Source organism: Variovorax sp. YR266 (assembly GCF_900107295.1).
Taxonomy (GTDB): Bacteria; Pseudomonadota; Gammaproteobacteria; order Burkholderiales; family Burkholderiaceae_C; genus Variovorax.
This window is the reverse complement of sequence record NZ_FNPM01000015.1, coordinates 1-57,167: the sequence shown is the minus strand read 5'-3', so window position 1 is coordinate 57,167 and position 57,167 is coordinate 1. Positions and strand designations below refer to the sequence as shown.

Genomic DNA, 57,167 nt, shown 5'->3' with positions numbered 1-57,167 from the left:
AGATTTGAAGGGCATGCGCACATGTTAGGTGCGCGCAGCGGCCAACGGATAGCGCATTCCGCGATAGCCCCGATGCCGTCTGAGCACTCGCGCCTGCCGCGCTGGCAAGCGACCGGTTTTCAGATGCTATGCCAAGCGGCGATAGCCCCCGTGGCGCATCAGCACTACATGTGCAGGTCCAGCGTCTCCTAAAGTGTGGCCACGAGGTTCAATCCATGACGATCATCCGACTCAATTCGCGCGTCCTTTTCCTGAGCAACGACCCCGAAGTCGTCGAGCGGCAGCTCCAGGGTGAAAATCTGGCTCTGGTGGAGGCTGGCGCACTCCGAGACAATATTTCAACAGACGAGATCACTCCGGCAACGGTGGCCGCCGTCTGGGACGAGCGCCTGGGCCGCTATCCCTACCTGGGCTTTGTTTCGGGAGGCCGTTGTCCGATCGGAATCGATGCGGTCAAAAATGGCGGTTTCGCGGTCACTGTCGCCGGCAAGCGCTACGGCAAGGGTTCCTCGCGCGAGCACAGTCCGATGTCAGAGCGCGCCGCCGGCATTCGCCTGGTGGTCGCGGAAAGCTTCGAGCGGATCTATCGCCAGAACGCGGACAACCTCGGCTTGTTCACCTCCACCGACTTCAGTCTCATCGAGCGTGTACAGAATGGTGAGCCGATCGACATTGAGGAACTGGTGGCTTCGCGCGATGCTCAGGCGGCGGCGATCCTGCGCCATGGTGGATTGCTGCGCTATGGGCGCGAGCGGATGAAGCAGATCAGCCTGCCGCCGGCGAACACCAGCAGCAGCGGCTCAAGAACCCTGGTCGAGAAGATCATCGCGAGTCACTTGATGGTGACCGGCGACAGCGGCTCCGGTCTGAAGGCGGGCAGCGGAGCCTTCGTTCGACCCGATTGGCGCTTTCTTATCGAGTACTACACGCCGATGTGCGCGCACATGTTGCACGCGGAGTTCGGCCGGCCACTCAAGTTGCACGATCCGCAGAGTGTGCGGCTGTTCGAGGACCACACCTCCTATGTCCACCGCAGCATCGCGCACACGCGCGCCGGATTGCTGCCTGCTGTCCAGAACGTTGTTCGCGAGCATCGCAAGTTTGGCGAGGAGTACGGCTTGATTGCGCATGGCCTGCTGGCGGATGGTGTCGGCAGCGAAGGCATCTCGCACCCGATGATGTCCGAGCGCTATGCATTGCCCGGGCAGATCATTGTCGGCACCGACTCGCACACCACCCACAGCGGTGCGCTCGGCTGCCTTGCCTTCGGCGTCGGCAGCACCGAGATGGCCAACGCCCTCGTCACGGGACTGGTCCGGATCACCGTTCCTGCGTCGCTGCGCGTTGAACTCGCGGGCCGACTGCCGACGGGGGTGAGTGCGAAGGACGTCGTCCTGCACTTGCTGGCCGACCCTCGCATTCGAGCCGGCTCCGGGGTCGGCAAGGTGTTTGAATTTGCCGGTCCGGTGATCGCCCAGCTTTCAACCGACGAGCGGGCGACCCTGACCAACATGACTGCGGAACTCGGCGGCTTCACCGGCATCGTTGCCCCCGACCAAGAAACGGTTCGTTTCCTGCGCGAACGCCGGGGCATCGACTTTCAGCTGCAGGATTGGATGTGCAGCGATGCGGAGGCCTCCTATGCGGAGATCATCCAGGTTGACTGTTCTGCGCTCGCGCCGATGGTGGCTCGCCCCGGCGATCCCGGCAACGGCGTGCCTGTCACCGAATTGTCGGAACGCCCCAAGGTCGACATCGCCTACGGCGGCTCGTGCACGGGCGGAAAGCGCGAGGACTTCGACTCTTATCATCAGGTGCTTTCGTGGGCTGTGAATCGGGGCTTGCGGGTGCATCCGGGCGTGAAGCTCTATCTCCAGTTCGGCACGATCGACGTTCGCGACTACTGCGTGGAGAAGGGCTATCTCGACGTCTTCGAGCGCGCGGGCGCCGAGATGCTGCAACCCTCCTGCGGTGCGTGCGTCAATGGTGGGCCTGGGACGTCGGAGCAGGCGAGCGAGGTCACCGTTAGCGCTATCAATCGCAACTTTCCTGGGCGATGCGGTCCTGGAAAGGTGTGGCTCGCCAGTCCCGCCACGGTGGTGGCCAGCGCGCTTGCGGGCGAGCTCGCGGCCTTTGCGGAGGTGCAGGCTCGAGCCGAAGCAGGGCCCTTGCATGCGGCCTGAACATGAATGCCATCGGCAAACGGTGACCAAGCTGGCCCTCGACAACCATGAGCGTGAAGCCGTCGCCAACGATCCATGGTTCTCGTCACTGTCGGCGACACTTCGTCACGACATCCTGCGGCGCGCGCAGGTGCGGCGCTTCCCTGATGCAGGCGTGATTTGCCGGCGCGGTGATCCCGCCGACGCCTGGCTGGCGGTATTGGCTGGCGCGGTGCGAATCGGGTCCCATACACCTGAGGACAGGCAACTCACGCTGCGCTATATCGAACCGGGCGTGTGGTTCGGGGAAGTCGAGATGTTCGATCTGAAAGGTCGGCCCTACGATGTCCTGGCGCACGGGGACACCACCTTGCTGTGTGTCGGGCGCGAAGAGATGCAGGAGATTCTGGTCAATCATCCCGAGTTCTGCCTTGCGCTCTTGCGTCTTCAATCGCAGCGTATGCGCCAGCTGTATCGTCTCGTGGAGGACCTCAATACCAAGTCGTTGCGCGCCAGAATCGCTCGGCAGCTTTCGCAGCTCGCGCGCACCTACGGGGAGCCGGCGGACGCAGGCAGTCCGGAGGTGCGAATCGCCTTGCGCCTGCGACAAACCGAGCTTGCCGGCTTGATCGGCTGCTCCCGGCAGAGGCTCAACCAGGAGTTGAAGCTGATGGAGCGCGACCGAACGATCCGCATCGAGCACGGCGGCGTTGTCGTGCGAAATGGCCAGGCGCTGCGGCAGATCTACGAGCGCGCTTCTTCATAACCACCGCTCCTGGGCGACAATCCAGCCCACCAGCCTTGGTCCAGGAACATGCGTCGCGTCGATCCCGTCAGCCTTCAACTGTTCCTCGCCGCCGCGCGCGAAGGCTCGATCAAGCGCGCGGCCGATGCCGAGCACATCGCGCAATCCGCGCTCAGCCGGCGCATTGCCGATCTGGAACACACGCTGGGAGTGCAACTCCTGAGCCGTTCCCCCCTCGGCGTCACCCTCACGGAAGCAGGGCAGCGAGCGTACGCCCTCGGCGAGAAACTCGACGCCGATATTCAATCGTTTGCGCGGGAGGTGCAGGCGCTGAGCGGGGAGGTCGCCGGCACGGTGCGTCTGTTTGCCAACCTGTCCTCGGTGGTCGGATTTCTGCCGGAACGGCTGCATGCATTCCGGGGCGATCACCCGAACGTGGAGATCGTGCTGCAGGAGCGCTTGTCCAGCGAGTGCATCCGGGCCTGCCTGGACGACCGTGCGGATGTGGCGGTCTGCCTCGCAGGAGTGGCCGTACCGCCTGCGCTTGAGTCCTGGCATTTCGCTGACGACCCGCTGATCGTCATCCTGCCGCCGAATCATCCGTTGACGAGGCAGCGCGCGATTCGTTTCACGGAGCTGCTGCATCATCCGATCGTGCGCATCCAGACCGGCGGCGCTGGCGACAGTTTCCTGCAGGAGCAGGCGGAGAAGCTTCGGATGCCTTACACACCGGTTGTCGCTGTCAGCAGCTACGAGGCCGCCTGCCGCATGGTGGAGGTCGGACTGGGCATCGCGATCATGACCGGAAGCGCCTTGCGCGCGCTCGCCGGGACGAAGCGCTTCGTGCGACGACCGCTCGACGAGCCCTGGAAGGACCGGGAGCTGTGTGTGTTTGCGCTCAAGAAGTCGAGTCGGTTGCGAGCCGTGGACGCGATGATCGCTGCTCTGCGCAGCTGATCCTCGGGCCGGGCCCGCACACTGCAATTCGGGTAAGGGTATCGCGTTCCGTCATATCCCCTGTGACGCAAGAGCACTTCGCCCGGCAACGGCATCGCACCTACAGTCCGCCCGAGCGAGCATCGCTCTATCAATAAGAGCTGCCAGGTGGCGTCGCCGCCAAGGTAGCGGAATCTTCCGCCAATTCCACGGAGACAAACCATGCACATTCCTTTACTTCTCGGCCGCGGAGCCGCTGTTGCCCTTTCACTGTGGAGCCTCGCCGGCGCGTTCTCGCCGGCACAGGCGCAATCGGCCGATATCAGGCCGCTGCGCCTGATCGTTCCCAATCAGGCGGGTTCAGGCGTGGACGCAGTGGCCCGCGCGATGAGCAGCAGCCTGGCTGCCGCGTTTGGGCGGCCAATCGTCATCGACAACCTGCCCGGAAGTGGCGGCGTGATCGGGACGCAGCAGATCGTGCGGGCCCCGAAGGACGGGTCGGTTCTGGGCATGGTGTCCTCCAATCACGTCATCAATCCTTTCATCTACAAGCACGTACCGTTCGACGCCATCAAGGACTTCACTGCGATCTCGGTGATCGCATCCTCCCCGCTGGTCCTGGCGGTGAACCCGGACACGGTCAAGGCAAAAACCACGCGCGAGTTCATTGCCGAGCTGAAGGCAAATCCCAAGAAGTTCTCCTATGGCTCGTCCGGCAACGGGACAGTTCTGCACTTGGCCGCGGAGTATTTCCTCAGCGAGGCGGGTCTCCAGGCCCAGCACATCCCGTACAAAGGCACAGGCGCCATGACCACAGACATCATCGGCGGGCAGGTTCATTTCGGCATGTTGCCGCTGGTAGTCGCGGCCCCTCAAATCAAGGCGGGGAAGCTGCGTGCCCTTGCGGTGAGTACTGCGTCACGCAACCCGGCGCTGCCGGACGTGCCAACGGTGGCCGAGAGCGGCATTCCGAACTTCGAATTCGACAGCTGGGTCGCGATCATCGGTCCGGCGGGCATGGCACCTTCCGTGGTCGCGAGCACGTACCAGAGGCTCAAGGAAGCACTGGCGACAAAGGAGGTCCAAGACAGCTTCGTGGTGCAAGGTTTCACGTCGATGACGACCACACCCGAGCAGACGCAACCCTTTCTGATCTCCGAACTGGAGAAGCACGGCAAGCTGGTGAAGCGGTCCGGTGCCACCGCCGAATGATCTCGCGCGATCCGGATCCCCAATGCAAGGAACTGAAGTCATGAGCACAACCGTTTCTCTCAACGACAAGTACGAATTGCCGAAGGGCCGCGTGTTCATGACTGGCACGCAGGCGCTCGTGCGCCTGCTGATGGTGCAGAAGGCGCGCGATGAGGCAGCGGGCCTGAAGACCGGCGGATTCGTCTCGGGCTACCGCGGATCACCGCTCGGCTCCGTCGACCAGGAGCTCTGGAAAGCCAAGAAGCTTCTGGAGCGGAACAAGATCACTTTCAATCCCGGCCTCAACGAAGAACTTGCCGCGACCTCGGTATGGGGTTCGCAGATGGCCGGCATGGATCCGAAGGCTACGGTGGATGGCGTGTTCGCCCTGTGGTACGGCAAGGGCCCGGGCGTGGACCGCAGCGGCGACGTCTTCAAGCACGCGAACATCGCGGGAACGTCCAGGTTCGGCGGCGTGCTGGCGATCGCAGGCGACGACCATACGTGCAAGTCATCGACCTTGCCGCATCAGAGTGAACAGGCATTCATCGCCGCCGCGATCCCCGTGCTCAACCCTTCGGGCGTACGGGAATTCCTTGAGTTCGGTCTGCACGGCTGGGCGATGTCGCGCTACTCGGGCTGCTGGATCGGCTTCAAGGCCGTCAGCGAAACCATCGAGACCACCTCGTCCTTCGAGATCGACCCGATGGCGATCGAGACAAGAATGCCGGACAACCAGCAGATCCAGTCGGGCTCGCTGTCGATCCGGTGGCCGGATCCTCCGATGGAGCAGGAGGCGCGGCTGCTGCGCGACAAGCTTCAGGCCGTGCTCGAGTATGTCCGGCTGAACGGATTGAACCGGCAGGAATGGAAGGTTCCGAATGCCAAATTGGGCATCGTGACCACCGGCAAGAGCTACCTGGATACGCGTGAAGCCCTGTCGTTGCTCGGCATAGATGAAGTTGGCGCCAAGTCCCTCGGACTGCGCCTGCTGAAGATCGGTGTGAGTTGGCCGCTCGAACCCGTCTGCGTGACGGAGTTTGCCCAGGGCTTGGCCGAGATCCTCGTTGTGGAGGAGAAGCGAGGCGTGCTTGAGCCGCAGATCAAGGAACAGCTCTACAACGCACCGGCCGATGCCCGCCCGCGCGTCGTTGGCAAGGCAGATGGCGAAGGGGAATGGGTCCGTTCACCGAACGGCTTTTTACTGCCGCCGAACGGCGAGCTCACGCCGGCCCTGATCGCCAGAGTCATTGCACAGCGCCTGCTGCAAGTGCTCGGCGCCGGCGCACTGCCACAATCGGCGACAACGGTTCTGGCCGACGCCGGCTGCGCGGCGGCCCTCGACCCGACGCTGCCCCAGCGGTTGCCGTTCTTTTGCTCGGGTTGCCCGCACAACACCTCGACCATGCTGCCCGAGGGTTCGCGCGCCGGTGCGGGGATCGGCTGTCACGGCATGGCGACCTGGATGGGGCGCAACACGGGCAACATTACACAGATGGGCGGTGAAGGGGCTGCCTGGATTGGCCATGCACCGTTCACCTCCGAGGGCCATATCTTCCAGAACCTCGGCGATGGCACCTACAGCCACTCCGGTTCGCTGGCGCTGCGCGCCGCGATCGCCGCGGGCGTGAACATCACCTACAAAATCCTGGCGAATGACGCAGTCGCGATGACCGGCGGGCAGCCAGTCGAAGGGAGCCTGAGCGCCATCCAGATCGTGCAGCAGGTTGCTGCTGAGGGTGTCAGGAACGTGCACCTGGTGTCCGACGACCCTGCGTCGTGGCAGGCCCTGGGCGGCTTGCCCGCTGGCACCGTCGTCAGCCATCGGGACCAGCTCGACGAGGTGCAGCGCCAGTTGCGGGATGCGTCCGGAGTTTCGGTCATCGTCTACGCGCAAACCTGCGCCGCCGAGAAGCGCCGCCGACGCAAGAAGAAGGAGATGGTCGATCCGCCGAAGCGGGTCGTGATCAACGAGGAAGTGTGCGAAGGCTGCGGCGATTGTGGCGTGCAGTCGAACTGCGTCTCCATCGTGCCGCTTGAAACGCCGCTCGGCCGCAAGCGAACGATCGATCAGAGCTCATGCAACAAGGACTACTCCTGCGTCAAGGGCTTCTGTCCCAGCTTTGTCACCGTCGAGGGCGGCGCCCTTCGCAAGGCTCCCAGGTCCCAGAGTGCGTTGCCTGCAGACCTGCCCGAGCCCATCATTCCGGCGCTGGACCAGCCGTACAACGTGCTGATCACCGGCGTGGGCGGCACCGGCGTGGTCACGATTGGCGCGCTCATCGGCATGGCCGCGCACCTCGAAGGCAGGGGCGTCATCATTCTGGACATGGCGGGCTTGGCGCAGAAAGGCGGTGCAGTGATGTCGCATGTGCGCCTGGCTGCACAGCCCGATGCACTGCACGGGGCGCGGATCGGCCAAAAGCAGGTGGACCTGCTGCTGGCTTGCGATCTGATGGTCGCGGCAGGCAAGGAAGCGATGGCTGCATCCAGCATGGAGCGAACGGCCGCGGTCGTGAACACCCATGTTGCGCCAACCGGCGGCTTCACGAAGAACCTGGATTGGCAGGCTCGCCCCGAAGATCTGTTGGAGCAGTTGAAGTCAGGGGTCAAGCAGATCGCGACGATCGACGCGTCGCGCCTCGCCACCAAGCTGCTGGGCGACGCGGTAGCGACGAACGTCTTCATGCTGGGATTCGCGTGGCAGTCGGGCAGGATTCCCCTTTCGGGGGCGGCGCTGCTGCGCGCCATTGAACTCAACGGCACCGCCGTGCAGATGAATACCGCGGCGTTTGCCTGGGGACGACAAGCTGCCTTGGAACCTGACAAGGTGCGTGCGGCGGCCGGCATCGACGCGCCGCGGGTGATGCTGATGCCGCAGCGCACGCCGACTCTTGACACCCTGATTGCAGATCGAAAGACGCGGCTTTCTGGCTACCAGAGCGACAAGTACGCACAATATTTCGAAGCTCGTGTTCGTGAACTTGCCGCCATTGAGAAAGCGACATTGGGCGGCGACCGCGTGGCTCGCGAGGTCGCCGTGAGCCTCTACAAGTTGATGGCGTACAAGGACGAGTACGAGGTGGCTCGCCTCTACACGGAGAGCGGATTCTTCGAGCGGATCGACCGTGAGTTCGAGGGAGACTTCAAGCTGCACTTCCACTTGGCGCCGCCGCTTCTGGCCAAGCGCGATGGCAAGGGGCGTCTGGTCAAGAAGGCTTACGGACCCTGGTTGGTCATGGCTTTCCGGTGGCTCGCCAAGGGCAAGGTCTTGCGGGGGACGGTCTTCGACGTCTTCGCCTATACCGAAGAGCGCCGCAATGAGCGTGCCGAGTTTGGGCGTTTCCTGGGGCAGATGCGCAAGGTGCTTGCCCAAGCGCAGCTCGAACAGACTGCAACTCTTCTGGAACTCGCAAGGCTGCCGCAGGCCATGCGCGGCTACGGGCACGTGAAGGAAGCGAATGTGGACGCCGTCCGCAGCCGTGAGGCCTACCTTCTTGAACAGCTGCGCAAGCCGGTTGCAGCTGCGGATACGCAGGTTGAGGACCGCGCAGTCCAGGTGGTCTAAGAGAGGTAGAGGTGCATGAAAGATCAAGATGTACTCGCGGTCGACGCCGTCCGCAGCGCCAACGAGACCTCTGTGCGGAGCGCTGAAGGCGATTCCGCTTTCGCAACGGCCACGACCACCGACGTTCCGTTTGGGGGTGCGGACAAAAACTTGGACTGCGAGGAGATGCAATGGACGCCTCCCCGCCTACGGGCAGTACAAACGCCGCAAGAGTACAGAGATGAACGGCGTGACTGGTGATCGGCCAGCCCCGGGGGTGTTTTCGCATCGCATTTGACGCCGACCGACCGCTAAAAATCCTTCTTGATGATTACCCTGTATCACTGCGTGAGTGCACGCTCATTTCGCCCTCTCTGGATGCTGGAGGAACTCGAGACGCCCTATGAACTGGTGATGCTGCCGTTTCCGCCTCGCGTACTTCAGCGTTCGTTTCTTGAACTCAACCCACTCGGCACGGTCCCCCTCATGGTCGATGGGGCGACGCGAATGACCGAGTCGTCAGCGATCTGCGAGTACCTCTGCGCGAAAGCGGCACCAACTCGACTTCAAATCGATCACGCAGAACCGGACTTCGGCACCTATCTCAACCTCCTTCACTTCGGCGAGGCGACCCTCACTTTCCCGCAGACGCTGGTGCTACGGTACTCTCGGTTCGAACCCGAAGACCGTCGGCAGCCCTCTGTTGCAGACGACTATGCAAAGTGGTTCCTGGCCCGGCTGCGCACGCTCGAGCCATTGCTAGCCGCGCGCGAATATCTGTGCGGTGACCGATTCACAGCTGCGGACGTGTCCGTGGGCTACGCGCTGCTTCTGGCCCAGCATCTCGGACTTGCGACCCGGTTCACACCAGCGGTGGCGGCTTACTGGCGGCGTCTGCAGCGCCGCGATGGCTATCTTCGCGCCATGCGCGCGCAAGAGGTTGCCGCTAACGCTCAAGGGGTGTCGCCGATTCCTGCACCCGACACGCTGAACGGGGCGTAGACGGATGCGCAGGCGCGCCAGCCTATAGGCACACTGCACGGACGTAGGATCCGCCGTCGCGTTGTAGACCGGCACCGGCTGGTCCGTCAGGATGAACTTCACATGCGAGTCCTGCGCCGAGACGATCTCTCGTATGCCCTCGACCCACATCGTGCAATGCATCAGGCGTAGAGCCTGCCTCTCACCATCAAGTCGACTTGGCCCAGCGCGCCGTAGCACGAGCGGACCCAGTCCAGGCCTTTGGGCGTGCGCAGCTTCTGCGTTGCCATGTGCTCGAAGAAGTCTTGGAACGACTCATGCACGTCGGCGTGGTTGCCGAGCACGGATGCGCGGACTGCTTTCGTCCCCTGGTCGTCGATGACAAGGCCATGTGTGCCGCCGGCAGCAAACCGATGTTCTATGGCATGTCGGTCGTCTCGGGCGAGGTCACGGCCAAGGTGATGCCCCTGCAGGCGGGCGGGTTGGCCATCTTGCAGGTCACGCCTTACCCTTGGGGCGAAGTGGAGGCCGCGGCGCGCGACCATCGCCGCTCAGCGGAACAAGCACAGGTGCCGGTGGGCTACGGCAGCTTCGAGGGCTCCCTGAACGCTCTGGTGATGATCGGGCGCACCGGTCGCGACCTGACGCGCGTGCGCCTGCATGCGACGCTGCGCGCGCTCAAGCTGCGCTTGGCCGGCATGGACATCGATTTCTCGACCGGCAGCGCCACCGGTTCACACTTCATCGAAATGATGCGCGTCACACCCGAAGGCCGCTTCGTGCGCTGAACGGACCCAGGGGTACCGCGGCGGCCGGCCAGCCAGCGCTCGTGCCTCAATAGCGGCATGAGCCAACTGCGCGGAATGAACTGCGTCCACAGCTATCGGGACTTTCGGTGAAGGCCAACTCCTCCACGGTTCCCCTGGCTCAACCATCGGCTTTGATATGCCAAGAAAGAAACTGACCATGCGCCAACACAGCCGGACCTCTTCGGCATTGGCCGCCCTGGCTCATGCCTTGCGTTGCGTCATTCATCCGGATGACGTCGAGCGCGCAGGCGGTGTCTTTCTCGTCGGCGGGCATGTCGGCGCCTGCTCCTGCGAGCGCCTCGGGCCTTGAATCACGAAGGCGTCAGAACGCGCGAGATCCGAGATGCCGCCATCGGCGCTCGCCCGTTCAGAACCGTCTGCCTAGCGGACTCCTAGCCTTGCGGCATCCCGTCGCTGCCGCTGCCGCACAGCACCACGGCGATCTTCTCGTCGTCGCGCCGCGCGAAGCAACGATGGCTCACGGCCGCCAGCGCGGTGGCCGCGCCGAGTTCGATGGCCAGGCCCGCGTGCTGCCAGGCGGAGCGTGCAGCGTCCTCGATGACCTCTTCGTCGACCAGCACGATGTCGTCGACGTACTTCTCGATCAGCTCGAAGTTCAAGGGTTCGGTCGAGCGCGCCGCAAGGATGGGCACGCGCGTCTTCACGTTCTCCAGCTTCACGATGCGGCCTTCCTTGCGGCAGGTATGCAGCGTGGGGCATCCCGCGGCTTCGACGCCGATCACGCGGATCGACGGCTTGAGCAGCTTGGCCGCCTGCGCGATGCCCGCGAGCAGGCCGCCGCCGCCGATGGAGACAACCAGCGTCTCGACCTCGGGCCATTCGTCGATGATTTCGAGCGCCGTCGTGCCCTGGCCGATTACCACGTCCCGGTCGGCGTACGGGTGCAGCAGCGCCCCGCCGTGCTCGGCCACGTTGGCGCCGGCGGCGTCCCAGCTCTGGTCCCAGAAGTCGCCGTGCACCGTGAGCTTCGCGCCATGGCTTTCGATGCGCGCGCGCGTGATCGGCGTGCTGGTGTTCATCACGAACACGTTGGCCGGCAGGCCCAGTGTCTTGCCGACGTACGCCACTGCCGCGCCGAAGTTGCCGCCCGACGCAGTCGCCAGGCCCTGCTGGCGCACCTCATCGGACAGGTTCAGTACGCGATTGAAGGCGCCGCGCGCCTTGAACGAGCCGGTGACCTGGTGGCACTCGGCCTTGAAGCGTACCTGCGCTGCGCCGCCAGGCATCCAGGGGTGCGCGTTGACCAACGGTGTCTGCCGGATGTAGGGCTTCACGCGGGCATGCGCCGCGCGGTAGTCGTCGAGGGTGATGGGCTGCTGCATCGTGTTCATCTCGCTCATGCGGCTGCACCTTCCTCGTCTTCGACCAGCACACACAGGTTGTTGCCTTGCTTCACGATGCCGAAGGTGCGCTGCGAGTACACCGTGCCGCTCCTGGCGAAGCGCACTTCGCGCGGTGCGAGCGCGGGTTCGGTCAGCAGGTGCAGGTAGCCCGCCACCTCCCCGGCCTTCACGGTGTCGCCCAGCTCGTGCAGCGGCTCGAAGTAGCCGTCGCCGGGCGACAGCAGGTTGCCGCCGTTGGACACGATGTGCACGCGCCGGCTCGGCGGCGGCGCTTCAGGCAGCACACCAGGCACCACGCCCAGCCGGGCCAGCACGCGCGACAGGCACTCGCGCGTGCGCTTCACGCCCCTGGGCGATACGCTGCCGTTCTCGCCCATTTCCGCGGCGATGGCTGCCAGCCCGAGGTGCGCCGCCGCGCCGCAGCTGGTGCGCGGGTCGCCCATGTTGTCGGTGATGACGGTGAACTTGGCGCCGAACCAGCGCGCCATGTCCTCGGCACGCTCGCGCACTGCCGGCGCCAGCGCGGGCGTGACCACGACCTGGGCGCTCTCCTCGATGAAGAGAGAGCTGCCCCCCGCATGCAGGTCGACGTACGCGTCGCACTTCGAAAACAGCACGTCGTGGATGAACGCTGCGATCTGCTCCGTCGGCGTGCCGAAGGGGTTGCCCGGGAACACCCGCGCCAGGTTCTTGCTGTCGAGCGGGCTTACGCGCGAAGCCGCGCGCAATGCCGGCGCGTTGGCCGCGGGCATCAGGATCAGCCGGCCCTTCACCTGCGAGGCGTCGAGCGTGCGGATCAGCTCGTTGATGACGATCGGGCCTTCGTACTCGTCGCCGTGGATGGCCCCGGTGACCAGCACCGTCGGCCCGTCGCCATTGCCGATGACGGCCAGCGGCAGCGCCACGGCGCCCCATGCATCGTCATGCCCCGAATGCGGCAGCCACGCATGGCCGACCTGCTTGCCGGGCTTGGCCCAATCGATGTCCGTGAAAACGGTGGATGGACGCGCCTGGCTCACTTCACTTCTTTCTGCTCGTCCTTGAACCACTTCAGGCGCAGCGCGGCGAGGCTGCCGTCGGTGGACTTGGCGTCGATGATCTTGTTCATCTCGGCCAGCAACGCGGTCTCGCCGGGCTGCACGGCCATGTAGGCGGGGCTGATGCGGATCAGCGACTTCATCTCGATGCCCTTGGCCGGATTCTCGTCGGCCACCTTCTGCGCGATGAAGTTGTTCTCGGCGAACAGCGGCGCCTGGCCCGACAGGAAGGCCGAGATGGTCGAGGCGGTGTCTTCCAGGCGGATCAGCTTGGCGCCGGGTGCGAGCTCGCTCAGCGACAGGTCGGGCGTGGAGCCCTTGGGCACCGCCACCGTCTGGCCCGCGAGGTCGGCCACCTTGGCGAACTTCGGCGTGCCCTTGCCGCCATACACGCCGAGGTACACCGCCGCGTACGGCTTCGAGAAGGCGACCTGCTTGGCGCGCTCGGGCGAGCTGCCCAGCGCGGCGATCACCACGTCGACCTTGTTCGACAACAGGTAGGGAATGCGGTTGGCGCCCGTCACCTGCTGCAGCTCGAGCTTCACGCCCATGGCCTTGGCCACGTTCTCGGCCAGCTCCACGTCGAGGCCCGTGGGCTTGCCCGCGCCGTCGGTGAAGCCCCAGGGCGCGGCGTCGATGGTGGTGGCGATGCGGATCGTGCCCTTGGCCTTGATGTCCGCGAGCTTGTCGGCGTGCGCGAGCAGGGGTGCTGCGCAGACCAGCGCGGCGGCGAACAGGGATTTCATTCTGAACATGGAAGCTCCTAGAGACAAAGGGACGACGAAGAGAATCAAGAAAAGATCAGACGACGGACTGGACGAACTGCTGGAACTCGGGGGTCTGCGGGCTGCCGAACATCTGCTGCGGCGTGCCCCGCTCCCAGATGCGACCCTGGTTCATGAAGAGCACCTCGGAAGCCACGCGGCGCGCGAAGGCCATCTCGTGCGTGACGACCATCATGGTCATGCCGTCGCGCGCCAGGTCTTCCATCACGCGCAGCACTTCGCCGACCAGTTCGGGGTCGAGCGCCGAGGTGGCCTCGTCGAACAGCATCAGTTGCGGCGACATCGCCAGCGCCCGCGCGATGGCCACGCGCTGCTGCTGGCCACCCGACAGCTGCGAAGGCATGGCGTCGAGCTTGTGGCCCAGGCCCACGCGCTCCAGCATCTGCCTGGCGAGTTCGCGCGCCTCGCCCTTGGCGATCTTCTTCGTCAACACGGGTGCCAGCGTCACGTTGGCCGCGGCCGACAGGTGCGGAAAGAGATTGAAGCTCTGGAACACCATGCCCACGCGGCGGCGCAATAGCGCGAGGTCGGTGCCGGACGACTGCACATCGACACCGTCGACCACGATGCGGCCCGCGCCGATGGTCTCCAGCCCGTTCACGCAGCGCAGCAGCGTGCTCTTGCCCGAGCCGCTGCGCCCGACGAGCGCCACGATGTCGCCCTTGGCGACCTCGGTGGACACGCCGCGCAGCACGTGGTTGTCGCCGAAGTGCTTTTCGACCGAATCAATGAGCACGAGCGGCATTCATGCGTCCTTCCAGGTTGAGTGCCAGACGAGCCAGCGGATAGCAGATGGCGAAATAGCACAGGGCCACGCCGCAGAAGACGGGCAGGTGCGCCAGTGTCGAGCCCGCCACGATCTGGCCCGAACGCGTGAGCTCGACCAGCCCGACGAGCGCCGCGAGCGAGGTGTTCTTGATGAGCTGCACCAGATAGCTCACCGTGGGCCCCAGCGCCACGCGAAAGGCCTGGGGCCACACCACGTGCCGCATGACATGCCAACGGCGCAGGCCGACGCAAGAGGCTGCCTCCCACTGGCCCTTGGGCACCGACTCGATCGCGCCGCGCCAGATTTCGCCAAGGAAGGCCCCCGCCGACAGCGAAAACGCGGCGGCCGCGGCCGTGAAGGCCTTGATCTCGATGCCCAGCAGCATCGGCACGCCGAAGTACAGCAGGAACAGTACGCCCAGCAATGGTGTGCCCTGCACCAGCTCGACATAGATGCGCGCCAGCACGCGCAGCCACGGCAGGCGCGAGGTGCGCGCCACCGCCACGCCGAGCGCGATGACGCTGCCGATGACGAAGGCCGTCAGCGCGAGCGCCGCGGTCCAGCGGATGGCGCCGAGGATGAGCCAGAGGTCGGCAATGGACAATCCGCGCATCTCAGCGCTCCTTGCCGAACAGGCGGCGCTGCACGAAGCCCAGCAGCACGCGCAACGCCTGCACCGCGACGAAGTACATCGCGCAGATCACGACGTAGACCTCGAAGCTGCGGAAGGTGCGCGAGTCGATGAAGCTGCCGGCATGGAAGATGTCTTCCACGCCGATCTGCGAGATGAGGCTGGTGCCGATCAACGTGAGCACCATCTGGCTCGCCAGCGACGGAAACACGTTGCGCAGCGCCGGCACGAACAGCACGTGCACCAGCACCTGGCGCGGCCGCAGCCCGAGCGCGGCGCCGGCTTCGGAAAGGCCGCGCGGCACCGACATCAGCCCCGAGCGGAACACCTCGACCATGTACGCGCCGCAGTACAGCGCCAGCGAGATGACGCCCGCCACCGGCGCTTCCAGGCGAATGCCCAGGTTGGGCAGGCCGAAGTAGATGAGAAAGAGCTGTACCAGCGCTGGCGTGTTGCGGAAGAACTCCACGTACACCCGCGTCGCGCCGCGCAGCGGCTTGTTGCCGTAGACCAGCGCCAGCGAGCCCGCCACGCCGATGGCCATGCCCAGCACGATGCTCGAGGCGGCGTAGCCCAGCGTGTGCAGCAGGCCTTCCACCAACTGCCCGGTGTAGGGGGCGAGTGCCTCGAACTGGAACTGGTAGGCCATGGCTCAGTCCACTTCGAGGATGGCCTCGACCTCGACGGTCTGGTGGCCCGGCAGCGAGCCCGCGCCGATGGCCGAGCGGGCGCCCCGCCCCACTTCGTCGCCGAACACTTCGACGAACAGGTCCGAGCAGCCGTTGATGACCTTCGGGTGGTGCGCGAAGCCGGGCGCGGCATTCACGAAGGCCAGCAGCTTCACCACGCTGCGCACGCGCTTCAGGTCGCCCAGCGCGGCCTTGGCCACGGCCAGCAGGTTCAGTCCGGTCAGGCGTGCGTGGGCGTAGGCCGCCTCGATGCTCACTTCCTCGCCGACACGGCCCACGTGCAGGTGCCCGTCGGCTTCGAGCGGCCCCTGTCCCGAGAGATACAGCAAGGGACCGGAGCGGCGCCAGGCCACGAAGTTGGCGACGGGCGCCGGGGCCGGCGGGAGCTTCAGGCCGAGCGCGGCGAGCCGCTCTTCGGGACCGAGGCCCGTGGCGGACGGTGCCGTGTTGGAATCCAGGGTCATTGAGAACACATCACCGTGGCACCGCGGGGGCGGCGCCCGGTCAACCTTTCGACGAAAATCAACGGATTCGGAAGAATTGGTCAACCAATCCACAACCACGCAGATCAGGCTTGTGTGACTGCGTAATGAATTCATTCTAAGATTGTTAATTGAGATTGGTCAACCATTTTGGCGAGCTATCCAACCATGAATGCAAAGCCCGTGCCGCAGCCGCTCCAGCCGCTGATCGAAGTCACGGATCTCTCGGGCCGGATCGCCGCGCAGGACAAGGCGACTGCCTCGAAGGTCTACCGCGCCATCCTCCAGTCGATCCGCGACGGTGTGCTCAAGCCCGGCGACAAGCTGCCCAACGAGCGCGACCTGTCGGAGCAGTTCAAGACCTCGCGCAGCACCGTGCGTCACGCGCTGGCCATGATGAGCGCGCAGGGCCTGCTGGAGCGCAAGGTCGGCAGCGGCACCTTCCTGGCCGAAGGGCTGATGCAGCTGCTGAGCGAGTCCGACCTGCCGGTGGCCGCGCACCACCGCGACGTGCCGACCTATACCGAGATCCTCGAAGGCCGGCTGCTGTTCGAGCCGGCCATGATGGCGCTGTCGGCCCAGCGCGCCGACGCCGAAGACTTCGCGCTCATGCGCCACCACCTCGCCGTGGTGCGCGATGCCGACCAGTGGCTGCAGTTCAAGGAAGGCATCTACGGCGTGCACCAGGCGATCTTCCGAGCCACGCGCAACCGCTTCCTGATGCAGGTGTTCGACGCCGTGGTGGCCGACCGGCGCGCGGTGCAGTACGACGGGCGCTCCAACCTCAACGGCCCGGTGGGCGCCGTGGTGCGCGAGCAGACGCTGCGCGAGCTCACGGCCATCGTCGATGCGCTGCAGGCGCGCGACGCCAAGGCCGCGACCAGCCTGGCCGACGCGTACTTCACGCGCATCCTGGCGTCGCTGAACGTTTACGGATAGGCCCGCAGCACGCGATGGTCGAGCATTGCCTGCCTGGATGTGCCGGTGCCGTGTTTCTTTGGCGGCCAGGCGCGATCCTGGAACTCGGCTCTTTGATCTAGCAAGTCGACAGCTCCAGGATTTTTCGCACGGCTTCCTCTACGGTAAGTTCAGCCGTGTCGATTCTGACGTCGGGCGATTGCGGCGTCTCGTAGGGGGCGTCCCAGCCAGTCAGCTGGGTCAGCTGGCCCTGCCGGGCGCGCGCGTACAGCCCCTTGGGATCGCGCGCGACACAGGTCGCCAGACCGGTGCTCACATGCACTTCAAAGAATTGGCGTGGCCGGAACAATGCACGCACCAGAGCCCGATCTTTCGAGTATGGAGAAATGGCCGTGACAATCGCGATCAATCCGGCGTCGACGATACTGTGCGCGAGGTGGCCGAGGCGTCGTACGTTTTCGCTGCGGTCCGCCTGGCTGAATTTCAAATCGGCATTCAATCCTTGCCGCGCGACGTCAGCATCGACGACGTAGGCATTCTTCCCGCTTTGCCAAAGGTGCAGTTCCAGCGCGCCGGCAAGGGTGCTCTTGCCCGCTCCAGACAGCCCCGTCAGCCAAAAGCATGCGGGGCTTTGCTTCAGACGCGCCGCGCGGTCCTCGGGCCCAATCGCTCGGGACGACGGAACAGTGTCGATTGCATCGATGAGCATGGTGGTATTCCTTTTGCTGTTTCAGGTCATAGGTGGCCGGCACGGCAAGCAGGCATAGACACGCCTTGCGCGCCGTCACCGTGCATCAACTGGATTGCGCAGTTCAAAACTTGTCAGAGCCGATTGAATCGATGCATACCATTTCGGAATTTGCGAGATTTGCGTACTGGAGCGCAGACAGTTTTCACGCGCCGTTCTGGCCATCTCCGCGAAATCGCCATAGTGGACCGCAAGGCGATGCATCATCTCCGCCGCTTTGACCTCGATGCTTGGCTCGTCGAGGACAACGCCATTCAGTCCATCGACGATTTGCGCTCTCAGGCCAAAGGCGGACGACACCACGACCGGTTTTCCTCGGAACAGGGCCTCTGTTGTCGTCAACCCGAAGCCCTCTTCACGAGAGAGCTGAAATACGCCGTGCGCGCTCTGCTGTAGCCGGCCGACAATTTCGGCATTTGCGTCGTTGTCTTTCATCGAGATGCAGGCCAGATACACGCGCAGGCGCACCTGCTTGGGCAACTGGGAGCACAGGCCCGCGCATTTCTCAAAATACGCCCGTCCCTCGGGATCGTCGGCCACTGCCATGGGATCCGGTCCGGCGATCACCAGGCGCATATCGGATGCCTCGTCGAACGCCGCGCCCATAAAGCGTTCGAAGGCGGCAATGATCCTGTCGATACCTTTCAGTCCATCCCACCTGGATACGTGAAGGAAATACCGCAAGCCCAGAATTTCCCGAAGTGTCGGGCCGGACCCTGATTCGCAGTTGCTGAACGAGACCAGATCTTCCAGCGCCCGGTCCGGCGGCCCCGCATGGCTGCGGTTCTTGCTCGAGAACGGGCTGATCGATGGCTGGATGATGTCTATGGGGTGGCTTGTGTCGAAGGCATATCCCTTGTTGCTCAGGACAATGCGCTGAAATGGATGGAGGTGTTTCCCTAGAAGTCTCCATATGTTGTCGACCGTGGAGCTCTGTCCCGGGTAGCCGATGTGGCATCGCCAGATGGCTGGGTGCGCGTGGGAGTTCAGGAACTGTGACGCGGCGCAAAGTGGCTGAGGATCATGAACAACCAGAAAATCGTCGGGCCGGATGATTCTCTCCAGCTCCTTGGCACCTTGCTTCGATTCCGCAAGGTAGTACGGCAGCAGCTCATCCAGGCCCGCCGCGGCGGCGTTGTGAAGGGAATTGTGAATGCCCTTGGTGAATTGGAAAAACTGCTCTTCCTTCGGTTTGAAAATGAGCCAGCGCGCATCAAGGCCAAGCTCTCGAAGGATGCATATGTGGTGAGGAAGCATTTCGGCCACCCCGCCACCGAATGCGGTGGAATTTATGTGCCAAAGACAACGGCCGCCAATCTTGGCTCGAATTTCTCTGGATGAACGAAACAACTCAATGAGAAGTTCCTGGTAATCCTCTTGCTCCGCTACGTAATGTTCAAGTACCGAACCCTCTATCAGCACCTCATCAAATAGCGGTGTGCGGCCTTGTGTTGATACCTTCATCGGGTGGCCTTTATTTGATCTGGCTGGCACGTTCAGCGTGGCTGCTTAGAAGGGAGATCTTGCGAAAATTCTCTATCCAGCCTTTGATGCCACGATGGCCTCTGGCATGGAGGCCGACACCGATGCAGTCGCATCCCGCAGCGATGGCCGCTTCAATTCCGGTTGGGGAGTCCTCAAAAACCAGGCATCTTCGGGCAGAGATGCCCAGCATGCGCAACAGCATTTCATAGGGCTGTGGATGCGGTTTTCCCTGACTCACGTCCTCGGCCGCAATCATGATTCTTGGGCGAGAGATTCCGGCCGTCGCGAGGCGGGCAAACGCAGAAGCCCTGGCCGAAGAGGTCACGATGGATTTCCGCGCGTCAGGGATGGAGCCGTAGAACTCCGCGGCGCCCTGGACTGGTTGCAACAGTCCCATCGCCTGGATCTCAAAATTCGCAATACGGGCTGCTTCGCGTTCCGGCGAGAGGTCGCACGCAACCGATGCCACCAAGTCGACATCCCGGCGGGAGGCCGACATCCGAATCACGTGATCCGGACACATCTGTTCTTCCCGCGCCCAGCGGCGGAGTGCGCTTTCGATCACCGCCTCCGAATCCACAAGGACGCCGTCCAGATCAAAGGCCACGTGATCGTAGTCTTCGATCCGAATTTCGGTCGTGGCTTCTTCCGGGGGATCTCCCAGCCATTGGGCGAGCCGGCGATGGTTCCTTGTTGTTTGATCCTTCACGGCCCTATTCCTGTGCAACCCAGTGATGCTTGCTGGAGAGACATGCTTTTTCTGTCGCACGGAACGCCTCGGCGCAGTACTCGGCCACGGACGCGTCAGTGACCTTGACCGCCATGTCCTCGTCTCTGCGGTAGTCTGCGAGCGTTCGCTCAAGTGCCGGCCGCAAAGCTTCGAAGAACGCCGCATGCATTGACACGTTGCTCATGTACTTTGCCGGGTAGCCGGTGTAGATACCGTGCTGCAGGCATCGCTGAGCGAAGGCCTTTCCATGCCTTTTCGTGGGCAGGACGATGTCGAACATGGTGTCGTTGCCGAGAACGCGCACCGGTATTTCGCTGCGCTCGAACGCGGTCTGGAACAGACTCTTGAGCGTTGAGCCGATCTCGGCGAGCCGGGCCACAATCGCGGCTTCTTCAAAGATTTCCTGTGTCAGGTTGCCAGCCACAAAAGCCCGGTTCTCGCGCAGGTAGGTGTTGCCGAGATAAGCCGTGTCGGCTCCCGCCATGGCGTCCACGGTGCCAACCACCGCGGAAAGGCCGACACCTTGTGCGATCCCCTTGGCCAACGTGATGAGGTCGGCTTTCACACCGTGTTTCCGGCAGTAGCCGCCCTTGGCGTAGCGAAGTCCGCACAGGACCTCATCGACGATCAGCAATGCGCCGTGCAGCCTTGCCAGCCTGGAGATTTCCTGAAGCAATTCAGAGGGAAAGACCGAGGGCTCGGGCGTGAAGAAAATGCCGGCGACTTTTCCTTCGTTATCGGCCAGTTGCTGTTCCAGGATATCGAGGTCATATTGAAAATCATGGATGTGCGGATCCTTGGCCGGCGAATTGGCCGACCAGGGATGCTGCTGAAAGATGTCGTGCCATCCATGGAAGCCGGCCGTCAGGATGACTGGCCGGCCTGTTCGGTGCCGGGCGACCCGAACTGCCGCTTCCGTTGCACAAGATCCGGTCCTCAGAAAGAACACCCTGGGGGTGGCCGGGAACATCACCGAGATTTTCCGGGCCAGCATCTGGCGCTGCTGGGTCACCGGCGACGGCAAAACGTCGGCTTCCCGCTCCGTCAAGTGCGCCAGTCTGGCCTTGAATACGGGGTCATTGCTGCCGAACGGTGATGCCCCGCTGCAGGAGGTCATGTCCATGTAGGTCTTGCCGTTGACGTCCTGCGCCATTGCGCCGATGGCGGAGCGGAACACGATGGATGAACGAGCTTCACGTTCCCATTCGGCCAAATGTCCGTTGGCTTCAAGATCGAGCATTCAGGTTTCCCTTCTATCGAGTGACATGGCCATTCGCCTCGCATTGGCCATGATGGTGTGAGTCGGATTGCTGTTCCCTGCGAAATTCATGACGGAGCCATCCATGACATGGATGTTTGTGAATCCATGGATCCGTCCGCAGCTGTCTACGACCGAGGTCCCGGGGTCGCTCCCGGCGCGCATCGTGCCGTGCAGGTGGGAGCTGCCTTTTGAATGGGCAAAAGGCTCTCGCTCTATTCGGCCCGCGCCGAGGTGACGCAGAATTTCATCCGCGCGGTCGGCGAGAAAACCTATTCGCGCGCAATCGTTCTGCGAATTTGCGTATTCGAAACGGATGCGAGGGATGCCGTCAGGGTCAACGGCCTCGTCAAGCACGACGCGGTTGTGTGACCATGGTTCTTCTCCGGCGATGTAGTGCAGGCGCACAAGACCGGCGTTCCCATGCGGCGAGGGGAAATTCGCCTCGTAGATGAGTCCGCCGAATCCGCATGGCACATCGACATGCTCGTAGAATTCGTCCGTGTACACGGTCGCATGCGTTCCCCAGTGCGGGGCCAAGGCAGCGGCGTCGCAACCGGCAGACTCCATATGGCCGACCGAGTAGCCGCTGATCTTGAATGAGAGACCCCGTCCGACAAGGTCGGATCCGTTGCCGATGCCCTTGGGCGCATACGCGCTCTTCGATCGAAGCATCAATGCGGCTGTCTGTACGGCGTTCGCGCAGACGATCACTTTGCCGACCGGGATGCGGATCAGTTCCGATGAGAGCGGCACATAGCACTCAAGGGCTTCCGCCGTGGCGTCGTTGCGCAGCGCGATCCGATTGACAAAACAGCCATACAGAACCGAGATCGTTCCAGGCAAGGCGGAGTCGTCGAGAATGTTCCTGGCCAGCACGGATGCCTTCGCCTCCGTGGGGCACGCCAGTTCATCGCAAGCCGAACACACGATACATCCCTTGCTGGTCCCGGGCGGCCGGATTGCCAGTGGAATGCGCTTCGGTCTTATTCCGAGCGCCCGCATCGCATTGGATAGCAGGAGTCCGCGAGAGCTGGCCGGATACGATGGAAATCCGTTCGACCCACTGACCTCCAGAAGATGCTCGATCTCCGCGTAGAAGGGTTCGAGGTCCTGCAGGGTGATGGGCCAGTCAACCTCCATGTCAGTCGCAAGATATCGGGAGGCCGACAGATCTGCTTGCCGGTACCTCAATGTGATCGCGTTGTAGAACTGCATTCCGCCGCCGACACCGCACGCAGTCCATGGATTGCCGTCGGCGGGGCCGTCTGAAGAAGTGAATGCCCGGCTGTAGGCTGCTTGATGAGGGCCGTACATGGCGCCCGGGGAAACCAGGCCTCCATATTCCAGGACCGCCACGCGATGGCCTCTTTCCGCAAGCGTTCGTGCGGCGATCGATCCAGACGGCCCCGAGCCGACGACGATCGCGTCGAAGTCCGTGTAGTCACAGGAGGCAGCCGAAATATGTCTGATGGTCGTCACAGACAATGATCCTCCCCTCTGGGTCTGGGTGTGGCGGCCCAGCAGCCGGTGCTCGCTACGGCGGCCAGGAGCTGCTTCGCACGGGACACGTAGTGGGAAACCGCAATGGCCGCCGGGCCGGTGGCGGGGTGGCGGTAGTCGACGAAAAGGCCCTCGTGCATTCGCGAGATCCAAAGGCACACCTCGTCCGGATCGGTGCAGCGGCTACGCAGGGCGATGGCTCGCCAGCGGTTCCAGTCGTGCGCGCCGAGGGTACGGCGAAAGTCCATGTACGAGATCATGAAAGGATCGCGCAGGGGGCGGCCCAGAAGCTGCGCCACCCGCAGCATCGGTATGCGGGCCAACTCCTTGGCCCCGTCGAAGCCGCAGAACGCGGAACGCACCGCCTCGGCAAAGGAATCGGTTGCGCCCAGGGGAAAGGCGACCGGGGCCATTCCCACATACCAGCCGATGGACGATTGCCAGGCGCTGGGCTGGGTATCGATGGGGACCATGGTGCGAAATTCGTCCGAGCCGGTGATTTCATGGCTGGCCTTCGCGAAGCAGGCGAGCAGCCCGGATGCGAAGCCGCCTCCGGCCGCGCGGCAGACTTCAGCGAAGTCGCGCGTGGCGGATGCGTCGAGAAACTGGCTGCGTCCGCCCGTCTGGGCGCCGGAGCTGTTGCTCGCGTCGCTGACCGGTACAGGAAACTCCGGCAGGCGACCGCCCCCCTTGGCAAGGAATTGTCGCCATCGGACGATGAATTCGTGCTCGGTGGTCAGTGCATCGGCGGCGGTCCGTTCGGCCTCCGCGAAATCAAGATAGCTGGCCGTGGGGGGAAGAGGGGGCGGGGCAGGCTTGCCATCGCGAAGGGCGAGTGCTGCGGCATACAGGGTCTGGAGCTCATAGACGGTCTGGCAAACCGAGTAACCATCCATCAGGCTGTGATCGGCTGCGAGACAGATCGTGGTCGCGTGCGGGCTGCTGATGGTGGTACAGACGTATCCAGGCCAGGTGAGGGGCCCGGCCTCGCTGTCGAACAACGCCTCCAGATGCCGCGCCAGTTTCCGGCCGTCGGCAAAATCTGCCACCGTACTGCATCGAATGCTTACGGCACCGGCCGGCAGTGTCATGCGCTGCAGGCCGTTCTCCGGAGCGGAGCTGGACGAAGGAGCAAGGTGACTGCGCAGGGTTTCGTGGCGATTTGCCCAATCACGCAGGGCCGCGGCGAAGGCGTTCGCATCGAGTTCGCCGGGCAGGTCGAAGGCGCAACCCAGCCAGGACGGCGGCAGGGGGCCTCCACCGGCCGCCTCGACTGCGCATGCAATGAGTGCTTCCTGGACGTGGGACGCCCGCCGCCGATCGGCCACCCATGCAGCCGTGGACCCGTCCTGGACGTGGGCTCGCCAGACGGTGAGGCGGCCCGCAGACAGGCTGAGCGACGGCATGTCAGTGAACTTCATGATGGGGCATGTCTTATCTGTGAGGAATGGAAAAGGTTGGCGCGGAAGCCGGTGCGGCTTGCGCTTGCGCGAGCTGCGGTGTGCGCACTGCCCACAGGTCGGACGCATAGATCCAGGCGGTGGCTGCCGCGATCGGGGCGCCGCTGAGCAGCAGCGTTGTCCGGGCATCCAGCCACATTCCACAGGCACCACCCAGCAGGGCACCCAGCGAGGCGAGTCCCCAGACGACTGTGCGGATGCTCGCGTTCACCCGCCCGTGCAGTGCAGGCGGCGTCAGTGCGTAGCGGATCGGTACCTGATGGACGTTGTAGACCTGCTGGCCGGCCCACAGCAGGAGTTGCGACAGCCCTGCGGCCAGCCATCCCGACTCCCGAAGCACCGGTGTGAGCACCGCGCCGGCGGCGCTGGCGAGGAGGGCCGCGACCAGCACGCGGCCCAGACCCAGCGCCCGTGCAAGCGGACGGGCGAGCAACGAGCCTGCGACAGCTCCGAGTGCAGCGATGCCCGTGACTGTCCCGATCTCGGCGGCAGTCAGTCTCAGCGCTTCGGTCAGGTACACCAGGAAGACCGCGGAGTAGGCGCTGTAGCAAAAGACGAGCGTGCCGGTGGCCAGAGTGACCGCGCGCAGTCGAGGCGTATGCAGCACGAACAACGCGCCCTCGGCCGCCTCCGAGCAGACTCGGCCGATGATGCTGCCGCCCCGCACGACGCCCTGGTGGTCATTGCGGCCCCCTGTGGCCGGCGAGGCTCCGTCGGGCCTCATTGCCACGCATGGGAGCAGCGCCGTCACCAGCAGGAACGACGCTGCGTCCGCGAGTATCGCCATGGGCGCGGAAACGGTGGCGATCAGCCAGCCTGCGAGCGGCAGGCCAAGCACCACTGCCGCTGACTGTCCCAACTCCAGCCTGCTCTGTGCCTGTACAAGCTGAGGATGCCGCGCGACGGTCGGCACGCAAGCCAGGAAGGCCACATCGGCGATCACCGTGGCCGCACCCACAAGAATGGCGACGATGTACAGGTGGAGCATGCTGACGTGTCCGTGCAGAGAAGCGGCCAACGGCACGGTGGCCAGCGCGAGCGCCATCGCGGTGTTCGCCGTCATCAGAAGCATCCGGTGCGAGAACCGGTCGACGAGGACTCCGGCAGGCAGACCCAGCACAAGGTAAGGAACCCGCCCGCAGGCGAGCAATACCCCAGTCTCGAACGGCCCCGCGCCGTGTAGTTGGATCGCGGTCAGAGGAAGGGCCAGGAGCGTCACCTGGGAGCCCAGGAAGGAGACCACCTGGCCTGTGAGTAGCAGGTAGAAGCTGCGGGACAGTCGAAGCGCTTCGTGCGTCTGCCGGCTCATCTCGTGTTCTCGGCATGCAATGTCGACAGGCCGTAGCCGAGGCGCTCCAGTTCCTTTCCCGCGATCCGCTCGAATGCCCTGATCTCCTCGGACGTGAGATCCTGCAGATACCGGCCGTTGCGCCCCGTGTACAGGGGCTTGCCGGCGGCTTCCGCTGCGGGATGGCCCCAGGGTTTGTCGAACAGCGCGTGCTTTTGCTCTGCGTGGTGCAGGACGGCCTCGTTCCATGGCAGTCCGAGATAGTCCAGCATCCGCTCGATGGTCCGGCGGGGCTCGGTGACCAGATCCTCGTACCGCACTTCCAGATAGCGACCGCAAGGCGCAGCTTGGCGGGGCCGGGTGAGGACCTCCAGCCAGCCGCGCGCGGCCTGCTCGACAGTCCGATAGCCCCAGTCGGGGACGGTCTTGATATGGGACGCAGCCAGGTCGCGGCCGTCGCGGATGATGTGGACGAAATGGGCTTGCGGCCAGATTGCGGCATACGTGCCAATGTCCTGAATCCTCCGCTGAAGCTTCAGGCCCCATCGTCTGGCCCCCGTCTGTTGACGTCGGAATTCGCCGATGGAATCGACGAGCAGGCAGCGATCCTCCAGGACGGACAGATCGGTGCCCCGTTCTGCCATCAGGCGGGTCACCAGGTTCCGTATGTCGTCACGGCAGAGACCGAATCGCTCGCACTGCACTACGAAGTGAGCACCGTCGAACCACTCGGGGGGCACGCTGTCCTTCGTCGCATCGGCGAGACGCGAGGCGTGCAGGTCCATCAGGTCGCACGCCGCGAGGATGTGCGGGCCGAGGTCGACGGGTTCGGTGAAATCGATCTCCGGACCCACGACCAGATCGGGGTGCGAGTCGAGCAGGATGCTGAGCAGCGTGGTGCCGGAGCGATTCTCGCCGCCGAGCAGAACAGGGCTGGAGGGAAGAGCAGGTGAAGGGGAGCCGGTGGACTGGATGACGGTACTGGACATGGCATCTCCTGTGGGCAGTGGCAAGCGTTGCCAATACAAATCCGGCCAGCACCCCGTTGATGCCTGCACGTAGCAGATGGGCCGAAGCGGCTAACGTGAGCGGGGGCGCACAAAGTTGATCGGCAAGGCGATCGCGAAATGGGACGCTCTTTCTTCGGCAAGACCGAAGAAGCGACGCAGGTTTCCTCAGATTGCCTGCGCCATCAAGAGGAACTGCCGACCAATTTCTCATTTCGCGCTTGTCCATTGATTGGGGAATTCGCTTTCGAAAAAGCCTCGATGGCTGCTCGGGATCGGCAGTGCGAATACGTGGAACAACTAGGTCCTGCTGACCTTCTTGCTCCCTTTGCAGCATTGCCACTTCGGATGTGCCGGGCCGCAGCTCGCGGATGTTGTTTCTGGGGACAAGTTCCTCAATTGCATGAACACCGAATCTTTGCAAAGCATCCGAAAGATGGATTGCGGTTATTGGATCGAGAGAGTCGTTGTGGGGTAGCCTTAATCCAAGATTTCGGATTGAATAAATCGTACGGTGCCTTGTTGAAGCCGGTCCATCGACGGTTCGGATTCTTACGAATTGCTGTATTGCTGCCGGATCGCCGGCTGTATTGGTCGTCCGATGCCCTCGTGGAAAGGACCATCAGGATGCCATCTCAAATGAGCGAAGCAGAGGCAAGGAAAACGCGCGCTCGAACAGCCGTGCAGTGGCCTGAAGGCGCCCGCGCCCTGGCTGACGTGCCACCGAAAGACCTACACAGATCAAACCTACAGGTACGGTTGCTTCCCCAGGCCCCAAGCGAGGCAAGGAGAAGCGATGAAGATGTCGAGATTCGCCGAGAAACGGATTGCCTGCGCATTGCGGCCGGCCGAAAGTGGCATGCCGGTAGTGGATGTGTGTCGACAGATCGGCGTATCGGAGGCAACGTTCTATACGTGGAAGGAGTGCGCGGATTTCGGCGCGAGCGAACTGCGTAAGCTCAAGCAGCTCAAGGACGAGTCTGCAAGACTGAGCCTCATCGTGACCGGCTTGACGCTGGACAAGCAGATCCTGCAGGAGGTCGTCCGAAAAAAGCTCTGAAGGCTGCCAAGCGGCGCGAGTTGGCAGCCTGGATGCGGATGCACTTTCAGATCAGCGTGCACCGGTCATGTCGACCGTCGCTGCTGCAGCGCTCGATGTGGTGCACCGAGGGCGCGGCACGCGATCAGAGCGCCTTGCATCAGCGCATTCGAGGCATCGAGGATTTGGGCGACGCGCTGAAAGCCAGCTTCCGGCTTGAGTCCGGCTTCGTGGCCGACAGCGGAGCACTCCTTCTGATGCATCGCGATCCTGGAACCGCCATCCAACCTCCTCGGAATGCCAGATGGGGCACTCGCCGAGGTTGGTGTCGATGTTCGCAACCGGCATGAGGGTCCAAAGATCAGCTCCGCGGCCTGGCCAAATGACCATGGTGGGTAATCTTCGCACGACGGCACGGCTGCGCCTTGCGGGGCGGGGACCGATTGCGGCAGGTCAGGGCGCGTGCACGTTAGCGACCGCGCTTTCGAGGCCGCACACTCAGGCAGGCTGCGCCTGCATGGCTTCGAAGTCGCGCCAAGAGAAACGTGAAACACGCTTGGCAATCATCCACTGGCCGTTGCGGCGGATGTATTCGTCCTGGTAGATCACGCCATTGGTGTTCCTCGTCTTCTGGCCGTTGGCGTCTGAGATAAGAACGACCAATCCGTAGTAGGTGGCTGTGGCTGCGTCGCCGGAGATGGTCGGCGTCTGCTGGCCGTTGAAGTGGTAGAGGGTTTCGAAGTTCGCAATGAAACCGGTGAATACCTCGTGAATCTTCGCGCGCCCCTTCGTTGAGGCGAACAGCTCATCGCCAAAGTAGGTGTCCACGGTCGCGTCTTCCGTGAACAAGGTCATCTGCGTGGCAATGTCCTTCTTGTCGCCCAAGTAGGCAAAGGTGTCGATGAGATCTCTGAGCGCAGCACGGTCCTCAAGGGCTTGAATGCGTTGTTCCAGGGTGTTGGTGATCATGAACGGCGTTCTTCTGGTTGGAAATGGATGCCCCGCAGGGGCGAGGCGGTTAAGCGCAGGAACACTGGCCGTGTGGCTGTGGGTTCCCGCCGCAATTCGAAGGCGTGGTCGTCCCAGCTGTGATGGCTGCTGCTGGCGTTGAGCGTCGTGGTCATTGCTTCACAGTTGCTTGCGAGGTGGATGAAGAGGCTCCATGGACGGGCACCGGGCGCCGGACGATGCAGGCCAGCGCGACCCAGCAACGCCAGCCCGAGAGCGATCCGCCGAACTGGTGAGGGGCGTTGAACAGCCCAGAGGCCGAGTCCGTGTCCTCGCTAACCGCCAAACATAACCCAGTGGCTGTCGTAGCGCTGACCAAGCCGCGCCGCATTCCGAGCCGTGGCACTGCCCAGGGAAAGCAGCGCGAGCGGCGTCATTGCCGCCCGGCGGGCCGCGCCGTGGCTCAAGCCTACGCAACCCAGGCCGAGGTCGAGACTTCAAGGTTGCCTCTTTCAATTTTGCGCTCTTGCATGCATGTTTATCCTGCGGCCGGAATCCGATTCGTCATGCGCAAGCGCGTGACGGATGGCTTTTGCCTTACAGCCAATGTAGTGGTCGCATTCCGTCGCGACTAGATGGCAGGATCGGCAAACACTTGTGAGGTAATCTCATAAATTTGGAAGAGGCGCTACAACGGCCTGCTGGCCTTGTTCGCCGTGGCGCGCTCAGAGCTCCACGTGTTAAGGGGCGGACGGGAAATTGGACCGCCAGGGGAGTAATGCGAGAACTTGGGTCGTCGGCCCGCATAGCCCGCTGGCAAGTCGAGCTTCTGCTGGTATTCGTTGTACCAGCCCTTCAGAGAATTCTTTGTTGGATAACCCAGCTGACGGATAGTGGGTCTGACGCGTTTGCCAAGCTTGATGTAGAGCTCAACGGCTCGAATCCGATCTTCGTAGGAAGACACGAACTACCTCCTGGTAGTCCAAGTTTTCGTCCGCACCCCCACTGGCTCAGTTTCCGGTCGGCGCCAACAGCCGAAGATGCCCAGCCGGTCGGCATCGATCGGCAGCCTGTCAGTGATGGCTGGCAACAGCTCCGCCATCAGGTAGCTTTCCATGCGCCAATGTCTTGCCCAGGGCTCCTGCACGGCATCTAGGTAGAACCCGGCACCGACGCCAAAGTCCCAGTGGTCCCGGGCGCCTTGAATGCTCTCCGCCTCGGTGCACCGCGGGCTGGTGTCGGGCGCTCCCCAGTTCCGCAGCCAGGCGTTGTGCTCCACCCTTGGCTGGAAAGGTCTCTTCGGTGCAAGTCAGACCGGCCAGATAGAGCAGTGCCGGAACCTTCTCGAGCGCGCAGGCTTGCGGCAGGAAGACCGAGAAACGCATCGGCAGGCCGATGGCGCGTGACGCGTGCGCATAGAAGCGCTGAACGCCGCCATGGCAGACGTGCTCCGAGACGAGCGTGAAACTCATCGCTCAGTACAGCACCACGCCGCGGATCGACTCGCCGCGCTTCATCAGGTCGAAGCCCTTGTTGATGTCTTCCAGCGGCATGGTGTGCGTGATCAGGTCGTCGATGTTGATCTTGCCTTCCATGTACCAGTCGACGATCTTCGGCACGTCGGTACGACCGCGCGCACCACCGAAGGCCGAGCCTTCCCACTTGCGGCCCGTGACCAGCTGGAACGGCCGCGTGCTGATCTCCGCGCCCGCCTCGGCCACGCCGATGATGATGCTGCGGCCCCAGCCCTTGTGCGTGCACTCCAGCGCCTGGCGCATCACCTTGGTGTTGCCGATGCACTCGAAGCTGTAGTCGGCGCCGCCGTCGGTCAGCTGCACGATGGCGTCGACGACGTTCTCGGTGTTCTTCGGGTTGATGAAGTGCGTCATGCCGAACTTGCGGGCCATGGTCTCGCGCTCGGGGTTCAGGTCCACGCCGATGATCTTGTCGGCGCCCACCATCTTGGCGCCTTGAATGACGTTCAGGCCGATGCCGCCGAGGCCGAACACCACCACGTTCGCGCCGGCCTCCACCTTGGCCGTGAAGATCACCGCGCCGATGCCGGTGGTGACGCCGCAGCCGATGTAGCAGACCTTGTCGAAGGGGGCGTCCTCGCGGATCTTTGCGAGCGAGATTTCAGGGGCGACCGTGTAGTTGCTGAAGGTCGAGGTGCCCATGTAGTGAAAGATCGGCTTGCCGTCGAGGCTGAAGCGCGAGGTGGCATCGGGCATCAGGCCCTTGCCCTGCGTGCCGCGGATCAGCTGGCACAGGTTGGTCTTGCGGCTCAGGCAGAACTTGCATTGGCGGCATTCGGGCGTGTACAGCGGAATGACGTGGTCGCCCTTCTTGAGCGTGGTGACGCCGGGGCCGACGTCGACCACGATGCCCGCGCCTTCATGGCCGAGGATCGCCGGGAAGATGCCTTCGGGGTCGGCGCCCGAGAGGGTGTAGTAGTCGGTGTGGCAGATGCCGGTGGCCTTGATCTCGACCAGCACTTCGCCGAATTTCGGGCCTTCGAGGTCCACGGTTTCGATGGTGAGCGGGGCTGCGGATTTCCAGGCGACTGCGGCTTTGGTTTTCATGGGGTCAAGGTTCCTCGAGGTTCGATCGCCGGGACGTGCGGCGACGTACGTCCATTTCGTGGCGGCGGATGGTATGTCGCTGCATCGAACGGGTGCGCTCGGATTTCGATACGCAGCTGCTCGATGAGCAGGCGCCTGCAAGCTGCCTGCTTCATCGTGTCTGCCCGTGCGGCGCGTGGACCGCATGCGTGTCCGAAAAGTGCAACGCAAAAAAACGCGCAAGCGATTCCCGGGCGCACGTTGCCCCGGCATGGTGCAGGAGGCTGATCCCGCTGGAGACGCTATCTCGGGGTTTGGGCCTCACGCTCAGGGCCACCAAAACCATGCGAACGGTGCTTGAAAGAGCCTGTTTGATGCGGCTCGAGACGAAATTCTGTCTCGAAATCCGGACGCAACTTCTGGAGCGATCTACCCGTGTTTTTCCTCGTAAGCCCGGCCTCCGGAATGGCCGAATATCGAGACGTGGCGGCTCGAATGCACTCCTAGGATGACACCGTCGCATCGATTCACGTCACACGGTGGTCATGCGTTCCGTGCACCAGCCGCCCCACTTCGGGGCAACGATTGTTGAACTGAGGAAACCATGTCCGCCATTCTCGAGATTGATTCCGTCCGCCAGGAGTTTCCGGTCACCAAGCGGATGCTTTACCTGGACTCCGCGCACCAGACACCCATGGCGACCTGCGTGCGCCAGGCGCTTTCCGAATTTCTCGCGGAAGGCAACGAAATGGCCGGCCCGAAGCCGGTGTGGATGCGCCGCGTCGAGCGTGCCCGGGAGGATGTCGCGGCACTGCTGAACGCATCGCCCAGCGAGATCGCCTTCACGAAGAACACCTCCGAGGGTCTCAACATCGCCGCCAATGCCGTTCCGCTCGCAAGCGGAGACACGGTTCTGATGCTCGAGGGCGACCATCCGAACAATGCGTATGCCTGGCTCAACCTGAAGCGCAAGGGCGTGCAGGTGCGCTTCGTGAAGGTGGCGGACGACGAGGTCGCGACGGCGGAGACCTTCGAGCCCTTCATCGACGCCAGGACCAAGGTCATCTCGTTGTCGCACGTGACCTTCCATGCGGGCCAGCGGCACGACATCGCCGGCATCGGCCGGCTGTGCGCGCAAAAGGGCATCTACCTGGTCGTCGACGTGATGCAGTCAATTGGCGTGCTTCCGGTCGATGTCAGGGCGCTGGGCGTGTCCGTGCTGGCCGCCGGCTGTCACAAGGGTCTGCTCGTGCCGCAGGGTCTGGGCATCCTCTACGTGAAGGCCGGCCTTGATGAGCTGCAACCAGCGTACCTGGCGATGAGCAGCCTGGCGAATCCTCCCGAAGACTACATCGCGCGGCCTGACGATCTGGCGCCGCGCAAGGATGCCGGGCGCTTCGAGTTCGGCAACTACAACCTTCCCGATCTGCATGCCTTGTCCAGCTCGATCGACCTCATCCGCAAGACCGGTGTCGAACGCATCGAAGCGCATGTGCTCGAGCTGGGCGACCGCTTGATCGCACAGCTTGAAAGGCTTGGCGTGCGCCTCGTCGGTCCACGAGCCCGTGCCGGCCGTGCGCACATCTACGTGCTGGACCTGCCGGTCGCCGAGTGGCTGGACTACTTCACGCAGAACCAGGTTCGCGTATCGCCCGAGCGCGGCGGCATCCGCATCTCCTTCGGGCTCTTCAACACCTCCGAGGACGTCGACCAGGTCGTATCGCTGATCCAGCAGCGCCTGAGCCGCACCGCTCACCCGAGTGCGGCAACCCAGGTCGACTGATTGCCATCCGTTTTTTCTTATTGACCGCAGGAGAATCTTCATGAACCCGAAGTCGTCGTTTCTCACCATCGCAGCCGCATGCCTGCTGGCCGCGAGCATGTCCAGCTTCGCCCAGACCGGCGGAGATACGCTGCAGAAGATCAAGGAAACCGGAGCGATCACGCTCGGCTACCGCGAGTCGTCAGTGCCGTTTTCGTTCCTGGACAGCCAGCAGAAGCCCGTCGGCATCTCGATGGACCTGTGCGCGGCCATCGTGGACAAGGTGAAGCAGCAGCTGAACATGCCCAAGCTGGAAGTCAAGCAGGTGGCGGTCAACTCGTCGAACCGCATCCCGCTGGTCGTCAATGGCACGGTCGACATCGAGTGCGGCGGCACCGCGAACAACGCCGCGCGGCAGAAGCAGGTCGCCTTTTCCGTCGCCACCTTCGTCAGCCAGCCGCTCTGGCTGGTGCGCGTGGACTCCGGCGTGAAGAGTTCGGCGGACCTCAAGGGCAAGACCATCGTGGTCACGCAAGGCTCCAACGCCGTAGGCTTCGCACGCAAGTTCAACGAAGAGCAGAAGATGGCACTGATGACGATTGCGGCCAAGGACCATGGCGAGTCGATGCTCACGCTGGACAGCAACCGTGCCGTGGCCTGGCTCGAGGACGACATCCTGCTGGCGGGCGAGAAGGCGAACTCGCGCAACCCTGCGTCGTTTGCCCTCGTGCCCGGTGGCTTCGACAATATCTACTACGGCTTGATGCTGCGCAAGGACGATCCGGCGTTCAAGGCCCTCGTCGACGGCGTGATCGGCGGCCTCATGAAGAGCGGTGAGTACGACAAGCTCTACAGGAAGTGGTTCGAGTCGCCGATCCCGCCGCGCAACGTGAGCCTGGCCTTTCCCATGACAGAGAAGCTGAAGGAACGCGTCAAGGTCCCCAGCGACCGGATCGACTGAAGCAGCACCATCTGAAACTGACTGGAGCTCGATGTGTTCGACGTTCTTTTCGAGACAGTCCAGGACGGCGAGGAGCTGTACCTCGCCTGGTTGCTCAGTGGCCTGGCCTGGACGGTCGCCCTGGCGCTGGCGGGCTGGTGTGTTGCCTTCGTCCTGGGGGTGCTGGTCGGCTGTGGCCGGACATCTTCCAGTCGGGCGATCGCGCTGGCTGCGCGGCTCTACGTCGAGGTCTTCCGCAACATTCCCATCATCGTCCAGATGTTCCTCTGGTACTTCGTACTGCCGGAACTGCTGCCACCCGACCTCGGCAATGCGATGAAGAAGATGGTGCCGCCCTGGGGAGCTTTCTTCCCCGCATTGATTGCGCTTTCGCTCTACACCGGTGCTCGCGTGGCAGAGCAGGTCAAGGCGGGGATCGAAGCATTGCCCTACGGCCAGCGCTCGGCCGCCAGGGCCCTGGGCATGAGCGAACTGGAGCTGTATCGCACCATCCTGCTGCCGCAGGCGCTGCGCATCATCATGCCGACGCTGACCAGCGAGGTGATGGGCATCTTCAAGAACACGTCGGTGGCGCTGACCATCGGGCTTCTTGAGCTCACGGCCCAGGCCCGGCAGATCAACGAATTCACCTTCAAGACGTTCCAGGCCTTCGGCGCGGCAACCATCCTCTATCTGCTGCTTGCGCTCTCCGTCTACGCGGTCATGCATGGCCTGGAAAAGCGCCTTCGCACGCCCGGCACGGAGCCCACGATCACGAGACGCCGCTTCTTTCCGACGCGAAAGGAGGCGGCGAAGCCATGAACCACTTCGACTTTTCCGTGATCGCGCAGGCCTGGCCGTTCCTGCTCAACGGACTGGTGTTCTCCCTGCAGCTCACCGCGGTCGGCTTTGCCGGCGGCCTGGTGCTCGGCATCGGGCTCGCGCTTGTGAGGCACCTGGAAGTTCCGGTGGCGTCGCAGATCGCGAGCGCGTACATCACGCTGATCCGCTCGGTGCCCCTGATCATGGTGCTCTTCTGGTTCTTCTTCCTGATGCCGCTCGTGCTGATGTGGATGACCGGAGCTTCGCGACCGGTGCAGATCGGACCTGTGTGGACGGCCTTCGTGACGTTCACGCTGTTCGAAGCCGCCTACTACGCCGAGATCATCCGCGCGGGGTTCAAGTCGATGGCAAAGGGGCAGTACGGCGCATGCAAGGCGCTGGGGATGTCGACCTGGCAGAGCTACCGGCTGATCATCTTGCCGCAGGTGCTGCGTGTGGTCAGCCCGATCCTGCTCACGCAGACGATCATCCTGTTCCAGGACACGTCGCTGGTCTACGTGCTGTCGGTCACCGATCTGCTGGGAGCCGCCTCGAAGATCGCCCAGCGTGACGGTCGCCTGGTCGAGATGTACCTGGCGGTCGCCGTGATCTACATGGTGCTTTCCTCGCTGACATCACAGCTCGTGGCCATCCTGAAGAATCGCTATGCAGTCCCGGGCCGCAGATAGACACCGGAATAATGCGGCCATGAGCACCGTGACCAAGAAGGCGAAGAAAACTTCGACGGCCGTTGTGGGGACGCCTGTCGAGCGGCTGTTCGCGGTCCTCAACCTGGCGGCGAAGATGGGCATGATCTCCGCCGCCGACATCGTCTATCTCCTCGACCTGCCCCGGCCGACGGCACATCGCATGATCGCCACGCTGGAGGAGCTGCAGTTTCTCCAGAAGATGCCGGTCAAGGGTAAATACGCCGTCGCGCCCAAGCTGGTCGGACTGGCGACGTCGATCCTGAGCTCCACCATCGTCTACGCGCCGATACAGGCGCTGTTGACGGCTGTTGCGCAGAAGACCGGGGAGACCTGCGGTCTGGCGTTGATGTCCTCCGGCGAGGTCGAGTACATCGCGAGCGTCATGGGGCAGTCTCCGCTTACGCTCCAGTTCCAGGCCGGGCAGAAGGCACCGTTGCACTGCACGTCCAGCGGACAGGTCTTCCTGGCAGCGCTGCCGCCGGACGAACTCGCCAAGTTCATGGCCTCCGGCCCCTGGGAGCCGCTGACACCCAAGACCGTCACCGAGCCCAGGGTGCTTCTCGAGCGTCTTCGGAAAGTGAAGAACCAGGGCTATGCGGCCAACGAGTCCGAGTACATCGTCGGGGTCGTCGGTGCCGCGGTGGCCATACAGAACACAGAGGGCCAGGTCGTGGCGGCGCTCACGATTTCTGCGCCGAAGAGCAGGCGCACACTGGAGGAGGTCGTGGCAATGGTGCCGACACTGACGACGTACGCGGATCGGATCAGGCGGGCGATCCAGCCCCGATGAGATCTCGGCGGCAGCAGGCAGGGGCGCTCAAGCGCCAACCCTGACTGGCTGTATCAGGGACCGCAGGCCATTACCAGTACTACAGCCCAGAAGCGTTCAAGTTGCAGTTTAGCGTCTTCAGCGACGTCCTGCGAGCGATTCCGTCGCTGGGCTGAACTACGCATGTGGACGACGCCCCCTGTTGCGTCGATCTATTCCGAACTGTCGATCAGGAAGCAAACGACCGCTTTGGAGAAGCCCCCGGCACCCGCAGCGCCAAGCTGCCTCTGGTCTGAGCTGCCGGCTGTGTGGAAGCAACTCGTCGATGCCGCTCGTCCAATACGTGGTTGCCTGTTGATTTTCGCGCGGGCATAACCCCAGTTTCCGCGGGGGGCCTGACCGGCCCATGCTTCAGGGCGCACGCCTGCGGTTGCGTGCAATCGGTGCGCAAAGGGGATCGGCGCCCGATGGAAAAGTGAGTCGAATAAGCATGAAAATCCACGGCGCTATCCGGATGTGTGCGGATGAAGCGACCGACGTCAGCTTCTCGGTTCTCAATACCCGTTGTCCGTTTTCATCAGGCGAGTCCAATCCCTCCAACTCGCCTTCGCCGAACTTGGCGCGCTGCCGGCATGGAGGGTGCGCACAGACACCTTGTTTTCTTTGGCCAAAGGGGATGTCTGGCGGCCGAGCAGCGACTCGGATGCAACCGCAGTCCGCATGCCGCCCGAAAAAACGAGGACGGGAAACTTCACGCCGTCGCGCGTCGCAAAGTGCGCCTGGACTTCGAACAGCGACGTATTCCGTTGAAGTCTTTCAGCGCCGCCGCGCGGTCTCGGCAAACATGGGTGCATCGCTCATCCGGGCAATGTCACGGCGGATGCCTTCCTTGACGGACTCCGCAGCCCCGCCGGCCTCTATATCTTTCGCGACGGTCCTTAAGACATCTGCGTCCCAAGACATCCAGTCTGACCCATGCTGGTCGGCTAGATTTTTGAGGCCTTGATCAATGAAGAATCGCAGCACATCTGCTTTGGCGCATCGCAGAGAGAAGGCCAGTCCCCGCAGTTGATCGTCCATGCGCTGAGGCAAATGGAATGATCGAAGAACCATCGTGTCGGCGTTGTCAGCCATGTCGTGCTCCTTGAAGGTGCTCGGATATATGTACATATATACGTCGATATGATAAATCTGTCAAGTCGGGATCAACGAGGCAGCGTGCACCTCTGCCGCTTGCACTCAGCAGTACCTGGAGAGAACACGGTCAGCCAGCCAGCCCAGCCCCATGAGGTTCGTCGCCGCTGGGCCCTGAAGAGTTCCTAGCCCAGGCACGTGCAGTCCCTCTGGAAATGGCGCGCCGTTCATGAGCGGCCCGCGCACGCTGAGATCATGTCCGATCGACCCCAGGATCTGTTGCCTTCGTCCTGCATCAAAGCAGGGCCGTAGACCCGAGGCCGCAAAGAATTCATCCGCGAAACCCCATCGGTCAAAGCCCCGGGCATCGACGATGACCGTGCCTGGGCGAGTCGTCAGCGGCGCGGCGGGGGGGGCAACAAAGGGAGGCAGCGCCGGCAGTCCGAGCACTGGAAGGAGGGCGAGCGCCTGCGCCACTGCAGGGTCGGGCGGCGCGTCCATTTCGAGTTTGAGCAGGTCCGGCTGGCCGGGACCGCCTGAGCCAGCGTTGCGGTATCCACGCGCCGAATAGGATTCGTAGGTGATGTTGTCGGAGACCAGATTTCGAAGCACGTAGTCCCAGACTACGGCTGCCGTGGTGCGAGACAGAAAGGCTTCACGGACGTGTGGCGCCAATGCCTGCCAGGCCACGTCGTCGGTGAAAAGGCGGTCTTCGAATGGGCCGTCGTGTCGCGAGAAAAGGGTCGCCTCGCGGCCGACGATCGTGATCGGCAGGGTTGTCAGGCCTTTGCGAATGAACCAATATGCGATCGCGGCAGCTGTGCCGCCTGCCCCGATGATCAGGACGCAGGGGTCAGGGTCGCCGGACAGCAGCTGTTGCATCTGCGGTATCGATTTCCAGAACGCGCGGCCGTCAATGACGCGTGCGTTGGCTCCCGGCAGGGCCGCCTGCGGTCGGCCGCTGCCGGTGATCACCACGCCGTCGTAATCGGTGGTGGTGATCGCACCGTATGGATCTGTGGACTCAACTCGCCAGAATCCCCCGGGACTGATGTAGTCCACAGACCTTACTTCGTTGGCAACCAAATTCGCAGCGCCATGGTGGACGGCTTTTGAGACTGCCTCCGTCAAGTAGTCCGCAAACTCCCGATGTCGCGGCGGATTACGGCCGTTGACGACCCAGTCGCAGTACCGTGCCCGTCCCGATGCGCCGATGGCGAAGGACTGCCAAGAGAAGTCGCTGAGCATCGCCTGGGCGACGCGAGGGCCATAGGTCGTGGTGTCGTATGGAAAGCCGAGATCTCGCTCTGACAGGGTGCAAAGGGGCTGCTCGCCGTCCGTATATCCAATGGTCCCTCGCCACGCGGCACCCACCAGGCTGGGCTCGTAGAGATCAATGTCCGGAGGCGTGCGGTGATGCCCCGCAGCACGAAGCGCAGCAGCCTTCGAGACGATGGCTGCGCCTTTCGGTCCTGCGCCGATGATCGCGAGTCTTTTGATCACGTTTTTTTTACCTCCTTCGACGGGCGCCTTGGTCTGCATGCACTCCGGTCATCAGGGCCAACAAGATGCACCGGCCGCGGTCTGTGACGGAACGCCAAGCCATCATGGTGCGACAGGTCATGGCATCGCGCTGCTTGTGCCGGTCTTCTTGGCACGCCGGACCATGGGCCAGGAATTCTCCTTCCCTGGAATCAACGCCATGAAGATCGTATCTGCGTTCCATTGAAGAAACCAGTTGAGCGGCCTACCCGATTCATGGGATACGGACGCGCATCGACCACGTTGCACAAACGGACGAGGATTCCGGTGCGTTTGCACAGGGCAAGAAGCGGGTTGAGCGCCAGCCGCTGCCGACGGGGTTGTGGGGGCCGTCGTCGATTGTTCGGAGATTTTTCGGGCGGTGATCGGCAGGGACCGACCGGGAGGTAGGGCCCATGGTGTGGGGACGCAAATCAGTACTTCTTTTTCCGAGCAAGGGGTGGCCGTGATGATCTCTGGCCCGCTATGCGACAAGAACTGCTCGAACTCATGCGTTGGTCGAAGCCGGTCGGTGCTGAGGTGAGGCGGCAGCAATAATGCGGCATCTCTCTCAGCCGGCTCCCGGGTCGCGGAGGACACCCAATGGATGGACAAGATCCAGTAGAAAAACGTGCTCAGGAGCGACGAAACGCCGTTCGCGAAGTGCTTTCCAAACCAGTGGTTTTGGAGACGACTGACTATGTCGCCAAGATTCGTCAGAACTTGATGATTGCGTCCACTGTCACGATTGCAATCTTATTCTTTGGTGTGCATGCGGCAGAGAGCCAATCATTTATTGGACTCACTCTCGAGAAGCTGTCGACGCAGAAGTTGAAAATCGGTCTGCTGGCGATCAATGGCTACATTCTCGTGCACTTCCTCTGGTTGATGTTCGACGCATTCCAAAGCTGGCGCATTCGTCTTACAGGCTCTGGCGCCTTGTATGGCCACAGAAGCTCTTTCCGCAGTGACGAATCGACCTTGTCGACGATCCGCGGCAATCCTCACTGCACAACTGGTGGACAACGATTGCCAGCCGGCGCCCCGACCAAGCCTCGCGAACGAGGCTGGATAAAGTTATTGCCGATCTTGAAAACTACTATTCGATGGTCAAGATTCAGGACGCCAACAGTCTCACCGCCGACGTCATCGTGAGACTTAACAAGAACTTCAAGGAAATTCAATCTTTCCGCGCCGATCTGGAACTGGCGAAAGCCGCTCTCGAGAGTCCAACGCCACCCGCTGCGCTTGAGAAGTTCGACGGTGCTTATCGCCTGCTTCTGAAAAGCCAAAGTACCCGATGGCTCTTGCTTGAGGTCGGGTTGCCCGTTGTGCTTGGGTTGGCGTGCGTTCTGCGGCTGGTATACGAATTGTCTTGACTGCGGATCTCCGGAGATGTGCTGCTCCTGCAGCCTCGCTGCCCCTGTCGGTCTTCGAGGAGGTGCAGGTCCAGGGCGTCATCGTCAGGATGATGCGCACGTGCGCGCCGCCGCAGTTCCGCTTCCAGTTGATGAGCAATGCCGCGGGCATGCAGATCGCCCCGTAGTGCGCGTCGGCGCCATTCCGTTGCTCGTGCGCCCAATTCCTGATCGGGCAGCGTTTCTGTGTCCATCATGATGCTGATGGTGTTCGTCAGCTTGGACTGCAATCGGTCGCCCGCTTATGAGGTCAACTGGATGCCTCACCAAGCCAACGTGCGCGGGCCTGCTGTGAGCTAGGGGTTTGCACCGTCCTGGCATCGCCGGAATATGGGATGTGACCTAAGTAACAAAAGATCACACTGATCGAATGAAGCTGTTCTTCCGACTCCGGTTCGTGCTTGCGCTCTGCGCCTTCGTGATGACGACTGCTTGTGGGCGGGCGACGCTACCTGCCTTGCCTTACCCGGCGGTCCAGAGTTCGAGTCTGCTGAATCAGTATCTGCTGGCCCTGCGTGCCGCCGAAAAGCGACAGATCGCCTATCCCGATGAACCTTTGTGGCTGCGCGACGAAGGCGGCAGGAGTGTTGATACGGCGCTGAATGCGGACAACGCAGCGATGGTGTTCTATGGGCTTTCTCACGGGGTTGGCAATGAGAAGATCAGCAACGAGATCCTGACTACACTGGCACCGATGCTTCAGCGGTACGAGGCGGCCTATGAGAAAAGCCAGGGCAAGTGGTACCAGGAGGAGTACGTCGAGACGATAGGCGTGCAACTCGCAATGCTGTCTGCATTCCAGCCCAAGCTCTCAACTGTTCTGCCTGGGTCTGGGAAGATGATTCCTGCGAGCCTTTCCACGTCCACCCCTCCTGCAGTTTCGGACAATGCACGGCAACTCGTGGAGTTCTACAAGATGTCCCAAGCCGAGGCCAGGACCAGTCTCCTTGCCAAATCCAGCGAGCTTGCAGGTTCAGAGCGTCTGAAGGCACCGGCCAGAGAGCGGTTGCGGGTGCTTCTAGACAGGTATCGCTAGGACCGCTGATCTCGGGCGGCGCAACAAGGGGAACTGCTATGCCGGTGAAGACCAACTTGCTCGTCAACTGCGACGATGCCCTGCTGTTCTGGAGCGTTGCGGCGCCGGTTTCGGATTGCCTTGGCTTCGTGATCGACCGGGAGCGCAAGTTGGCCGACGGTACGGTCAAACCCGACGTGCTCGGAAACAGGATGGGATTCAAGGGCGACAAGCCCAAGGCGGGCGAGCACCGATCGTCAGAGGAATGGCCTTTCCAACGCCTGTGGTGGACGGACCACGAGGTCAATCTCGGCGACACGGTACGGTACCGCGTCACCCCGATGGTGAAGGACGGAAACCAGCTCAAGCGGCTTGCTGCAGAACGCAGTGCCTGGACGCCGTGGGCGACGCTCGCCGGCGGTACGCAGGACGGCTACGCCGCCTTCTTCAATCGTGGGCTGGTCATTTCCCAGTTCATGGCCCGGTACCTGGAAAGGCTGCGCGTTGCCAAAGGCCTGGCAACACGCAAAGAGGCCCTGAAGGCCTTCAAAGACAGTCTGGGTGAGCATGAACTGCCCATTCGCAAGTTCCTCTCAGGCGCCTTGCGCACGGAAATGCTGGCACTGCTGGCGGATGCGAAGAAGCACGGCAAACAGGTCTACGGGGCGCTGTACGAGTTGGCCGATGATGAATTGGTGAAAGCACTCTGCGCCCTGGGTGCCAACGCCAATGTTGTGCTGGCGAATGGGTCCATCACCAAAAAGAAGACCGAAACCACGAGCGAAGCGCGGCAACGCGACGAGAACGAGGATGCCCGCAACGCCCTCAACGCGGCCGGCGTCGCGGTGCATGATCGCTTCATAGCGCCGGGCGCTCTGGGCCACAACAAATTCCTGGTGGTTCGCAACAAGAGCGGCAAACCGGAATCTGCCTGGACCGGCAGCACGAACTGGACGAGCACCGGGCTGTGCACCCAGACCAACAACGGGCTGCTGGTGACGCATCGCGGTTTTGCTCAGGAGTATTTCGACCAATGGGAGCGATTGCGCGATGCCGGCAGCACGTTCCCGAAGGACCTGATCGACAGCAACAGCGCGGCCAAGCCGGTCAAGACAAACAAGTCGTCGGCGGAGATCTGGTTCAGCCGCACCAAGGGGAAGGTCGATCTTCAAGCACTCGACGCCGCTGTCAGTGGCGCCAAGGACGGCGTGCTGTTCCTGATGTTCCAGCCTGGCGGAAGTGGCGTGCTCAAGACCATCCGAGATCTCGCCAAGGCAAAACCGGCGCTCTATGTGCGCGGCGTTGTCAGTACGCTCCCGGCCGATGCGGCTGACGATGAGAGTGCAGTGAAGGTCGATGTCCAGGCCGATGTTGCGAAGCCGCCCATGACCCTCGACGTGGTGCAACCTCGTGGCACCAATGCCTTCGCCAACTGGGCCGCCACCGTGGCACGCAAGGAGTTCCTGACCAAGCAGGGCGGGGTCATCGGCTTCGCGATCGTGCATTCCAAGGTGATCGTGATCGATCCGTTCACCAACCCGGTGGTCATCACGGGCAGCCACAACTTCTCCGGCAACGCCAGCACCGCGAACGACGAGAACTTTGCCATCGTGCGCGGCAACAAGGAACTGGCGGCCAGCTACGCGGCGCACATCATGGGCGTCTACGACCACTATCGCTGGCGGGCCCTGCTCGGCGAGAGGCAGGACAAGAAGGACGCAAAGTCGCTCACGGGCTATCTGGCGGAAACCGATGCCTGGATGGGGCGCAAGCTCAAGTCGGCGGCGCGTGAACTCAAATTCTGGTTGAACTGATGAGTGGCCGTGGTGCAACAAAGGCCACACTCGTCTGACGCTGGGGCTGCGGAAAGCAGTCAGGCCAAACGAGTCAGGAGGGGAGCGGCTGGGCGCTCACGATGGAGGTTCCCCGCTTCCATCTGCGTCGGGTATGACTTGAGCGGATGTTCCTTCGGCAGGTGCGGACGCGCATTCGCTGCGCGTTGGCTGCGCCAAGGAGTGTCCCCCTGGACTCGGAGGAACGCCAACATGGCGAGGAGGACAAGAATGAACGCGATGAAGAAATTCGCTTCGGCTGCGGTGGCGCTGGCCGTCGCGGGCACGGCGCACGCATGGGGGCCGCAGGGCCACGGCCTCGTCGCCTTCATGGCGGAGGCGAACCTGCAGCCGGCCGCCAAGGCGGAAATTCGGCGCCTGCTCGCGCTGGAGAACGTCAAGGGCCTGGACGACATCGCGTCCTGGGCGGATGATTTTCGTAGCAAGAACCCGCAGACCGGTCCGTTCCACTTTGTCGATATTCCGCTCGCTGCAGCGGCGTATGACGAGCAGCGCGACTGCCACTACGACAAGGACATGCGACGCGTGCCCGAAGCGACCTGCGTGGTGGCCAAGATCGTGGAGAACGTGCGCGTGCTTGGCGACCGCGGCAAGGGCGACCCCGAACGGCTGATCGCGCTGAAATACCTGGTGCACCTGGTGGGCGACATCCACCAGCCGATGCATGCGGCGGACAATGGCGATCGCGGCGGCAATGGCGTCGGCGCGAGTTACTTCGGCCAGGCCACGAACCTGCACGCTGTCTGGGACGGCGGCATCATCGAGAAGCAGTATGGCTGGAAGCTCGGCCCCAATTTCTCGTACGACCACGTGGCCGTCGGCAATGCCGCACAGGAGATGAACGCGCAGATCACGCCGCAGCAGCGTGCCGCCTGGCGGCCCCGATCCACAGTGCTGGAGGGCACCATCGCTGAATGGGCCAACGAGTCCCACGCGCTCGCGCCGCTGGCGTACATCGGCGTTCCGACCGTGACCTGGGCGGGCTGGGAAGCGCAGTACCAGGAGGCGTTCTGGCCGGTGACGCGCACGCAGCTGCAAAAGGCATCGGTGCGGCTTGCGTCGATGCTGAACCTGGCCCTCCATGCGCCCGATGCGTGCCCGAGTGCCGAGGACTATCCGGCCTTCTACATCGGCCCTTACGTCGGGCCGGAGGACATGCTTCCGCCGGCCAGCTACGCGCAGGACTTCTACTGTGCGGCGCTGTTCCGCGGAACGAAGTATCCCAAGGGCTTCGTGGGCGTCTTCGGCAGTTCCGCCATCGGTAGCAAGAGCGCGCTGCCCGACCCGCAGCTGGCAGCGGCCAACGATCGCCTGTACGCGGGCATCTACGAGTTCGCAAAGAAGTGGACGGCCGCCAGGGGGACGGACTACCCGATCCTGACCGGCGCCGGCCCGGGTCTGATGCGTGCGGCCAACGAAGGCGCCGTGGATGCGGGTGGGGCGAGCATCGGCTACACGACCTACTACGACGGTCCGCAGCACGACTACCACGCCGCCTTTCAAAAGCGCACCGATGGCAAGCTGCTCGTCACCGACGGGCTGATTTTTACGAGCGATGTCGCACGCGAAACCGCGCTGCTCTCGCACTCGAAAGTGATCGTCGTCGCCCCAGGCGGTTCGGGCACGGGCTGGGAGCTGTTCCAGGCGCTGGACACGCTGCGCAACAAACAGCTCTCCTCCGCCCCGATGCTGCTGGTTGGCGAGAACCGCCACTGGGTGACGTTCTGCGACTTCGTCGACGACATGCACGCGCGCGGAACCATGGCCCGCGAGAAGTTCGACGCGGTGGTGCGTCGCGTGGACGACCTGCAGGGCCTGGATGGCGTTGTGGCCGCTGTGCTCGATCCCCAAACCGGCGAGCAGGCTTTCAGGGCACTGCCAGTGTGTCGCGGCACGCCGAAGCCCTGAGTGTTGGTTTCCACGCAGACGCAACCCATGTTTCCGCTGACGCTTGGCCCTGCCATGCCTCAGAGCGCCCGCCTGCGGTAGGTGGGTCAGCCATTTGATGAGAAAGCAGGTCAAACGCGCGGGGAAATCCACGGTGCGACCTCACAACGAAGGACGGACATGGAAGAAAACTCGATTGATGCGATCCTCGTAGAGGCCAAGACCGGATTGAGCAGCTTGAATCTTCAACTGGAGGAGGCTCAAAAGTGTCTTGCAGGTGTGGGAGATATCGCCGCTCAGGCCACCGCCCAGGCCGAAGAAGTGGCGGAGGCGACCAAGAACGCCGCAGCCGGGCTTTCAGACATCCAGTCGAAGGCCGAGACCGCGCGGAGCCATGTCGTTGAAATTCTGACCGCGAAGACGCAAGTCGAAGACCTTCAAGCGGTGATTGCTGCAAAGTCCGAGCATATCGAGCAGGCTCAGGTGCACGCCGACAAAGTTCGCGCAAATCTCGACAGGCTTCACACGCAGGCGACGCAGAAGCTCAATGAGATTCAGGCGAATGCAGAGAACGCTGAGTCCAACGCGGAGTCTGTTTCAGAGCACCAATCGACAACTAAGGCGCTGCGTGCTGAGATCGAGGCCGACAAAGAAGCCGTTGACGGGGAGGTTGAGAAGATCAATGAGATCCTCGACCGGCTGCAAAAATTCGCAAGCAACGCCGAACGTATCGAGCAGAAGGTCATTGCGTACGAGACGAAGCTCGAGCAATTCCAGAAGCAGATGCAAGAACGCATAGCCAGCATAGACGCCTTGCTGCCTGGTGCGACCAGCGCTGGTCTCGCAACCGCGTTCAATGATCGGAGGCAAACATTCTTGAAACCCGGAACTCAGTGGCAATGGGTATTTGTAGGTGCGCTCACGACCCTGGTTCTCATCGCACTAACCGGGCTCTGGAGCGTCTACCGCTCTGCCATGCCACTTTCGTACGATGAGCTGTTCCGACTTTGGCTTGCACGGCTACCGATAGCGGGTGCTCTCGTTTGGCTGGCACTGTACTCCAGTCGCGAGTCATCACTCGCCAAGCGCCTCGAAGAGGACTATGGGTACAAGGCCGCGGTGGCCGCGTCATTCCAAGGCTTTCACAAGCAGATGGCGGATATCACTCAACAAGCTGGCGCCGATTCACCGGTGGCCAAGCTGTGCACGGACACGCTCACTACGATTGCTGCCCCACCGGGACGCATCTACGACAAACATAATCTTGCGGCGACGCCTAGCGCGGAGGTGGCGCAAATGGTCAAAGCGCTGTTCGACCGGGAACGTAGCGGTGCCGCTTCAGCCAACCCGAAGTGAGCGGGATTGTGCGCTGATGCATGCGTCCGTGATGCACCTCCGCCGGATATGACATTTCTGCAAAATCTCATCCACCGGGGATGGCCGTAGACGTTCTCAAGCAACATCATCCATGGCCTCGATGCAGACAAACAGAGGCCCCCGAGGTTCGCATCCCGCAGCCCGGTTCAGTCGGATCTTTGGAGAGGGTTTGGCCAGCGCATCGCCCGCACGCCGCCCGGTGCACTGGTGATCTTCTCGAGCTGCTCCCGCGGGATCTCAACAAAGGTGGTGTTTCCCTTGTCGAACAGAATCAAGGCTTCCGTGGTGCGCAGTATCAAGAGGTATTCGCGCGAGCGGAGTTCGTCGGTCGTCGCGGCCGAGGTGCGTGATGCACTCGTCTCATTCTTGACCTGCACGGTGATGGAGATGCCGCCGCCATAGCTGACGAGTCGCAGGAAGGATGCATACGCATGAGGAGAGAACAGCAGGACGAGCCATGCCGAGAAGTACAGCGCTGTTACCACGCTCGCTACCCACCAAAAGCCCCGGCGCTTCCAGATTGCAACAAGAACTACGAACACCAAAAAACTGAGGGCTGACGCGATGGCGTGGATGACCGAAGCAGGCGTGGGCAGAAGGCGATGCATCCAGGGCAGCGTGATCACGATGGTGATGTATCCGCAGACCGCCACCGAGAACGAGTAGAGCAGCAGCTGCCACCACGATCGAGCTCGGTGGCGTTGAAGAAAGGTCTTGAAACTGCTGTCCCGAATGAGTGTCTTCTTGCGAAGCGCCCGACCGACTGTGCGGTCCACAAGATTGAAAATGAGCTCGAGCCACCAAGCGTAGAGCTGGGTCAAGAAGATCCAGGTTGCGAAGACAACGGCGCCCGTCAGCAGCAGGAACAGACTTCCAAACGTGACGGCCGCTTTGAGGTAGGGGATGCCCTCCAGCGGAGGGCGAAAGCCATAGTAGATCGCGTAGTTGTATGTTGCGAACTCGCTCGCGAAGCCGAGCAGTCCGGCACCCCCTAGAACGCCTACAACTGCGCTCAACACCAGCTTGAGCGAAAGTCCCCAGGGAATGTACGGTCGGATCCTCTGGTAGAAGTTCGTCATCACAGTCAAGAGATTTTCCATTCGAGATTTCTGGGACGTTGAGCGAAGAGCCGGTACGTTGGGGATGTCGGGGGCGCCGGTTCTTGACGCGCCCGATCGTGCAAGGCACCTCGCATCGGCGTGTGGGCAGGGTACCTCGAACGTCCACTGGCGCGAGACGGTTCGGCTGGCCGATGGGCGTAAGTCGCTTCCATTGCCGCCTGTCCACCGCGGAATGCGGCCGAGAGCGTTTGCGCTGGGCGCCGGAGGAACGAGCGGATCAGCCGGTGCCTAGCTTTTTGCGCAGCGCGGTCGCCCGCTTCTGAATGCCGACCTTCGGGTTCAGCGACAAGGCGTGCTCGAAGGCGGCCAGCGCCTGCGGTAATTGCCCAAGTGCCTCGTAAGACTCACCGCGAACGCGGTGCGCAATAGCCCCCCAGTCGGGTTGATCCTTTGCACCTTCCGCGAGCGCCGCATCGGCGGTGGCCAATGCTTTCGCCGCATTGTCTGGGCTCGCGTCCCCCTGGATCAGGTCACGCGCGGCCATCAGCTTCGTGGCGTAGTCGCCCTTGTCGAGACGTGTCACTTGAAAGGCTTTTGCATCCCGGAATTCGCCGGCAGCGGAATAGCTGAAGCGACCGAGGCCGTTGTGCTCGACGCTGAGTGCTTGCAGGCGGCCGTCCGAGTCCACATGGAACGAGTACTTGTCGGCCCAGCCGGTGGCCGGCTGCACGGAGAACACCGCACAGCCGAGATCAAGGTCGAGGACTTCCAGCAGATTCCCATCGTCGCTTGGGGCATTCGCCGTTTGGACGGCTGCATACCTTCCGCACCTCGAAAGGCCGATGTTGAAGATGTTGGCGCTATAGCGCCGGCGATACCGTTCGCGCCCGTCCGTATCGATCGCAATGACATCGCCCATCAGAGCCGAGCCGAAGCCCGCATCCTGGACGATGTAGCTGCCCGTGTCCGAGACGGCCGCATCCATCGGCCGGGCGAAGCAGGTCAGCTCGTGCATGACCCTGTCCGCTGGATGATCGACCAGAACGACCCTGCCGTTCCCGCCCTCCCTGTGCCCACCCCTGCCCGCACCGTCGGAATCGTTGCAGCCGACAATCCAACGCTTGTTGGGTGAGCGATGCGCCCGTCCGAAGAAGTCAGGCTGGGTCAGGGTGAGCCAATCATCGCGCAGCATCGAAGTCCGCGTACGACGCGTCGCACTGGGTCGGGTCGAAACGGGTGCTGCGGGTGTCGGCTTTGCCGGACTGCCGAGAAGGCCCAATAGTTTTGCGATGAAGGCCATTTCAAGATCCTTGGAAACTGCGTTCAGTCGCGTTCGTGCAAATCAGTACCCAGCCGGCACCGAGGCGCACCGCGAGCGGTCGATTCTCCTGCCGCATAGTCTATGCAGGTTGCTTCCTGTCCGGCGAGGTCCCCCTGCAGCTATGGCGCGAAGGCGGTCGAGGTGAGGGAGGGGACGCGCTGCTGTTCGATGCAACAGCGTTCCACAGGACGAGGCGCTCTCGCAAATCAGTCACTTCGACTGCAAAGTTGATGTGCCTTTCGATGAGAGACGTGCGCAGGAATCCGTCTGTCGCTTGTTGTGGCATCCTCGTTTCAATGGGGATGATGGGGAAAAGCCATGTTCAAGAGACGAATTCATGTCGCAATCGATGAGGCGACTTGGGGCAGGAGGCCGCTTCCTAGGTGGGCGCGCGGTGCTCCTGTGGTGCAAACCGTGGACATCGGTCGCGCGTTGCTCATGTTGGGATCCATAACGACGCCGAATGGCTTATCGCCCGGGTCCCCGGAGCGCTATTGGGCATGTATCCGCTATTTCACAGCCTGCGCAGCGGCACGAGATCTTCGAATCCGAACGCCTTTCATGGAACTGGACCCGCATCAGAAAGGCATCCTGAGCGATGACTTCGGAGTCGCGATTTCGACTGAGTGGCTTGTTGGAAAACTCGGTGGAGTAAAGGAAATCGTTGACGGGCGTCGTTTCGTCATCAACATGGGCGTGAGTCGAACGAGAACTGGTCGGCTACCAAAGACGGGTACTGGTAAGTGCCCGGACTTCATCCTTGAGGACATGCAGGGAAGATTCCACGTTCTGGAGTGCAAGGGAACGCAAAGCGGACGTGGATATCTGGACAGAGCGATGGACACGGGGCGGCAACAAAAACTCGGGGTTCGAATTGCGCCGGCTATTCGAGGCGAGCGTCTGGTTATCGGAGTCGCCCTTGCTGGTGAAGGCGACGATGCTCACTCGCAGTTGATCGTCAAGGACCCGGAGGATGAACCACTGACCGAGATTCGAGAGAAGGATGTCAGCAGAGCGAACCAAGTGTTGGTGCGGTTGAGTCTAGCTCGTGCGCTGAACCTCAGTGGCTTCACACAAGCGGCGTTCGAGATCGCTTGGCCCGAAGGGCTGGATGCGCGCAGTCCAGAGGTGGAGTTGCTTAGCGCGGCCGAGCGAAAAAGTCTTTCAAGGAAGGTCGAAGACCGCATGCGCGGCTGGCAAGAGGAAATTAATACAGAGTTCAGGTCGGCTCCCCAGCGCCAGATCGGCGACTTTATCGAGCAAGAAATGCGCTTCGACCTGCCTCCGATAGAACTAGATTCGGGTGATGTGGCCACGCGCCTAAAAGTTCGTCGAGGATTTCGCAGCAGCGTTGTGCAAGATCTTTCCCTCGCGGGGAAAGACTTGCGAGAGGCCGCTACCGACAAGGCAGTCAAGATCGCAGCAGGCGAAAACAGAGTTTCATTTGATGAGACAAGTCATTCCGTTCGGCTTGACTACGGAGATCTCTTTTTTAGCGAGATTGCTTTCGACTGAAGTCCATGACGATGAACATAGAGGATTGCTGCGAAGCAGCAAGGTGCGAGATTCAGTCATGCGTCGTCAAAACACCGCTGGCACCTGTCGCCCATAGAGTTTGAGCAACGCCATGTCCAACGGCTCAGAAGTGTCTAGAGAAGCCGGGCGATCAGTCCGCGTAATTGACGGTATCTGCTTGCTGCGTTAGGTTGTAGTCCTCCACTTATTCGGCCGATCCAGGCGATTGCATCTTCCATTGCTGTCTTGATTCCCGCGTTGAGCACTTGCGTTGCGCGGATGACGTCCGGCGAGCGTCGCCTGGCGGAACGGCTGCAGCAGAAGCTCGACGAAGACTACCTGCTGTGGTTCGACGTTCCGATCGGTCCCAAGCAGTGCCACCCCGACTTCGTCGTGCTGCACCCACGCCGCGGCTTGCTGATCCTCGAAACCAAGGATTGGCGTCTGGACACCATTCAGAAAGCCAGTCGCGGCGACTGGCTGATCGCGCCTGACGGTGTTCCCAAGAGCGTCCCCAATCCGATCGAGCAAGCCCGGCATCAAACGCTGCAGGTGGTCGACGCCCTCAAGCGCGACGCGCAGCTGATCCAGCATGAGGGCAAATGGCAAGGCATGCTCACCTTCCCATGGAGCTATGGCGTTGTCTTCACGCGGATCACGCGCAAGCAATTTGACGCCGCCGGCCTGGGGAACGCGATCGAGTCGAACCGCGTGGTCTGCTCCGACGAAATGCTGGAGGACGCCGAGCCTGAGAGTTTCCAGAGCCGGCTCTGGGACATGTTTCCGCAGCTGATGCGCGGCGCGCTGTCGCTGCCCCAGATCGACCGGGTGCGCTGGAACCTGTTTCCCGAGGTGCGCGTCCCCGAGCAAGGTGCGCTCTTCGACGATGCAGACGACAAGGCGACCATCCCCGACTTCCTGCGCGTGATGGATTTGCAGCAGGAACAGCTGGCACGCAGTCTGGGCGACGGCCATCGGGTCATCCACGGCGTCGCAGGGTCCGGCAAGACCATGATCCTGGGCTACCGCGCCGAGTACCTGGCCAAGGCCGCGACCGACCTGCACAAGCCCGTGCTCGTCCTTTGCTACAACGAGCCACTGGCGGTCAAGCTGCAGGCGTCGATGCAGGCCAAGGCATTGGCTGACCGCGTCCATGTCCGCCACTTCCACAAATGGTGCCGGGACCAGCTGGTGGCGTTCGGTCAGCCGTTGCCGTCCAACGACCTTGCCGTGGGCGCGAAGATGGAGCAGATGGTGAACAACGTCATCGACGGTGTTGACCGCCGAATGATTCCGTCAGGGCAGTACCTGGCGGTCCTGGTCGACGAGGGACACGACTTTGCGCCCGAGTGGCTCAAGCTGGTCACCCAGATGGTCGACCCCACGACCAACAGCTTGCTGCTGCTGTACGACGACGCTCAGAGCATCTACGACAAGTGGCGAGGCAAGCCCTTCAGCTTCAAGAGCGTGGGGGTGCAGGCGCAGGGCCGCACGACGATCCTCAGGATCAACTACCGCAACACCCGGCAGATCCTGCAGACGGCGAGTGCGATGGCCACCGAGCTTCTGCGGCCTCAGGAAAAAGATGATGACGGCGTGCCGCTCGTCCAGCCCGTGAGTTGCGGCCGCGACGGGCCGGAGCCGATCGTCATCGACCTGCCAAGCGCCCGGGCGCAGGCCGATCGGATCGCGGAGCTCATGGCCAGCGCGCACAACGAAGGGCACGCCTGGGGCGACATGGCGGTGCTATGCCGAAGCAGGGCGCTGATGGATGAGTGCGCCCGGGCCCTGGACCGTCGTCGATTGCCGCACAAGGTGCGCAAGGTCCCGCACGATTTCGACCCCGGGGCAGACACCATCAGGGTGATGACCCTTCATGCGAGCAAAGGGTTGGAATTTCCGGTGGTAGCTGTGATGGGGGCGCGCCAGGCTGTGGCGGGCCTCGAGGTTCTTGCCAAGGACGACGACGCGTTGGAGGAGATGCGGTTGTTCTACGTCGGTGCCACGCGTGCCACGTCGCGGCTCATGATCGCCAACGCCATCCGGCAGTGAGCAAAACCTATCTGCTGATCGATCTGCAGAATCGGCATCCTGCGCCGGAAAGCGTTGCGTCTTGGATGGGGGAGAATGGTGAGGCTTGGATCTTCTACGGTGAACACGAGATCGGCCTGCTCGCGCAGTACATGGAGCTGGGCGACCGGGTCTCCCTTGTCGACATCTCCAAGCCCGGCAAGAACTCGCTCGATTTCCACCTTGTTCTCTATTTGGGCTATCTGGTCGGTCGGCATGAGCCCGGGGCGCGTTTCGTGATCGTTGCGGCCGATGGAGATTACGACCCTGCGATCGTGCATGCCCGATCGAAGGGCCGGCAGGTCGAGCGTGTGGAGGCCTTGGGGCTGGCACCTGTCGAAGTCAAAGCTGCATCGGTTCGACAGAAGCCTTTGTTGCCACCCCCGACAGCGTCGAGCCCTCCGGCAGCCAAAGCGATCGACCCCATTCCTCTTGCGCCAAGGAGTAGGAAATCAAAATCCGTCGATCAGATTTGCTCCGAGATACTCAGGGACTTTGTTGAAGCGGGAAAGCCCAAAACCTTGAATGCACTCGAGAAGAGAATTCAATCGCGTTTTGGCCGCGAGCCTGCACCCGAAAAGGTCGTTGGTGTGATGTCCGCGCTCGTGGCGGCGGGCGTGATCAAGATTACCGATGGGGCACTGGAGTACCGGGGAAAGTGACTAAGTCGGCTTCAGACTGACAGCCGAACCTTACCAATGTCAGATTTATGGCACCTCGCGGTTCAATCTACCTTTAAACAACCATCTGTCAGGCATCGGTCTTTCAACTTCTGATCTGGCCGGCTACACAGTTCAGATTCCGGATTTCTACATCTGACTAAGGAGGTGCGCTCGATTCGATCGAAGAAGAGGGCGTCGTGATTCGTTGCGGTCGAAAGAGTATTTAACTGTATATTCATACAGTATGCGTGACTCCATCACTGTCTGCCGCCGCCCCGCTTCGATCACCTCGATTTCAGTTGGATCTAGTGCTGCCTTATGCCGCATCCTCCATCGGAGGGGGAATACAGGTAGTGGGCGTTCGCACGTAAATCTGATACAAAACGTGTGCAAACAATCTGGGGGGAGCAAGATAAGAACCATGGACATCATCCATGAGAAGGTGCCGCGCGAAACTGTTGGTCGAGACACCATGGTGCGGTTCCGGATGCAGTTTCAAGCTGCGGCATTCGCGGCGCTCGAAATTCTGAGCGGCAAAGAAGTCGATCGCGTCTACTGCGACTATCACGACGATTTCGTCGTGCGCAGGACCGTTGCTGGCGTAGTCGAGTACCACTTCTTTCAGGTCAAGACTAAAGGCAGGGCCAACCAGCAATGGGACATTGATGGGGTCTTTGCTCTGAAGAAGACGGGCGAACTCGACACGGCTGAAAAGCTGGAGGCGATTCGAAGCAGCATCGCTGGCAAGCTCTTCGTTCACACTGTGGAGTTCGGCGACCAATGCCGGGAGGTTACGGTCCTCAGCAATGTGCACTTCAAAGACGAGGTTCATAACCTCGTCGCAGACCTCGCTGCTGGCACGTCCAGTAAGAAGTACACGCGCCAACTCATCGAGAAGTTTGCAGCCATCGTTTCCCCCGACCAACCGCTATCGCCTGAACAGCTTGAAGCTGCTCGACAGAAGCTCACGTTGCTACCTGGCGTGCAGTACATCGGCGACACCCTCGAAGCCTTCGGCATTGCCGCGCATAACGCCATCTGGAAGCACTCCGAGATTGAGTTGCACCAACACGAGGTTGAGCGGATCGCCAGGAGCCTAGTGACACTTGTTGAGGAGAGGTCCTGTGCTCCGATCAGCGGGCTGTCCAAGGCTGACATTGACTTGGCGACTGGAGTCGGTCTTGAGGACCTGCTTCAGGTTCTGAGCATCTCCACTCAGGTGTACCAGACGCTGCTGCAAGGGGGAGATTCCGCGGCAATCAAGGCCGCGTCAGTCCTTCAGCGGAAGCTGAAGGAGGCTGGCGCCACTGAGTCCATGATCGAGGCGGCCTCGCGAGCGAAGGTTTCCTGGGATGTGTGGTTCAGAAGCGCGCGGCACACATTCCCGGACTTCACCTTCAACCTCTTACTCGACGAAATCGACAGGAGGTGCAAGGCGTGGCTCCTTGGCGGCGGTGTCTTGGCGGACCTCGAGAACTTCGTCCAAGAGATTTTGGACTCGCCCATTGGCAAGAAGTTTTTGGCGCTAGACACGGACTTAGTATTCGGCGGCTTCTGCGCCACTATCGTTAGGAGGGCGACGCGATGAGCTCCACCGAGTTCTTCAGCGAAGCCAAGCGCCTTGGTCTCAAGTTGAACCTTTCTGGCGAAGGGCCTTCGCCGATGCACACGCTCGACAACGAAGCTCTGTTCCAGCTGCCCTTGCTTGCAATGACCATCTTGGCAATCTCGAAGGGTCGGTCAAAGCCGGAGCTGCCCGAAATTGGTCAGTTGGTTGGAGAGTGCTTGGAGCGGACCGTGGCCGGCTTCAAGGGGTCATCGCAGGACATTGGTTGGTCCGGCAACCTGCGTATCAGGACCATCAAGGCCTTGACGTTCCTGGAGGCAACCGGTCAGGTCACCATCGACAAGATGACGCGCGAAATCTCTGCTACCGACTTGGGCAAGAAGGTCTATAGCGGGGCCGTGGTAGGGGAGAGTCTTCTGGCTCACTCCATGAAAACAATCGAGCTTAGCTACCAGTACATCAGGGACGAAGCTCGAGTCAGGGGAGAAGTGAATTGAGGCTGAAGTCACTGCAGGTCGAGCCGCTGGGTGAAGGAGGTTGGGAAAGTCCGCTCCTGGAGTTTGGGCACCGCACCACGATGCTCTTTGCGGCGAACGGCAGTGGGAAGTCGCCTGTCGTGCGTATGCTTGCTTCCGCGCTGGGGTTTCCCAACAACTTCAGGGCGGAAATCCTCGAGAAGTGCAAAGCCGTCGTCTTGCATGCCGAAGCGGACGAGAAGCAGCTCACAATCCGGCGTGCCCTTGAGGCGAAGAACGGGCTCTTCTATGCCACTATTGACTTCGATGGTGAGCAAACTGAGCACCATTCCGAGGCTTCTTTCTCGGTCGCGCTTTTCCAACTGCTCGGACTGAAGCCACCGCGGCTGGTGTCAACAAAAGGGGAGGAAACGAAGCCCTACATCGCGACCTTGCTGCCGCTCTTCTACTTGATCCAAGGCCACGGGTACTCGGCTGCCTACCGCGCCCCTAGCTCGTTCATCACGGATCAATTTGCGGAGATGGTGCGGTTCGCGTTCGGCCTGAACCCCAAGCACTCGTTCGAAGTCAAGAAGTCGCTCATCGAAGAGAAAGGTGCTTTGGAGGCGCAAACCCGCAAGATCGTCGCTGCGCAGCGTGTGCTTGAGTACCAGAGCCGCGGTGTGGACAACAGCGATGCAAATCAGGAAGCGCTGCAGCGGAGCTCTGAGAATCTGACGCAGCAGATCGACGGACTTCGCGTATCGGTGGACGCCAAGGGCACCGCGAGCTCGACACTGACGGAATTGCTGCGTCAGAAGGACGTGCAAATCCGGGCGCGCCAGCTGGAGCTCTTCGAACTGCAGAATCGGGTTGCAGGCATCGAGACCATCCGTGCGGAGATTGATGGCGAAGTCAAGACTCTCGGCTTGAACGAAGAGGCTCTCGGCGTCTTCAAGTCTTTCCAGGAAATTTGCCGCGCCCCGAACTGCGGACTGTTCCTCGGAAGCGCCGAGTCGTATGGAAAGAACCTGCTGTATCTGAAGGATCAAATCAAGGACCTTGAACGGAACAGCCAGCGCGCCGAGATTCGTGCTGAGCAGTTGGAGGAACGCCTTGAGGAACTGGGTGCGGAGCGCCAGACGCTCGTCGACAACCTAGAGTCGCCGAGCGCTTCTGGCGTCGACCAACTGGTGACGGCTGTACAGACTTTGACCAAGCAACTTGTCGGCGTTCAGGGCGAACTGGCCCGAATCTCGGGCTTGAAGAACGAGCGCTTGAAACTGTTCGCACTGGAGCAAGAACGAGACCGCATTCAGGACCGTATCGAAGGGCTAACGAACACAGGAAGGGCTGACCACGCGTTCAACGACCTTCGACGGAAACTGCGCGAGCTGACCGTGAAATGGATGGACATGCTGGACACCACCAGCGTGTCAAGGAACGTAGACATCGACTTAAATCTGCGGTTCACCTTTGGGGGAGAAACGCTGGAGACCATTGGCAGCGGCGGCACCAGCAGTACCACGAGTCGGCTAGTCCTCGCTATTCACGCAGCGCTGTTGGAGGCCTACCTCGCTGACAAAACTCGTCCGTTCCGCTTCCTGATTTTGGATACGCCGAAGCAAGACGAGCTCCACACGGCTGACTTGGCAAGGTACCTGACAGAGCTCGAGAAGATGTGCGAGGCGAACGACGCGCAGCTTCTCTTCTCCTCCACTGAGTACAACCATCCGACCGCGAAGGAGGACAAGCGTTGGCTTCCGAAGTACCGTGGGCCGGAAAAGCCGATGTACCTCGGGAAGCGGACCGACCTGTTGCCCGTAGGTGAGGCTGGGCTCGCTCCTGACGACGGAGCTTGAGGCCCGGAGCTCGGTGAGGAGCCAATGGACGGGCTGACGTTCACGGTGGAGATTGTGAAGGCGCTAGCGTGCCTGCGACGGTGCTGACGATTGCCCTTCGTTCCGCGCTTGAATCTCGGAGCCTTGAGACCGTCGCGACTACGCGGAATCAGTTTGCCCATCGGGTAGAGAACTTCGCCAAGTCCATCGAGGCTTCCGCCGACGGCCTGACCGCCGCTCAGAACGTCGACGTGTCGAAGCACCTCCTCATGCTCGAGGGCACCGGCCTCACCGACGAGCTGCCAGGGCAGTCCCAGTACCAGCGCATCGAACTGCGGCCGGCTCAGTGCCAGCGTTCCGTCGATGTTCTTGGGCCAGGCGAACTTGCCGCTGT

At 62.3% G+C, this 57,167-nt stretch carries 51 protein-coding genes and 2 pseudogenes (1 of these 53 running past the window's edge); 27 read left to right on the top strand and 26 right to left on the bottom strand.

The features are described from left to right. Nucleotides 1–15: the start of a ribonuclease E activity regulator RraA gene (gene rraA / locus BLW48_RS29235; protein WP_093179159.1), read on the bottom strand. The gene continues 531 nt to the left of window position 1, outside the view; 15 of the gene's 546 nt are visible here — the first part of the coding sequence; it begins with the start codon at nt 13–15; the stop codon falls past the left edge of the window. Between the two features lie 200 nt (nt 16–215). Here rraA and BLW48_RS29230 point away from each other — a divergent pair, with 200 nt between their 5' ends. The 7 genes from BLW48_RS29230 to BLW48_RS29200 all read left to right on the top strand — a co-directional run bounded on the left by BLW48_RS29230 (nt 216) and on the right by BLW48_RS29200 (nt 10,350). Continuing rightward, complete coding sequence (locus BLW48_RS29230) at nt 216–2,183, top strand: aconitase family protein (RefSeq protein WP_093179040.1); 1,968 nt, start codon at nt 216–218, stop codon at nt 2,181–2,183. 22 nt (nt 2,184–2,205) lie between these two features. After that, complete coding sequence (locus BLW48_RS29225; protein ID WP_256330988.1) at nt 2,206–2,928, top strand: Crp/Fnr family transcriptional regulator; 723 nt, start codon at nt 2,206–2,208, stop codon at nt 2,926–2,928. Nucleotides 2,929–2,976: 48 nt separating this feature from the next. Next, nucleotides 2,977–3,864, top strand: coding sequence for a LysR family transcriptional regulator (locus BLW48_RS29220; RefSeq protein WP_093179036.1), 888 nt, complete (start codon nt 2,977–2,979; stop codon nt 3,862–3,864). 201 nt (nt 3,865–4,065) lie between these two features. Next, nucleotides 4,066–5,055 (top strand): Bug family tripartite tricarboxylate transporter substrate binding protein, encoded by a 990-nt coding sequence (locus BLW48_RS29215; protein ID WP_093179034.1) that lies wholly within the window; start codon nt 4,066–4,068, stop codon nt 5,053–5,055. Nucleotides 5,056–5,077: 22 nt separating this feature from the next. Further along, nucleotides 5,078–8,602, top strand: a complete 3,525-nt coding sequence (locus tag BLW48_RS29210) for an indolepyruvate ferredoxin oxidoreductase family protein (protein WP_218137534.1) — start codon at nt 5,078–5,080, stop codon at nt 8,600–8,602. 306 nt (nt 8,603–8,908) lie between these two features. After that, nucleotides 8,909–9,583 (top strand): glutathione S-transferase family protein, encoded by a 675-nt coding sequence (locus tag BLW48_RS29205; protein WP_093179030.1) that lies wholly within the window; start codon nt 8,909–8,911, stop codon nt 9,581–9,583. 284 nt (nt 9,584–9,867) lie between these two features. Further along, nucleotides 9,868–10,350: a type 1 periplasmic-binding domain-containing protein gene (locus tag BLW48_RS29200; protein WP_256330987.1), complete on the top strand. Its 483-nt coding sequence runs from the start codon at nt 9,868–9,870 to the stop codon at nt 10,348–10,350. A 139-nt stretch (nt 10,351–10,489) separates the two neighbouring features. Here BLW48_RS29200 and BLW48_RS35520 read toward each other — a convergent pair whose 3' ends face one another. The 8 genes from BLW48_RS35520 to BLW48_RS29165 form a co-directional block, all read right to left on the bottom strand. After that, entirely contained in the window at nt 10,490–10,645 is a 156-nt protein-coding gene (locus BLW48_RS35520; protein ID WP_177142452.1) for a hypothetical protein, read from the bottom strand. A gap of 118 nt (nt 10,646–10,763) precedes the next feature. Then, a complete protein-coding gene (locus BLW48_RS29195; RefSeq protein WP_093179029.1) occupies nt 10,764–11,732 on the bottom strand; it encodes a threonine ammonia-lyase in 969 nt (322 codons plus the stop codon). Next, a complete protein-coding gene (locus BLW48_RS29190; RefSeq protein ID WP_093179027.1) occupies nt 11,729–12,754 on the bottom strand; it encodes a succinylglutamate desuccinylase/aspartoacylase family protein in 1,026 nt (341 codons plus the stop codon). Before BLW48_RS29190 ends, BLW48_RS29195 begins: the two co-directional genes overlap by 4 nt. Beyond that, nucleotides 12,751–13,518, bottom strand: coding sequence for a transporter substrate-binding domain-containing protein (locus tag BLW48_RS29185; protein ID WP_256330986.1), 768 nt, complete (start codon nt 13,516–13,518; stop codon nt 12,751–12,753). Before BLW48_RS29185 ends, BLW48_RS29190 begins: the two co-directional genes overlap by 4 nt. A 55-nt stretch (nt 13,519–13,573) precedes the next feature. Beyond that, nucleotides 13,574–14,302, bottom strand: coding sequence for an amino acid ABC transporter ATP-binding protein (locus BLW48_RS29180; RefSeq protein WP_093179024.1), 729 nt, complete (start codon nt 14,300–14,302; stop codon nt 13,574–13,576). Beyond that, entirely contained in the window at nt 14,283–14,939 is a 657-nt protein-coding gene (locus BLW48_RS29175) for an amino acid ABC transporter permease (RefSeq protein ID WP_093179023.1), read from the bottom strand. Before BLW48_RS29175 ends, BLW48_RS29180 begins: the two co-directional genes overlap by 20 nt. Before the next feature lies 1 nt (nt 14,940). Next, complete coding sequence (locus BLW48_RS29170) at nt 14,941–15,606, bottom strand: amino acid ABC transporter permease (RefSeq protein ID WP_093179021.1); 666 nt, start codon at nt 15,604–15,606, stop codon at nt 14,941–14,943. Nucleotides 15,607–15,609: 3 nt separating this feature from the next. Further along, the gene (locus BLW48_RS29165) at nt 15,610–16,110 is read right to left on the bottom strand and encodes a RidA family protein (RefSeq protein ID WP_093179019.1); all 501 of its coding nucleotides are present in this window, start codon (nt 16,108–16,110) and stop codon (nt 15,610–15,612) included. Nucleotides 16,111–16,296: 186 nt separating this feature from the next. On the opposite strand from BLW48_RS29165, the gene BLW48_RS29160 reads away from it, so the two are divergent. Continuing rightward, nucleotides 16,297–17,067: a FadR/GntR family transcriptional regulator gene (locus tag BLW48_RS29160; protein ID WP_256330985.1), complete on the top strand. Its 771-nt coding sequence runs from the start codon at nt 16,297–16,299 to the stop codon at nt 17,065–17,067. 97 nt (nt 17,068–17,164) lie between these two features. Here the strand turns inward: BLW48_RS29160 and cysC are convergent, their stop codons facing one another. The 8 genes from cysC to BLW48_RS29120 form a co-directional block, all read right to left on the bottom strand. Beyond that, entirely contained in the window at nt 17,165–17,755 is a 591-nt protein-coding gene (cysC, locus tag BLW48_RS29155; RefSeq protein WP_093179018.1) for an adenylyl-sulfate kinase, read from the bottom strand. A 75-nt stretch (nt 17,756–17,830) separates the two neighbouring features. Next, a complete protein-coding gene (locus tag BLW48_RS29150; protein WP_093179016.1) occupies nt 17,831–19,258 on the bottom strand; it encodes a glycosyltransferase in 1,428 nt (475 codons plus the stop codon). A gap of 10 nt (nt 19,259–19,268) precedes the next feature. Continuing rightward, on the bottom strand, nt 19,269–19,988 hold the full coding sequence (locus BLW48_RS29145; protein WP_256330984.1) for an HAD-IA family hydrolase: 720 nt from the start codon (nt 19,986–19,988) through the stop codon (nt 19,269–19,271). Nucleotides 19,989–19,992: 4 nt separating this feature from the next. Beyond that, nucleotides 19,993–21,249, bottom strand: coding sequence for an aminotransferase class III-fold pyridoxal phosphate-dependent enzyme (locus tag BLW48_RS29140; protein WP_093179015.1), 1,257 nt, complete (start codon nt 21,247–21,249; stop codon nt 19,993–19,995). Next, entirely contained in the window at nt 21,250–22,749 is a 1,500-nt protein-coding gene (locus tag BLW48_RS29135; protein WP_093179013.1) for a GMC oxidoreductase, read from the bottom strand. Further along, on the bottom strand, nt 22,746–24,191 hold the full coding sequence (locus BLW48_RS29130) for a condensation domain-containing protein (protein ID WP_093179012.1): 1,446 nt from the start codon (nt 24,189–24,191) through the stop codon (nt 22,746–22,748). The genes BLW48_RS29135 and BLW48_RS29130 overlap by 4 nt, the downstream gene beginning before the upstream one ends. Before the next feature lie 13 nt (nt 24,192–24,204). After that, nucleotides 24,205–25,539, bottom strand: coding sequence for an MFS transporter (locus BLW48_RS29125; protein ID WP_093179010.1), 1,335 nt, complete (start codon nt 25,537–25,539; stop codon nt 24,205–24,207). Further along, a complete protein-coding gene (locus BLW48_RS29120) occupies nt 25,536–26,507 on the bottom strand; it encodes a sulfotransferase family protein (RefSeq protein ID WP_093179009.1) in 972 nt (323 codons plus the stop codon). The genes BLW48_RS29125 and BLW48_RS29120 overlap by 4 nt, the downstream gene beginning before the upstream one ends. 814 nt (nt 26,508–27,321) lie before the next feature. Here BLW48_RS29120 and BLW48_RS29115 point away from each other — a divergent pair. Further along, complete coding sequence (locus tag BLW48_RS29115) at nt 27,322–27,585, top strand: transposase (RefSeq protein WP_093179007.1); 264 nt, start codon at nt 27,322–27,324, stop codon at nt 27,583–27,585. A 477-nt stretch (nt 27,586–28,062) separates the two neighbouring features. Here the strand turns inward: BLW48_RS29115 and BLW48_RS29110 are convergent, their stop codons facing one another. The 5 genes and pseudogenes from BLW48_RS29110 to BLW48_RS29095 all read right to left on the bottom strand — a co-directional run bounded on the left by BLW48_RS29110 (nt 28,063) and on the right by BLW48_RS29095 (nt 31,094). Beyond that, nucleotides 28,063–28,533, bottom strand: coding sequence for a nuclear transport factor 2 family protein (locus BLW48_RS29110; protein ID WP_177142451.1), 471 nt, complete (start codon nt 28,531–28,533; stop codon nt 28,063–28,065). After that, nucleotides 28,530–28,688 carry a hypothetical protein gene (locus BLW48_RS35515; protein WP_177142450.1) on the bottom strand — a complete coding sequence of 53 codons (159 nt, stop codon included), beginning with the start codon at nt 28,686–28,688 and terminating at the stop codon, nt 28,530–28,532. The genes BLW48_RS29110 and BLW48_RS35515 overlap by 4 nt, the downstream gene beginning before the upstream one ends. 605 nt (nt 28,689–29,293) lie before the next feature. Then, nucleotides 29,294–29,476, bottom strand: a pseudogene (locus tag BLW48_RS35935) (IS3 family transposase); the annotation flags it as partial. A gap of 69 nt (nt 29,477–29,545) precedes the next feature. Further along, nucleotides 29,546–29,984 (bottom strand): annotated as a pseudogene (locus BLW48_RS29100) (alpha/beta hydrolase-fold protein); the annotation flags it as partial. A 3-nt stretch (nt 29,985–29,987) separates the two neighbouring features. Next, nucleotides 29,988–31,094: an S-(hydroxymethyl)glutathione dehydrogenase/class III alcohol dehydrogenase gene (locus tag BLW48_RS29095; protein WP_093179006.1), complete on the bottom strand. Its 1,107-nt coding sequence runs from the start codon at nt 31,092–31,094 to the stop codon at nt 29,988–29,990. 583 nt (nt 31,095–31,677) lie between these two features. On the opposite strand from BLW48_RS29095, the gene BLW48_RS29090 reads away from it, so the two are divergent. From BLW48_RS29090 to BLW48_RS29070, 5 genes are read left to right on the top strand one after another with little or no spacing between them, the layout of a single operon-like run. Next, nucleotides 31,678–32,856 carry an aminotransferase class V-fold PLP-dependent enzyme gene (locus BLW48_RS29090; protein ID WP_093179004.1) on the top strand — a complete coding sequence of 393 codons (1,179 nt, stop codon included), beginning with the start codon at nt 31,678–31,680 and terminating at the stop codon, nt 32,854–32,856. A gap of 40 nt (nt 32,857–32,896) precedes the next feature. Continuing rightward, nucleotides 32,897–33,796, top strand: a complete 900-nt coding sequence (locus tag BLW48_RS29085) for a transporter substrate-binding domain-containing protein (RefSeq protein ID WP_093179002.1) — start codon at nt 32,897–32,899, stop codon at nt 33,794–33,796. A 33-nt stretch (nt 33,797–33,829) separates the two neighbouring features. Further along, entirely contained in the window at nt 33,830–34,597 is a 768-nt protein-coding gene (locus tag BLW48_RS29080; protein WP_093179001.1) for an amino acid ABC transporter permease, read from the top strand. Then, on the top strand, nt 34,594–35,286 hold the full coding sequence (locus BLW48_RS29075) for an amino acid ABC transporter permease (protein WP_093178999.1): 693 nt from the start codon (nt 34,594–34,596) through the stop codon (nt 35,284–35,286). Before BLW48_RS29080 ends, BLW48_RS29075 begins: the two co-directional genes overlap by 4 nt. 19 nt (nt 35,287–35,305) lie before the next feature. Continuing rightward, on the top strand, nt 35,306–36,097 hold the full coding sequence (locus BLW48_RS29070) for an IclR family transcriptional regulator (protein ID WP_177142449.1): 792 nt from the start codon (nt 35,306–35,308) through the stop codon (nt 36,095–36,097). Nucleotides 36,098–36,892: 795 nt separating this feature from the next. Here BLW48_RS29070 and BLW48_RS29065 read toward each other — a convergent pair. Next, the gene (locus BLW48_RS29065; RefSeq protein ID WP_218137533.1) at nt 36,893–37,210 is read right to left on the bottom strand and encodes a hypothetical protein; all 318 of its coding nucleotides are present in this window, start codon (nt 37,208–37,210) and stop codon (nt 36,893–36,895) included. 105 nt (nt 37,211–37,315) lie between these two features. Beyond that, complete coding sequence (locus BLW48_RS29060) at nt 37,316–38,752, bottom strand: SidA/IucD/PvdA family monooxygenase (protein WP_093178994.1); 1,437 nt, start codon at nt 38,750–38,752, stop codon at nt 37,316–37,318. A 582-nt stretch (nt 38,753–39,334) separates the two neighbouring features. Between BLW48_RS29060 and BLW48_RS35145 the strand changes: the two genes are divergently transcribed. The 6 genes from BLW48_RS35145 to BLW48_RS29035 all read left to right on the top strand — a co-directional run bounded on the left by BLW48_RS35145 (nt 39,335) and on the right by BLW48_RS29035 (nt 46,260). Beyond that, entirely contained in the window at nt 39,335–39,886 is a 552-nt protein-coding gene (locus BLW48_RS35145) for a hypothetical protein (protein WP_143047814.1), read from the top strand. A gap of 220 nt (nt 39,887–40,106) precedes the next feature. Beyond that, the gene (locus BLW48_RS35505) at nt 40,107–40,277 is read left to right on the top strand and encodes a hypothetical protein (protein ID WP_177142448.1); all 171 of its coding nucleotides are present in this window, start codon (nt 40,107–40,109) and stop codon (nt 40,275–40,277) included. Nucleotides 40,278–40,519: 242 nt separating this feature from the next. Continuing rightward, entirely contained in the window at nt 40,520–41,185 is a 666-nt protein-coding gene (locus tag BLW48_RS29050) for a hypothetical protein (RefSeq protein ID WP_093178991.1), read from the top strand. A gap of 38 nt (nt 41,186–41,223) precedes the next feature. Beyond that, nucleotides 41,224–42,978, top strand: coding sequence for a phospholipase D-like domain-containing protein (locus BLW48_RS29045; protein ID WP_093178990.1), 1,755 nt, complete (start codon nt 41,224–41,226; stop codon nt 42,976–42,978). 258 nt (nt 42,979–43,236) lie between these two features. Beyond that, nucleotides 43,237–44,925 (top strand): S1/P1 nuclease, encoded by a 1,689-nt coding sequence (locus BLW48_RS29040; protein ID WP_177142447.1) that lies wholly within the window; start codon nt 43,237–43,239, stop codon nt 44,923–44,925. A 159-nt stretch (nt 44,926–45,084) separates the two neighbouring features. Next, complete coding sequence (locus tag BLW48_RS29035; RefSeq protein WP_093178987.1) at nt 45,085–46,260, top strand: coiled-coil domain-containing protein; 1,176 nt, start codon at nt 45,085–45,087, stop codon at nt 46,258–46,260. Between the two features lie 167 nt (nt 46,261–46,427). Here BLW48_RS29035 and BLW48_RS29030 read toward each other — a convergent pair whose 3' ends face one another. Both BLW48_RS29030 and BLW48_RS29025 read right to left on the bottom strand, forming a co-directional pair. Continuing rightward, a complete protein-coding gene (locus BLW48_RS29030) occupies nt 46,428–47,381 on the bottom strand; it encodes a hypothetical protein (protein WP_093178985.1) in 954 nt (317 codons plus the stop codon). A gap of 238 nt (nt 47,382–47,619) precedes the next feature. Beyond that, the gene (locus BLW48_RS29025; protein ID WP_093178984.1) at nt 47,620–48,642 is read right to left on the bottom strand and encodes a tetratricopeptide repeat protein; all 1,023 of its coding nucleotides are present in this window, start codon (nt 48,640–48,642) and stop codon (nt 47,620–47,622) included. Between the two features lie 582 nt (nt 48,643–49,224). Here BLW48_RS29025 and BLW48_RS29020 point away from each other — a divergent pair. From BLW48_RS29020 to BLW48_RS28990, 7 genes are all read left to right on the top strand, one after another. Next, nucleotides 49,225–50,178, top strand: a complete 954-nt coding sequence (locus BLW48_RS29020) for a hypothetical protein (protein WP_093178982.1) — start codon at nt 49,225–49,227, stop codon at nt 50,176–50,178. Nucleotides 50,179–50,457: 279 nt separating this feature from the next. Then, on the top strand, nt 50,458–52,230 hold the full coding sequence (locus BLW48_RS29015) for a 3'-5' exonuclease (RefSeq protein WP_093178981.1): 1,773 nt from the start codon (nt 50,458–50,460) through the stop codon (nt 52,228–52,230). Beyond that, nucleotides 52,227–52,910 carry a PIN domain-containing protein gene (locus tag BLW48_RS29010; RefSeq protein WP_143047813.1) on the top strand — a complete coding sequence of 228 codons (684 nt, stop codon included), beginning with the start codon at nt 52,227–52,229 and terminating at the stop codon, nt 52,908–52,910. The genes BLW48_RS29015 and BLW48_RS29010 overlap by 4 nt, the downstream gene beginning before the upstream one ends. 421 nt (nt 52,911–53,331) lie before the next feature. Beyond that, nucleotides 53,332–54,498, top strand: a complete 1,167-nt coding sequence (locus BLW48_RS29005) for a dsDNA nuclease domain-containing protein (RefSeq protein WP_093178978.1) — start codon at nt 53,332–53,334, stop codon at nt 54,496–54,498. Further along, a complete protein-coding gene (locus tag BLW48_RS29000) occupies nt 54,495–54,974 on the top strand; it encodes a hypothetical protein (RefSeq protein ID WP_093178976.1) in 480 nt (159 codons plus the stop codon). Before BLW48_RS29005 ends, BLW48_RS29000 begins: the two co-directional genes overlap by 4 nt. Further along, on the top strand, nt 54,971–56,794 hold the full coding sequence (locus tag BLW48_RS28995; RefSeq protein ID WP_143047812.1) for a hypothetical protein: 1,824 nt from the start codon (nt 54,971–54,973) through the stop codon (nt 56,792–56,794). The genes BLW48_RS29000 and BLW48_RS28995 overlap by 4 nt, the downstream gene beginning before the upstream one ends. A 68-nt stretch (nt 56,795–56,862) precedes the next feature. Further along, nucleotides 56,863–57,167: hypothetical protein (locus tag BLW48_RS28990; RefSeq protein ID WP_143047811.1), on the top strand; the 305-nt coding region annotated here is incomplete at its 3' end.

What these genes read in the sequence shown, in the direction of transcription:
- BLW48_RS29175 (WP_093179023.1), bottom strand. Translation starts at nt 14,939, where the DNA reads ATGCGCGGATTGTCCATTGCCGACCTCTGGCTCATCCTCGGCGCCATC.
- BLW48_RS29060 (WP_093178994.1), bottom strand. Translation starts at nt 38,752, where the DNA reads ATGCAGACCAAGGCGCCCGTCGAAGGAGGTAAAAAAAACGTGATCAAA.
- BLW48_RS29205 (WP_093179030.1), top strand. Translation starts at nt 8,909, where the DNA reads ATGATTACCCTGTATCACTGCGTGAGTGCACGCTCATTTCGCCCTCTC.
- BLW48_RS29050 (WP_093178991.1), top strand. Translation starts at nt 40,520, where the DNA reads ATGAAGCTGTTCTTCCGACTCCGGTTCGTGCTTGCGCTCTGCGCCTTC.
- BLW48_RS29025 (WP_093178984.1), bottom strand. Translation starts at nt 48,642, where the DNA reads ATGGCCTTCATCGCAAAACTATTGGGCCTTCTCGGCAGTCCGGCAAAG.
- BLW48_RS29140 (WP_093179015.1), bottom strand. Translation starts at nt 21,249, where the DNA reads ATGCTCGATCTTGAAGCCAACGGACATTTGGCCGAATGGGAACGTGAA.
- BLW48_RS29110 (WP_177142451.1), bottom strand. Translation starts at nt 28,533, where the DNA reads ATGATCACCAACACCCTGGAACAACGCATTCAAGCCCTTGAGGACCGT.
- BLW48_RS29130 (WP_093179012.1), bottom strand. Translation starts at nt 24,191, where the DNA reads ATGAAGTTCACTGACATGCCGTCGCTCAGCCTGTCTGCGGGCCGCCTC.
- cysC (WP_093179018.1), bottom strand. Translation starts at nt 17,755, where the DNA reads ATGCTCATCGATGCAATCGACACTGTTCCGTCGTCCCGAGCGATTGGG.
- BLW48_RS35515 (WP_177142450.1), bottom strand. Translation starts at nt 28,688, where the DNA reads ATGACCACGACGCTCAACGCCAGCAGCAGCCATCACAGCTGGGACGAC.
- BLW48_RS35145 (WP_143047814.1), top strand. Translation starts at nt 39,335, where the DNA reads ATGGATGGACAAGATCCAGTAGAAAAACGTGCTCAGGAGCGACGAAAC.
- BLW48_RS29070 (WP_177142449.1), top strand. Translation starts at nt 35,306, where the DNA reads ATGAGCACCGTGACCAAGAAGGCGAAGAAAACTTCGACGGCCGTTGTG.
- BLW48_RS29195 (WP_093179029.1), bottom strand. Translation starts at nt 11,732, where the DNA reads ATGAGCGAGATGAACACGATGCAGCAGCCCATCACCCTCGACGACTAC.
- BLW48_RS29005 (WP_093178978.1), top strand. Translation starts at nt 53,332, where the DNA reads ATGGACATCATCCATGAGAAGGTGCCGCGCGAAACTGTTGGTCGAGAC.
- BLW48_RS29000 (WP_093178976.1), top strand. Translation starts at nt 54,495, where the DNA reads ATGAGCTCCACCGAGTTCTTCAGCGAAGCCAAGCGCCTTGGTCTCAAG.
- BLW48_RS29230 (WP_093179040.1), top strand. Translation starts at nt 216, where the DNA reads ATGACGATCATCCGACTCAATTCGCGCGTCCTTTTCCTGAGCAACGAC.
- BLW48_RS29015 (WP_093178981.1), top strand. Translation starts at nt 50,458, where the DNA reads ATGACGTCCGGCGAGCGTCGCCTGGCGGAACGGCTGCAGCAGAAGCTC.
- BLW48_RS29220 (WP_093179036.1), top strand. Translation starts at nt 2,977, where the DNA reads ATGCGTCGCGTCGATCCCGTCAGCCTTCAACTGTTCCTCGCCGCCGCG.
- BLW48_RS29180 (WP_093179024.1), bottom strand. Translation starts at nt 14,302, where the DNA reads ATGCCGCTCGTGCTCATTGATTCGGTCGAAAAGCACTTCGGCGACAAC.
- BLW48_RS29170 (WP_093179021.1), bottom strand. Translation starts at nt 15,606, where the DNA reads ATGGCCTACCAGTTCCAGTTCGAGGCACTCGCCCCCTACACCGGGCAG.
- BLW48_RS29075 (WP_093178999.1), top strand. Translation starts at nt 34,594, where the DNA reads ATGAACCACTTCGACTTTTCCGTGATCGCGCAGGCCTGGCCGTTCCTG.
- BLW48_RS29160 (WP_256330985.1), top strand. Translation starts at nt 16,297, where the DNA reads ATGAATGCAAAGCCCGTGCCGCAGCCGCTCCAGCCGCTGATCGAAGTC.
- BLW48_RS29065 (WP_218137533.1), bottom strand. Translation starts at nt 37,210, where the DNA reads ATGGCTGACAACGCCGACACGATGGTTCTTCGATCATTCCATTTGCCT.
- BLW48_RS35520 (WP_177142452.1), bottom strand. Translation starts at nt 10,645, where the DNA reads ATGCCCGCCGACGAGAAAGACACCGCCTGCGCGCTCGACGTCATCCGG.
- BLW48_RS29045 (WP_093178990.1), top strand. Translation starts at nt 41,224, where the DNA reads ATGCCGGTGAAGACCAACTTGCTCGTCAACTGCGACGATGCCCTGCTG.
- BLW48_RS29165 (WP_093179019.1), bottom strand. Translation starts at nt 16,110, where the DNA reads ATGACCCTGGATTCCAACACGGCACCGTCCGCCACGGGCCTCGGTCCC.
- BLW48_RS29035 (WP_093178987.1), top strand. Translation starts at nt 45,085, where the DNA reads ATGGAAGAAAACTCGATTGATGCGATCCTCGTAGAGGCCAAGACCGGA.
- BLW48_RS29185 (WP_256330986.1), bottom strand. Translation starts at nt 13,518, where the DNA reads ATGAAATCCCTGTTCGCCGCCGCGCTGGTCTGCGCAGCACCCCTGCTC.
- BLW48_RS29125 (WP_093179010.1), bottom strand. Translation starts at nt 25,539, where the DNA reads ATGAGCCGGCAGACGCACGAAGCGCTTCGACTGTCCCGCAGCTTCTAC.
- BLW48_RS29150 (WP_093179016.1), bottom strand. Translation starts at nt 19,258, where the DNA reads ATGAAGGTATCAACACAAGGCCGCACACCGCTATTTGATGAGGTGCTG.
- BLW48_RS29020 (WP_093178982.1), top strand. Translation starts at nt 49,225, where the DNA reads ATGGAACTGGACCCGCATCAGAAAGGCATCCTGAGCGATGACTTCGGA.
- BLW48_RS29095 (WP_093179006.1), bottom strand. Translation starts at nt 31,094, where the DNA reads ATGAAAACCAAAGCCGCAGTCGCCTGGAAATCCGCAGCCCCGCTCACC.
- BLW48_RS29120 (WP_093179009.1), bottom strand. Translation starts at nt 26,507, where the DNA reads ATGTCCAGTACCGTCATCCAGTCCACCGGCTCCCCTTCACCTGCTCTT.
- BLW48_RS29090 (WP_093179004.1), top strand. Translation starts at nt 31,678, where the DNA reads ATGTCCGCCATTCTCGAGATTGATTCCGTCCGCCAGGAGTTTCCGGTC.
- BLW48_RS29030 (WP_093178985.1), bottom strand. Translation starts at nt 47,381, where the DNA reads ATGGAAAATCTCTTGACTGTGATGACGAACTTCTACCAGAGGATCCGA.
- BLW48_RS29210 (WP_218137534.1), top strand. Translation starts at nt 5,078, where the DNA reads ATGCAAGGAACTGAAGTCATGAGCACAACCGTTTCTCTCAACGACAAG.
- BLW48_RS29215 (WP_093179034.1), top strand. Translation starts at nt 4,066, where the DNA reads ATGCACATTCCTTTACTTCTCGGCCGCGGAGCCGCTGTTGCCCTTTCA.
- BLW48_RS29115 (WP_093179007.1), top strand. Translation starts at nt 27,322, where the DNA reads ATGAAGATGTCGAGATTCGCCGAGAAACGGATTGCCTGCGCATTGCGG.
- BLW48_RS29040 (WP_177142447.1), top strand. Translation starts at nt 43,237, where the DNA reads ATGAAGAAATTCGCTTCGGCTGCGGTGGCGCTGGCCGTCGCGGGCACG.
- BLW48_RS29085 (WP_093179002.1), top strand. Translation starts at nt 32,897, where the DNA reads ATGAACCCGAAGTCGTCGTTTCTCACCATCGCAGCCGCATGCCTGCTG.